This is a genomic window from [Bacillus] enclensis (assembly GCF_001456935.1).
GTDB lineage: Bacteria > Bacillota > Bacilli > Bacillales > Bacillaceae_B > Rossellomorea > Rossellomorea enclensis.
This window is the reverse complement of sequence record NZ_KQ758485.1, coordinates 1-57,671: the sequence shown is the minus strand read 5'-3', so window position 1 is coordinate 57,671 and position 57,671 is coordinate 1. Positions and strand designations below refer to the sequence as shown.

General features: G+C 45.5%; 47 protein-coding genes and 3 riboswitches. Of the genes, 35 read left to right on the top strand and 12 right to left on the bottom strand.

Annotated elements, in window-relative coordinates; genetic code table 11:
• Positions 1-371: 371 nt before the first annotated feature.
• The 11 genes from AS034_RS15415 (at position 372) to AS034_RS15365 (ending at position 18,512) form a co-directional block, all read left to right on the top strand.
• Positions 372-5,990 (top strand): pullulanase, encoded by a 5,619-nt coding sequence (locus AS034_RS15415; protein WP_058299204.1) that lies wholly within the window; start codon positions 372-374, stop codon positions 5,988-5,990.
• Positions 5,991-6,294: 304 nt separating this feature from the next.
• Positions 6,295-7,281 (top strand): ABC transporter ATP-binding protein, encoded by a 987-nt coding sequence (locus AS034_RS15410; RefSeq protein WP_058299513.1) that lies wholly within the window; start codon positions 6,295-6,297, stop codon positions 7,279-7,281.
• On the top strand, positions 7,282-8,280 hold the full coding sequence (locus AS034_RS15405) for an ABC transporter ATP-binding protein (protein WP_058299203.1): 999 nt from the start codon (positions 7,282-7,284) through the stop codon (positions 8,278-8,280).
• 15 nt (positions 8,281-8,295) lie between these two features.
• A complete protein-coding gene (locus AS034_RS15400; protein WP_058299202.1) occupies positions 8,296-9,129 on the top strand; it encodes an IclR family transcriptional regulator in 834 nt (277 codons plus the stop codon).
• A 10-nt stretch (positions 9,130-9,139) separates the two neighbouring features.
• Positions 9,140-10,687 (top strand): ABC transporter substrate-binding protein, encoded by a 1,548-nt coding sequence (locus tag AS034_RS15395; protein WP_058299512.1) that lies wholly within the window; start codon positions 9,140-9,142, stop codon positions 10,685-10,687.
• A 78-nt stretch (positions 10,688-10,765) separates the two neighbouring features.
• A complete protein-coding gene (gene nikB / locus AS034_RS15390; RefSeq protein WP_058299201.1) occupies positions 10,766-11,698 on the top strand; it encodes a nickel ABC transporter permease in 933 nt (310 codons plus the stop codon).
• Positions 11,698-12,612: an ABC transporter permease gene (locus tag AS034_RS15385; RefSeq protein WP_058299200.1), complete on the top strand. Its 915-nt coding sequence runs from the start codon at positions 11,698-11,700 to the stop codon at positions 12,610-12,612. Before nikB ends, AS034_RS15385 begins: the two co-directional genes overlap by 1 nt.
• Before the next feature lie 8 nt (positions 12,613-12,620).
• Positions 12,621-15,647, top strand: a complete 3,027-nt coding sequence (locus tag AS034_RS15380; RefSeq protein ID WP_058299199.1) for a M14 family metallopeptidase — start codon at positions 12,621-12,623, stop codon at positions 15,645-15,647.
• Positions 15,619-16,224, top strand: a complete 606-nt coding sequence (locus AS034_RS15375; protein ID WP_058299198.1) for a pyroglutamyl-peptidase I — start codon at positions 15,619-15,621, stop codon at positions 16,222-16,224. Before AS034_RS15380 ends, AS034_RS15375 begins: the two co-directional genes overlap by 29 nt.
• Positions 16,225-16,846: 622 nt before the next feature.
• A complete protein-coding gene (locus tag AS034_RS15370; protein ID WP_058299197.1) occupies positions 16,847-17,395 on the top strand; it encodes a serine O-acetyltransferase in 549 nt (182 codons plus the stop codon).
• Positions 17,396-17,528: 133 nt separating this feature from the next.
• The gene (locus AS034_RS15365; RefSeq protein WP_058299196.1) at positions 17,529-18,512 is read left to right on the top strand and encodes a uracil-DNA glycosylase; all 984 of its coding nucleotides are present in this window, start codon (positions 17,529-17,531) and stop codon (positions 18,510-18,512) included.
• Positions 18,513-18,580: 68 nt separating this feature from the next.
• Here AS034_RS15365 and AS034_RS23345 read toward each other — a convergent pair whose 3' ends face one another.
• Positions 18,581-18,712 (bottom strand): hypothetical protein, encoded by a 132-nt coding sequence (locus tag AS034_RS23345; protein WP_272867405.1) that lies wholly within the window; start codon positions 18,710-18,712, stop codon positions 18,581-18,583.
• A 270-nt stretch (positions 18,713-18,982) separates the two neighbouring features.
• Here AS034_RS23345 and AS034_RS22780 point away from each other — a divergent pair, with 270 nt between their 5' ends.
• The 3 genes from AS034_RS22780 (at position 18,983) to AS034_RS15350 (ending at position 21,280) form a co-directional block, all read left to right on the top strand.
• Complete coding sequence (locus AS034_RS22780) at positions 18,983-19,129, top strand: hypothetical protein (protein ID WP_156416148.1); 147 nt, start codon at positions 18,983-18,985, stop codon at positions 19,127-19,129.
• A gap of 123 nt (positions 19,130-19,252) precedes the next feature.
• Positions 19,253-20,068, top strand: a complete 816-nt coding sequence (locus tag AS034_RS15360) for an SGNH/GDSL hydrolase family protein (protein WP_141687739.1) — start codon at positions 19,253-19,255, stop codon at positions 20,066-20,068.
• Positions 20,069-20,549: 481 nt separating this feature from the next.
• Positions 20,550-20,634, top strand: a riboswitch (cyclic di-GMP riboswitch).
• 343 nt (positions 20,635-20,977) lie between these two features.
• On the top strand, positions 20,978-21,280 hold the full coding sequence (locus AS034_RS15350) for a hypothetical protein (RefSeq protein WP_162266038.1): 303 nt from the start codon (positions 20,978-20,980) through the stop codon (positions 21,278-21,280).
• A 470-nt stretch (positions 21,281-21,750) separates the two neighbouring features.
• Positions 21,751-21,836, top strand: a riboswitch (cyclic di-GMP riboswitch).
• Positions 21,837-21,899: 63 nt separating this feature from the next.
• On the opposite strand, the gene AS034_RS15345 is transcribed toward AS034_RS15350, so the two are convergent.
• Complete coding sequence (locus tag AS034_RS15345) at positions 21,900-22,382, bottom strand: sigma-70 family RNA polymerase sigma factor (RefSeq protein WP_058299192.1); 483 nt, start codon at positions 22,380-22,382, stop codon at positions 21,900-21,902.
• 319 nt (positions 22,383-22,701) lie between these two features.
• Between AS034_RS15345 and AS034_RS15335 the strand changes: the two genes are divergently transcribed.
• Positions 22,702-23,253, top strand: a complete 552-nt coding sequence (locus AS034_RS15335) for a competence protein ComK (RefSeq protein WP_058299190.1) — start codon at positions 22,702-22,704, stop codon at positions 23,251-23,253.
• A gap of 273 nt (positions 23,254-23,526) precedes the next feature.
• On the opposite strand, the gene AS034_RS15330 is transcribed toward AS034_RS15335, so the two are convergent.
• The gene (locus AS034_RS15330) at positions 23,527-25,191 is read right to left on the bottom strand and encodes a M4 family metallopeptidase (RefSeq protein ID WP_058299189.1); all 1,665 of its coding nucleotides are present in this window, start codon (positions 25,189-25,191) and stop codon (positions 23,527-23,529) included.
• A gap of 383 nt (positions 25,192-25,574) precedes the next feature.
• Between AS034_RS15330 and AS034_RS15325 the strand changes: the two genes are divergently transcribed.
• From AS034_RS15325 to AS034_RS15305, 5 genes are all read left to right on the top strand, one after another.
• Positions 25,575-26,705 carry a histidine kinase N-terminal domain-containing protein gene (locus tag AS034_RS15325; RefSeq protein WP_058299188.1) on the top strand — a complete coding sequence of 377 codons (1,131 nt, stop codon included), beginning with the start codon at positions 25,575-25,577 and terminating at the stop codon, positions 26,703-26,705.
• 121 nt (positions 26,706-26,826) lie between these two features.
• The gene (locus AS034_RS15320; RefSeq protein ID WP_058299187.1) at positions 26,827-27,261 is read left to right on the top strand and encodes a type IV pilus modification PilV family protein; all 435 of its coding nucleotides are present in this window, start codon (positions 26,827-26,829) and stop codon (positions 27,259-27,261) included.
• Complete coding sequence (locus tag AS034_RS15315) at positions 27,258-27,695, top strand: type II secretion system protein (RefSeq protein WP_058299186.1); 438 nt, start codon at positions 27,258-27,260, stop codon at positions 27,693-27,695. The genes AS034_RS15320 and AS034_RS15315 overlap by 4 nt, the downstream gene beginning before the upstream one ends.
• Positions 27,685-28,767, top strand: coding sequence for a hypothetical protein (locus tag AS034_RS15310; RefSeq protein ID WP_058299185.1), 1,083 nt, complete (start codon positions 27,685-27,687; stop codon positions 28,765-28,767). Before AS034_RS15315 ends, AS034_RS15310 begins: the two co-directional genes overlap by 11 nt.
• A gap of 162 nt (positions 28,768-28,929) precedes the next feature.
• Positions 28,930-29,340, top strand: a complete 411-nt coding sequence (locus tag AS034_RS15305; protein WP_162266037.1) for an STAS domain-containing protein — start codon at positions 28,930-28,932, stop codon at positions 29,338-29,340.
• A 45-nt stretch (positions 29,341-29,385) separates the two neighbouring features.
• On the opposite strand, the gene AS034_RS15300 is transcribed toward AS034_RS15305, so the two are convergent.
• From AS034_RS15300 to AS034_RS15285, 4 genes are all read right to left on the bottom strand, one after another.
• Positions 29,386-29,976: an SCO family protein gene (locus AS034_RS15300; protein ID WP_058299183.1), complete on the bottom strand. Its 591-nt coding sequence runs from the start codon at positions 29,974-29,976 to the stop codon at positions 29,386-29,388.
• A 70-nt stretch (positions 29,977-30,046) separates the two neighbouring features.
• Positions 30,047-31,048 carry an aliphatic sulfonate ABC transporter substrate-binding protein gene (locus AS034_RS15295; RefSeq protein WP_058299182.1) on the bottom strand — a complete coding sequence of 334 codons (1,002 nt, stop codon included), beginning with the start codon at positions 31,046-31,048 and terminating at the stop codon, positions 30,047-30,049.
• A gap of 221 nt (positions 31,049-31,269) precedes the next feature.
• Positions 31,270-32,025 (bottom strand): ABC transporter permease, encoded by a 756-nt coding sequence (locus tag AS034_RS15290; RefSeq protein ID WP_032086777.1) that lies wholly within the window; start codon positions 32,023-32,025, stop codon positions 31,270-31,272.
• Positions 32,009-32,797 carry an ABC transporter ATP-binding protein gene (locus AS034_RS15285; protein WP_058299181.1) on the bottom strand — a complete coding sequence of 263 codons (789 nt, stop codon included), beginning with the start codon at positions 32,795-32,797 and terminating at the stop codon, positions 32,009-32,011. Before AS034_RS15285 ends, AS034_RS15290 begins: the two co-directional genes overlap by 17 nt.
• A gap of 223 nt (positions 32,798-33,020) precedes the next feature.
• Here AS034_RS15285 and AS034_RS15280 point away from each other — a divergent pair, with 223 nt between their 5' ends.
• The 4 genes from AS034_RS15280 to AS034_RS15270 all read left to right on the top strand — a co-directional run bounded on the left by AS034_RS15280 (position 33,021) and on the right by AS034_RS15270 (position 35,384).
• Complete coding sequence (locus AS034_RS15280; protein WP_058299180.1) at positions 33,021-34,400, top strand: Glu/Leu/Phe/Val family dehydrogenase; 1,380 nt, start codon at positions 33,021-33,023, stop codon at positions 34,398-34,400.
• A gap of 127 nt (positions 34,401-34,527) precedes the next feature.
• Positions 34,528-34,683, top strand: coding sequence for a YfhE family protein (locus tag AS034_RS22775; protein WP_141687736.1), 156 nt, complete (start codon positions 34,528-34,530; stop codon positions 34,681-34,683).
• A gap of 225 nt (positions 34,684-34,908) precedes the next feature.
• Complete coding sequence (locus AS034_RS15275; RefSeq protein ID WP_032086773.1) at positions 34,909-35,127, top strand: DUF1659 domain-containing protein; 219 nt, start codon at positions 34,909-34,911, stop codon at positions 35,125-35,127.
• Positions 35,128-35,165: 38 nt separating this feature from the next.
• Positions 35,166-35,384, top strand: coding sequence for a DUF2922 domain-containing protein (locus AS034_RS15270; protein WP_058299179.1), 219 nt, complete (start codon positions 35,166-35,168; stop codon positions 35,382-35,384).
• 53 nt (positions 35,385-35,437) lie between these two features.
• On the opposite strand, the gene AS034_RS15265 is transcribed toward AS034_RS15270, so the two are convergent.
• Positions 35,438-36,133, bottom strand: coding sequence for a hypothetical protein (locus AS034_RS15265; protein WP_058299178.1), 696 nt, complete (start codon positions 36,131-36,133; stop codon positions 35,438-35,440).
• A 605-nt stretch (positions 36,134-36,738) separates the two neighbouring features.
• Positions 36,739-36,845: riboswitch (SAM riboswitch) on the top strand.
• A 91-nt stretch (positions 36,846-36,936) separates the two neighbouring features.
• On the opposite strand from AS034_RS15265, the gene AS034_RS15260 reads away from it, so the two are divergent.
• The 3 genes from AS034_RS15260 to AS034_RS15250 are packed head-to-tail and all read left to right on the top strand — an operon-like array spanning position 36,937 to position 39,448.
• A complete protein-coding gene (locus AS034_RS15260; protein WP_058299177.1) occupies positions 36,937-37,950 on the top strand; it encodes a methionine ABC transporter ATP-binding protein in 1,014 nt (337 codons plus the stop codon).
• Positions 37,940-38,605 carry a methionine ABC transporter permease gene (locus tag AS034_RS15255; RefSeq protein ID WP_058299176.1) on the top strand — a complete coding sequence of 222 codons (666 nt, stop codon included), beginning with the start codon at positions 37,940-37,942 and terminating at the stop codon, positions 38,603-38,605. Before AS034_RS15260 ends, AS034_RS15255 begins: the two co-directional genes overlap by 11 nt.
• 27 nt (positions 38,606-38,632) lie before the next feature.
• Positions 38,633-39,448 carry a MetQ/NlpA family ABC transporter substrate-binding protein gene (locus tag AS034_RS15250; protein ID WP_058299175.1) on the top strand — a complete coding sequence of 272 codons (816 nt, stop codon included), beginning with the start codon at positions 38,633-38,635 and terminating at the stop codon, positions 39,446-39,448.
• 62 nt (positions 39,449-39,510) lie between these two features.
• On the opposite strand, the gene AS034_RS23340 is transcribed toward AS034_RS15250, so the two are convergent.
• Entirely contained in the window at positions 39,511-40,686 is a 1,176-nt protein-coding gene (locus AS034_RS23340) for a YecA/YgfB family protein (protein WP_058299174.1), read from the bottom strand.
• Between the two features lie 562 nt (positions 40,687-41,248).
• Here AS034_RS23340 and AS034_RS15240 point away from each other — a divergent pair.
• From AS034_RS15240 to AS034_RS15225, 4 genes are all read left to right on the top strand, one after another.
• Positions 41,249-42,382 (top strand): ABC transporter ATP-binding protein, encoded by a 1,134-nt coding sequence (locus AS034_RS15240; protein WP_082641735.1) that lies wholly within the window; start codon positions 41,249-41,251, stop codon positions 42,380-42,382.
• Entirely contained in the window at positions 42,379-43,290 is a 912-nt protein-coding gene (locus tag AS034_RS15235; protein ID WP_058299172.1) for a carbohydrate ABC transporter permease, read from the top strand. Before AS034_RS15240 ends, AS034_RS15235 begins: the two co-directional genes overlap by 4 nt.
• A complete protein-coding gene (locus AS034_RS15230; RefSeq protein WP_058299171.1) occupies positions 43,287-44,099 on the top strand; it encodes a carbohydrate ABC transporter permease in 813 nt (270 codons plus the stop codon). The genes AS034_RS15235 and AS034_RS15230 overlap by 4 nt, the downstream gene beginning before the upstream one ends.
• 79 nt (positions 44,100-44,178) lie before the next feature.
• Positions 44,179-45,531: an ABC transporter substrate-binding protein gene (locus AS034_RS15225; RefSeq protein ID WP_058299170.1), complete on the top strand. Its 1,353-nt coding sequence runs from the start codon at positions 44,179-44,181 to the stop codon at positions 45,529-45,531.
• A 73-nt stretch (positions 45,532-45,604) separates the two neighbouring features.
• On the opposite strand, the gene AS034_RS15220 is transcribed toward AS034_RS15225, so the two are convergent.
• Both AS034_RS15220 and AS034_RS15215 read right to left on the bottom strand, forming a co-directional pair.
• A complete protein-coding gene (locus tag AS034_RS15220; RefSeq protein ID WP_058299169.1) occupies positions 45,605-47,206 on the bottom strand; it encodes a zinc ribbon domain-containing protein in 1,602 nt (533 codons plus the stop codon).
• Positions 47,207-47,274: 68 nt separating this feature from the next.
• On the bottom strand, positions 47,275-48,051 hold the full coding sequence (locus tag AS034_RS15215) for a zinc ribbon domain-containing protein (protein ID WP_058299168.1): 777 nt from the start codon (positions 48,049-48,051) through the stop codon (positions 47,275-47,277).
• A gap of 479 nt (positions 48,052-48,530) precedes the next feature.
• Here AS034_RS15215 and AS034_RS22405 point away from each other — a divergent pair, with 479 nt between their 5' ends.
• The gene (locus AS034_RS22405; protein WP_244888186.1) at positions 48,531-52,475 is read left to right on the top strand and encodes a 5'-nucleotidase C-terminal domain-containing protein; all 3,945 of its coding nucleotides are present in this window, start codon (positions 48,531-48,533) and stop codon (positions 52,473-52,475) included.
• 190 nt (positions 52,476-52,665) lie between these two features.
• A complete protein-coding gene (locus AS034_RS15205) occupies positions 52,666-53,892 on the top strand; it encodes an SGNH/GDSL hydrolase family protein (protein WP_058299167.1) in 1,227 nt (408 codons plus the stop codon).
• 40 nt (positions 53,893-53,932) lie between these two features.
• Here the strand turns inward: AS034_RS15205 and trhO are convergent, their stop codons facing one another.
• Positions 53,933-54,898, bottom strand: coding sequence for an oxygen-dependent tRNA uridine(34) hydroxylase TrhO (gene trhO / locus AS034_RS15200; protein ID WP_058299166.1), 966 nt, complete (start codon positions 54,896-54,898; stop codon positions 53,933-53,935).
• Between the two features lie 285 nt (positions 54,899-55,183).
• Here trhO and AS034_RS15195 point away from each other — a divergent pair, with 285 nt between their 5' ends.
• Positions 55,184-57,184, top strand: coding sequence for a penicillin-binding transpeptidase domain-containing protein (locus AS034_RS15195; RefSeq protein WP_058299165.1), 2,001 nt, complete (start codon positions 55,184-55,186; stop codon positions 57,182-57,184).
• A 292-nt stretch (positions 57,185-57,476) separates the two neighbouring features.
• Positions 57,477-57,671: transposase (locus AS034_RS15190; protein WP_141687735.1), on the top strand; the 195-nt coding region annotated here is incomplete at its 3' end.

Genomic DNA, 57,671 nt, shown 5'->3' with positions numbered 1-57,671 from the left:
CATCCTCCTTATAATGGTTTACTTGATTAAATAGGGAACGTTTACCATTGAAATGTATGATGAGAGGAGCCTGGGTCATTACTCTTGATTAACTCGTGCTTATGTTTGGCGACTGCATTTTCAAAAAAGGTGTCACATGAAGGGGGGAACCATTCGCTTACTTCTGATGAGTCTTTAGTCATATTGTCCCCCTTGTAAAAATCATGTAAAATTTAAAAATACAGACAATTGCAAGCGTTTGCATTTAAAGCGGAAAAGTGAGGGTCTACTGCATTGGGAGAAAGTTTAGAACAATGACCAGCTCTTTTACATATTTGTGCAAACGTTTCCACAACCAGAACAATGAATAACAAAGGGGAGGAAAAATAACCATGAAGAAAGGAACAAAGCGGCGATTCTCGTTACTCATGACAGTATTGATGATGTTGAGCCTGTGGCTGCCATACGTACCTGCACAGACAGCGGCGGCCTCAACCGGCGGGGAAGCGGTGGACACGGCAGCGGGCACTGACCGCACCGTGCGCTTCACGTACATCCGCGACGACAAGCAGTATGATGGCTGGAACATCTGGGCCTGGAACACCGGAGTTCGGGATGACCAACTAAATTTTGATTCATATGAAAACGGGGTTGCGACAGCGAATATCGCAGTTGGACCCGATACTGAGCAGTTTGGATTTGTACTGCGCAGTACAGAAGACTGGGATACTGCCCAAAAAGAATTCGGTGACCGCTTTATCAAGGTCAATAAAAACGACTCGCTTACGAAGGCTTACATAACAAGCGGTGTCGAAGAGATAAGGATCGTTCCCGATGGATCGGCACCTGTGATTGATCAGGGCGACGCGACTTTTTACTATCGTGACAAAGCGTTGTTCGCTGACGATGCCATGGACACGATTGAAAAAGTAGAATTGAAGTTTAATGGCGAAACGAAGGAAATGACGTATGAACCGGATAATGAGAGATTCACGGTTTCGTATGAGGATATCCCGAATGGAAAGACTCCATACTCTTTCCTTGTAACAAAAGATGGGGAAACAACTGAGGTCAGCGATCCGTACAATACGGTTGACGGCACGTCCTATCTTGATTTTCAAAAGGGCGATTTGACGGTAACCGGGACTGTAGAACCTGGAGCGATTGATTATAACGAAAATGCGGTTCTGAACGTGGATATTGAAGGATTGACAGAAGAGCTGTCAGTTTCTAAAATCACGGCAGATCTTTCAGAGCTCGGCGGATCGAAAAACCTTACAGTCGATCCCTCATTAAAAGAAGTGACGATAGCGGTCGATGACAACGTGACGGCCGGCACGAAGACAATTCCTTTGAAAGTGGTCGACAGCTATGGCAATCCATATGAAGGAACTGCCGAAGTTGAAGTGAAGACAAGGCAGGCTGTCGGCGAGAATGACTTCGACTGGGATGAGTCCATCATCTATTTCATGCTGACGGACCGATTCTTCAACGGCGACAAAACGAATGATGATCCATCTGGCTTGAACTATGACAAGTCGAAGCGCGGTTCCTATCAGGGCGGCGACTTTGAAGGGATCACGGACAAGCTTGACTACTTGGATGAGCTTGGCGTGAACACCGTCTGGATCAGTCCGATTGTTGACAACGTGAACTATGATGTCCGCGAAGGAGAAGGCGGCGAGCCATACTTTGCCTATCACGGTTATTGGGCCGACAATTTCAGCGAGCTGAACCCTCATTTCGGTTCGATGGAAGAGTTCCATACGCTGATTGACGAAGCCCATGAACGCGGAATCAAGATCATGGTGGATGTGGTGTTGAACCACACGGGTTACGGGCTTAAAGAAATCGACGGGGACCTTCCTGAAGAGCAACGTCCAGCCGGCTATCCAACCGACGAAGACCGCGCACGCTTCAGTGATATCGTTCGTCAGGGTTCAGATGTCGGCAGTGACGAAGTGGTCGGTGAACTGGCAGGACTGCCGGACATCATGACAGAAGACCCTGAAGTCCGCCAGCAGATCATCGACTGGCAGACAGATTGGATCGACAAAGCGACAACCGAGAAAGGTAACACGATCGATTATTTCCGTGTGGATACCGTAAAGCATGTCGACAAACCGACGTGGATGGCGTTCAAGAATGCGATCACGGAGAAAATGCCCGAGCACAAGATGATCGGGGAAGCATGGGGGGCGAGTACTGATAATGATCAGGGCCTCTTAGAGTCCGGGATGATGGATTCCCTGCTTGATTTCGGGTTCAAGGACATTGCTAAAGAATTTGTGAACGGAAACGTAAAAGCGGCGGATGACAAATTGGCTGCCCGCAACGGGAAAATCGATAACACCGCAACTCTCGGCCAGTTCCTCGGAAGCCATGATGAAGATGGATTCCTCTACTCACTTGACGGGGATGAAGGCAAGCTGAAACTGGCTGCTTCCCTGCAGGCGACATCGAAAGGACAGCCGGTCATCTATTACGGTGAGGAGCTCGGCCAAAGCGGCGCGAACAACTACCCGCAATATGATAACCGTTATGACCTTGCATGGGATAAGGTTGAAAACAACGATATCCTTGAACACTATAAAAAGATTCTCAACTTCCGCGGCGAATACTCGAAAGTTTTTGCCAAAGGGGAAAGAAGCTTTATCGGCGGAACGGACAGCGACAAGTTCCTGATGTTCTCGCGGACGTATGGGGATGATTCGGTGTATGTGGGACTGAATGTCGGGGACGAAGCGAAAGAGGTCACGGTTTCTGTCGACTCTCCCGATGCGGTCATCACCGACCATTATTCCGGGAAAGAATATCCTGTATCCGGGGCTGAAGAAGTGACCGTGACGCTTCCGGCAAAAGCAGATGGAGGTACCGCACTGCTTACAGTTGATGGCGGTACGATCACAGGCGTAGAAGCAGGTTCAGCTGATGAAGGCGAACCTGAAGTAGAGCCGGTCCCCGAGAACAACATCCGCATCCACTACAAGCGTGACGACGGCAACTATGAAAACTATGGTGCGTGGCTGTGGAATGACGTAAGAGACCCTTCAGCCAACTGGCCGACAGGCGCAACCATGTTCGAAAAGACCGACAGCTACGGTGCCTATATCGATGTACCGCTTGCTGAAGGCGCGAAGAACATCGGCTTCCTGGTCATGGATGTGACTAAGGGGGACAGTGGTAAAGACGGCGGCGACAAAGGATTTACCATTACTTCTGAAGACATGAATGAGATCTGGATCAAACAGGGGTCGGATAAAGTCTACACCTATGAGCCTGTTGATTTACCGGAAAACACGGTCCGCATTCACTACGTGCGTGACGATTCAAATTACGAAAATTTCGGGATATGGAACTGGGGAGACGTTGCAGCTCCTTCAGCAAACTGGCCGACTGACGCAGCTGATCTAACCGGCAGGGACCAGTATGGAGCATATGTGGATATCCCATTAAACGAAAATGCAAAACAAATCGGCTTCATCGTCATGGATGAATCCAAAGGGGATTCAGGCAAGGACGGCGGGGATAAATCGTTCAATCTGCTGGACAAATACAACCGTCTCTGGGTCAGACAGGGCGACGATACGGTTTATGTTTCCCCTCATTGGGAAGTGGCGTCGGGGATCACATCTGCAGAGGTAATTTCAGAAGATATGATCCGTCTCGGCTTCACGATGACAGAGGGATTGGCCGAGGAAGATTTGATTAAAAATCTCTCCATCAAAGACAGTGCTGGAGCTGAGGTGGCCGTGGAAAACGCTGAAATAACCGGCGATAAAACAGTCGAAGTGAAAGCTTCCTTCAGCCTTGATAAACTTCCGTTGTCCATCACCTACTCAGGCAGGACCGTTTCAGCCTCAACCGGCTGGAGGCTGCTTGATGAAATGTACGGATATGACGGCGATGACCTCGGTGCAACCTATAAAGAAGGAGATGCCACGCTGAAATTGTGGGCACCGAAAGCAAGCAAAGTAACGGCCAATTTTTATGATAAAAAAGAAGCTTCATCCAAGATTGGCAGTGTCGACCTGACGAAAGGCGAAAAAGGCGTCTGGTCAGCCGACGTCAAAGCCAAAGATCTGAAAGTAAAAGACTTGAAAGGGTATTACTATCAATATGAAGTCACAAATGACGGTGTAACGAAAAAAGTGCTGGACCCTTACGCGAAGTCAATGGCCGCTTTCACGGTGAACACAAAAGGTGAAGCAGGTCCTGATGGCGATACGGTCGGAAAAGCGGCGATCGTTGATTTGAATGGAACAAATCCGAAAGGCTTCTCGCAAGCCGACATCGACGGTTATGAAAAACGCGAGGACGCCGTGATTTATGAAGTCCACGTCCGCGACTTCACATCCGATCCGTCGATCGAAGGGGACCTTGACGCAAGATGGGGATCCTACAAAGCGTTCATCGATAAGCTCGATTACATCAAATCACTCGGTGTCACACACGTCCAGCTGCTTCCGGTCATGGCCTGGTACTACGGTGACGAAACGAAGATGGGTAAAAGGGAGCTAGAGTATTCAGCCGGCGGCAACGAATACAACTGGGGCTACGATCCGCACAGTTATTTTTCACCGGACGGGGCTTACTCAGAAAACCCGAAAGATCCTGAACTGCGGGTGAAAGAGCTCAAACAGCTGATTGATGCCATCCATGAAGCGGGAATGGGCGTCGTGCTGGATGTCGTGTACACGCATATGGCGCAGACAAGCACGCTGAACGACATTGTTCCAAATTACTACGCGTTCCAGGATGATAAAGGAAACTTCCTCGGAGGCTTCGGTAACAACCTGGCTACAAACCACAAGATGGCTGAGAAGCTGATGGTGGATTCGGTAAAATACTGGTTTGAAGAATATAAGATCGATGGCATGCGCTTCGATATGATGGGTGACGCGACGTACCCTGCTGTTCAGAATGCTTATGACGCGGCTGCATCCGTCAACCCTGACGCACTCTTTATCGGGGAAGGCTGGAGAACGTTTGCCGGCCATCTTTCTGACCCTGACCTCAAAGGAATGGGCGCCGATCAGGATTGGATGGACAAAACCGATGACGTCGGTGTCTTCTCCGATGAAATCAGGAACGAATTGAAATCCGGATTCGGTTCGGAAGGCGAACCGCGCTTCATCACAGGCGGCGCACGCGATATCAACACGATTTTCAATAACATCAAAGGCCAGCCGGGCAACACGGCCGATGACGATCCAGGCGACATGGTCCAATACATCGCGGCGCATGACAACCTGCCGCTGTATGATGTCATCGCGCAGTCGATCAAGAAAGATCCGGCCATCCCGGAGAACAACCTGGAAATTCACAAACGGGTCCGTCTCGGGAACTCCATGATCCTGACGTCACAGGGAACGGCTTTCCTTCATGCCGGTCAGGAATACGGCCGCACGAAGCAGTGGTTCGGTGAAGGCGTGCCTGAACAGAAGTATCATGAGTTAAAAGATGGGGACGGCAATCCGTTCGGATACTTTATCCATGATTCCTATGATTCTTCGGATGCGATCAATAAGTTTGATTGGGAGAAGGCGACGAACAAGAAGGAATTCGCCGTGAACTCAACGACGAGGAAGTATACTGAAGGCTTGATCAAACTTAGAAGATCGACAAATGCCTTCCGCCTCGGCGAAAAAGAACTCGTTGATCAGAACGTCACATTAATGAACATCCCGGAGATCAAGGACCAGGATTTGATGCTTGCTTACAAAAATGTTTCCACGGATAACACGGGTACCTACTATGTATTTGTCAACGCCGACGACAAAAAACGTACACTGTCCATCGGAGACTACGACCTCAGAGGTGCGAAAGTGCTGGTCGATGACGACGAAGCAGGCGTCAAGCCGGTTGAAGACAGATCAGGGTTGAAATTGAAGAAAGATACCTTGACGATTGATTCCCTTACGACAGTGGTCATTAAAGTGGAACAGAAGGGAAAGGCGAAAGGAAAATCAAAAGATAAAACTGGAAAGAAAAAAGGTCACAATAAATAATTTTCACAAGCCCGTCCTCGTCATATTCCAATGATGAGGGCGGGCTTTTATGTGGGCCAAGGGACTAGACCCCGTGGCTCTTTTCAGACGCCTCAGCCCATCAATCCGCCCAAACAGCAGGAAGCATCAAGTGACCCAAGGGACCTGTCCCCTATACCCGCCATCGACCAAGGGACCCGACCCCCACACCCATTTCTGGAAAAATACCTTGATTATTGTCAGAATTTTGTATAATATGAAAATAATCAAAAAATGAAATTGCGTTTCACATATTGAAACGAAGGAGCTTGATAGTGTGAAGGAAGTGTTGAAGGTTGAAGATTTGGAGGTAGGGATTCCGACCGAGGATGGGTTTGCGAATATCGTGAACGGAGTTTCTTTCTCTTTAGAGAAAGGGAAGACTCTCGGAATCGTGGGTGAGTCAGGTTGTGGAAAAAGCATGACTTCTCTTTCGCTGATGGGGCTTTTGCCGCCTGCTGTTTCTTACCGCAGCGGGAGCATCTCGCTTAAAGAAAAAGACCTGACAAAGCTGCCTAAGAATGACTGGCGGAAGCTCAGGGGGAAAGACATTGCGATGATCTTTCAGGAGCCGATGACTTCACTTAATCCGGTTTATACAATCGGAAGCCAGATCGTCGAATTGATTCTGAATCACGAGAAGATGTCAAAGAAAGAAGCGTATAAGAGAGCGCTCAAGATGCTTCAGCTTGTCGGTATCCCGCGGGCGGAAGAGGTGCTTCATGAATATCCGCACCAATTATCCGGGGGGATGAGGCAGAGGGTTATGATTGCGATGGCTCTTTCTTGTGATCCGGAAGTCCTTGTGGCAGATGAGCCGACGACGGCGTTGGATGTGACAATCCAGGCGCAGATCCTTGAATTGATGAAATCACTTCAAAAGGAATTGGATATGTCGATCATCCTTATCACCCACGATCTGGGAGTCGTGGCAGAGACATGCGACAGAGTAGTCGTCATGTACGCGGGTGAAGTCGTAGAGGAATCCGGGGTAGAGGAGTTGTTTGAAAATCCCAAGCATCCCTACACGAAAGGGCTGCTGGCCTCACTTCCTGATATTGATGAAGAGAAGGAGTACTTATCATCGATTCCAGGCACGGTCCCTTCACCGACAGAGATGCCGAAGGGGTGCAGGTTTGCTGCAAGGTGCGAGTTCGCACATGAACGATGTTCGGAAAGTCCGCCAACTATTCCCGTTAATGAACAATCATCGGCAAAATGCTGGCTGTACGCAGAGAAGGAAAGTGAGTCATTCGTGAAAGGAGGGGTTTAATTGGACCGTGAAGCACTTCTTGAAGTGAAGAATCTAAAAAAATATTTCCCTATTAAGGGCGGTATTTTTGGAAAAAAGACTATTAAACAAGTAAAAGCCGTGGACGATGTGTCTTTTGAAGTTTTCAAAGGGGAGACACTCGGAATCGTAGGTGAATCGGGATGCGGTAAGAGTACGACGGGAAGAGCACTTCTCAGGCTCCTCGAACCTACGGCCGGGGACATCTATTTTCAGGGGAAGAACATTGCCCACCTAAAGAAGAATGAGATGAGGATGCTCAGAAAAGATATGCAGATCGTTTTTCAAGATCCATTCGCTTCCCTGAATCCCAGGATGAAAGTAGGGGAAATCATCGAGGAACCGCTGATTAATTTCAGTATCGGCGATAAGCAGGTAAGAAAAAAGAGGGTGCTTGAAATCATGGAGCAAGTGGGGCTCACGCCATCCCAAATTGACCGTTACCCGCATGAGTTCAGCGGCGGACAGAGACAGAGGATCGGGATCGCAAGGGCACTGGCGACAAACCCAAAGCTTATCATCGCAGACGAACCGGTTTCAGCACTTGATGTTTCCATCCAATCGCAGGTTCTGAATCTACTAAAAGATTTGCAGAAAGAGTTAGATCTTACATACATCTTTATTTCTCACGATTTAAGTGTGGTCAAGCACTTCTGCGATCGAATCGGCGTGATGTATCTGGGTAAGATGGTCGAGATAGCGGATAAAAGTGAACTCTATCATCGTCCGATGCATCCATATGCCCAGGCATTACTGTCGGCGGTACCTTCGCCGAACCCGAAAAAGAAGAAGGAACGCATCGTACTGCAGGGGGATGTGCCAAGTCCTTCTGATCCGCCGAGTGGATGCACGTTCCATCCCAGATGCTTTGAGTGCATGGATATTTGCTCAGAGGTGACGCCGGTGCTCGAGGAAAAAGAACCGGGAAGGCTTGTGTCGTGTCACCTCTACAGTGACGAAAACAAGAAAATTATTGTGTAAAGTGTGGAGACGTGAATGAGTAAAACGTTAGGGAAAGCGCTCCAATTGTTGACTCTCTTTAATGAAGAGAAGCCGTATTGGCGACTTGATGAACTTTCTAAGTTTGCAGACATGCCAAAGCCGACCGTTTTCCGATTACTGAAGACGTTCGAGGAAAATGGCTTTGTCCAGCGTGTCAACTTCCATCATGGCGGTGTCTTTATTGAAGGGGAGCGTTATGAATTGGGGACAAGGCTGCTGGAGTTGGGACAGATTGTCGCAAGTAAGTATGAAATCAGGAATATCGCACTTCCCTATATGAGGGATCTGCAAAAGCAGTTAAATGAAAGTGTCCAGCTCGTGATCCGGGAAAATAATGAGGGTGTCTATATCGAGAAAGTGGAGAGCGACAAACCGGTGCGACTCTATACAAAAATCGGAAGAAAGGCTCCGTTATATGCAGGGGCATGCCCGAGGATCCTGTTATCTTTCTTGGATAATCAAGTAATAGAGAACATCTTAGCACAGCCGTTGGAGTCTTACGGACAAAAGACGATGCTGTCCAGGGAAGAGATCTGGAAGGTCATCCATCAAACACGAGAAAGAGGCTACACGTACAGCAACTCTGAACTGGAGGATGGCACGGCGGCATTCGGGACGCCGATTTTTGACAGGTTCGGTGAGATTGCCGGGTCCCTGAGTGTGGCGGGATTTGCCTCGCAGCTTAGGGAAGAGGACGCCATGACCTATGTCATCCCGATGTGGGAAGTGTCTGAGAAAATCTCCAAACAGCTTGGGTTTACGAAGCCATATGTATATTTAGAACAAATTAAAAGGGGTGGAGAAAGTGAGAAAAAAGAACAGCTTTAAATTTTTGGCCATGTTATTAATCGGAATGTTATTGATGGCTGCCTGCAGCGGCGGCTCTGAAGATGCAAGTTCAGAAAAATCAAAAGGGAACGGTGAAAACCCGGCAAAAGACAGAGGGAATGAACTGGTGATCGGTGTCTCCGGCGATCCGCAAAACTGGGACCCGATCGATACCTTTCTATTAGATTGGAGTACGATTGCAACATCCGTTTTTGAAGGGCTTGTAGACCGTAATCTGGATCTGGAGTTAGAACCTGGTCTTGCAACAGAGTGGGAATATCTTGATGATAAGACTTTACAATTCAAACTTCGTGAAGGCGTAACATTCCATAACGGAGAAGAGTTCAATGCAGAAGCGGTTAAATTCACATTCGATCGTTTATTGGGAGAAGAAGGGGCCAAGGGGCCTCAGCAGGCTAACTATACATCAATTGATCATGTGGAAATTGTCGACGATTATACGGTTAACTTTATTTTGAAAGAAAAAGATCCTGTGCTGCTTACGAAACTTGCAGGATACGGAGCGGTTATCGTACCTCCTAAATATATCGAGGAAAAAGGGGATGAACACTTCAACACGAACCCTGTCGGTACAGGTCCTTTCAAAATGACTGAGTACAAGCGTGACAGCAAGACGGTTCTTGAGAAGAATGAGAACTATTGGAAAGAAGAAGGAGCGAAGCTTGATAAAGTCACGTTCCGTATCATTCCGGAAGCTTCTACAAGACTGGCAGAATTACAGACTGGTGAAATTGATATCATGAAGCGTGTAGAAGTAAGCCAAGTGAAGAACATCGAAGACAGCTCTTTCCTGGAGCTTCAGGAAGTGGGAACACCGACTGCCTTTTCTCTTCGCTTTGATGTAGCAAAAAAGCCGCTTGATGATGTGAAAGTCAGACAGGCAATCAACTATGCGGTAGACAAGCAGGCGATCATTGATGAAATCCTGAGCGGGTACGGAAAACCGATCAGCACGTTCCAGAGTGAGCTTTCATTTGGGAACAACCCGGATCTTAAGCCATATCCATTTGATCAGGAAAAAGCGAAAGAATTATTAGCAGAAGCGGGTGTGGAAGAAGGTACTGAACTCGACATCTACATTCCTGGTAATGACGGTAACTTCAAAGAAATTGCACAAGCTGTTGCATTTTATTTCGAACAAGTCGGATTGAAGGCCAACATTCAAACAGTTGACAGCAATACGCTTACTTCAGATTTAATGCCGAACGGCAATGCCGGGCATATGTATCGTCAAGGATGGGGCGGATGGACGCTTGACTTCGATAACACGGCCTACTTGATGTACCATGAAGGCGAGTTCTGGAACCCTAGCTTCAAGGATAAAAAAGTGGAAGAGCTTCTTGCGGCTGAGCGTTCTACGACAGACCAAGAGAAGCGTGAAGAAATCTTTATGCAATTGACTGAACGTCTGCATGAATTGGCACCTGAATTGAATCTATATTCAGCAGTCGATCTATATGCAGTGAATAAACGCGTGAAGAATTTCCAGGCACCTCATGAAGACCGTATGCGACTTGAGAATGTAAGTGTGGAATAGAGAGTGAAAGAAAAGGATAGTGTGGGAGCCATACTATCCTTTTCCTTTCTAGAATACAAGATAAAGGGGAGACATCCAGTGGCGCAATATATTGTTAGAAGACTGCTACATACCGTTCTTGTCGTGTTTGCCATCTCTCTCATCATCTTCTTCTCGATCCGCTTGACGGGTGATCCCGTTACCGTGATGTTCGGGGCCGGGGAGCCGACGAAGGAAGCAGTGGAAGAAGTGAGAAGCAATTTAGGGTTGGATGAACCATTGATTGTTCAGTACGGGATTTTCCTGAAAGGGCTGGTTACCCTTGATTTCGGTGAATCCTTCCGTACCGGGCTTCCTGTTTGGGGGATGATCACGGAAAAAATGGGAGCGACCATTGCTTTGGCTCTGGGCGGAATCGCGGTGGCGATTTTGATTGCCTTTCCGATCGGCATCATCTCAGCTGTAAAAAGAGGCACCATCTTTGATTTTTCAGGCAGGGTGTTCTCGTTATTGGGTATTTCATTTCCGAACTTCTGGCTTGGGATCATGCTGATGATCATTTTTGCGGTCAATCTGCAGTGGCTGCCTTCATCGGGCTTCGATGGGTTTAAGCATCTGATTCTGCCATCGGTCACGCTCGGTTTGATCTTATCAGGAATTTTAGCGAGGCTGGTCCGCTCATCGATGCTTGAGATTCTGAATCAGCAGTATATTTCTACCGCAAGATCAAAGGGGATCAAGGAGTGGAGTGTCATCATCCGTCATGCGTTTCGGAATGCATTGATTCCGACCATCACATTCCTCGGCATCCAGTTTGGATCGCTCCTCGGCGGGACGGTCATCATTGAACAAGTCTTTTCCTGGCCGGGTGTAGGCCGCCTGATCATCGACGCGATCAACCAGCGTGATTATCCGGTTATTCAAGGCGGGGTCATTGTCCTGGCACTCCTGATGGTGTTCGTCAATCTGCTTGTCGACATCAGCTACAGTGTGCTGGATCCCCGTATCAAAGCAGGGGGGAGTGAGAAGTAATGGAACCAGTTGTTGTACAGACTGACCAGGATATTAAAATCAGTCACAAACGAAAAAGCCGATTCAAGAAGACCCTTACTTTCTTGAAAAAGAATCCGTCCGGAATGCTGGGCTTGATCCTTGTTCTGCTCACCATTGCTTGTGCTTTGTTTTCTAGCATCATCGCGCCGATGGATCCCGGTGAAGCGAGTTTGACTTCACGTCTTGCACCCCCTTCCTGGGCGGATGAAGCCGGTGAGTCAACTTATTTTCTGGGGGCTGACCAGCTTGGAAGGGACCTGCTGAGCAGGATCATTGCAGGAGCTAAGATTTCACTAATGGTCGGTTTCTTCGGTGTGATCATTTCAATGGTGCTCGGCACTGTACTCGGCCTCATATCCGGATATTTTGGAAAATGGCTGGATGACTTCATCATGCGCATTGCCGATATCCAGCTTGCATTTCCGTTCATATTATTTGCCATTATCATCATGAGTGTATTGGGAACGGGGATTTGGAAGATTGTACTGATCCTTGGATTGACGTACTGGGTTGGATTTGCCCGCTTGATCCGCGGCCAGGTCATCTCCGTTAAGGAACTGGAGTATGTCCAGGCTGCCAAAGCAGTCGGCGGGACTCACTTTACGATCATCCGAAAGCATATTTTCCCTAATGTCCTTTCTTCTATATTAGTGCTTGGAACACTTTACATCGCAGAATTCATTTTATTGGAAGCATCATTGACGTTTCTTGGGTTAGGGGTGGACCCTACAATTCCTTCGTGGGGCGGGATGCTCGCCGACAGCCGGAACTATATCAGCACTGCCTGGTGGACGGCGACATTCCCGGGACTTGCTATCATGCTGACCGTGCTCGGGTTTAACCTGCTTGGTGATTGGCTTCGCGATAAACTTGATCCGAATCTGAAAGTGTAGGTGAGAAGATGAGGGGACTTCAGGATATATGGAAAATCGGCGGTTTTCTAGCTGATCAAAATGGAGACGGTGTACCTGACCGTGTCAATGTTTCAATGGAGTTGAAAGAAGGTTGCGTTCCGCAGGGATTGATCGATTTCTGCGGAAGGCTCGGTTTCGAAACCACAGCCTTGTCTTTTGGATTTTTGGGTCATGAACGTGCCCAGTGGCATGTAGTGTTCCGCTCTTCGCTTGAGGAAACCTTTTGTGCGCTGCAGGGTCGGGAAGTGGTTTTCTTTTATAAGACGATTAGTGAACTGGATGAACTATTGTTGTTCTTGAGTGCTGCTTGGCCTGGAGAGCTGGCTGAGTACAAGCACCCTATTTGTAAGGTGAAGTTGGATGGAAAAGCTGTCATTGTAAATGATGAATTGAAAATTGACGCATTTTATAGAGATGAGAATACAGCAGCATCTAAAAAAATGGTCATCACCGGTTTGACTGATATATGGAATGAATCCGGTTTTCTCATGAAAGAAGAACCCTCTCCTTTAAAAGAAACGAATGTATCTTTTGATTTTCAGCAGGAGCCTTCACTTTCGTTATTGAAGCAGTGCTGCTATATGGCGGCTAGGATCGGGATGTCCTCGACGAAGCTTCATTTTCCGATGACGACGGGAAAGGGAGGAGGCTTTTCTTTCAGCTGTCGGGCCAGTCAGAAAGGGAGTCCTGCTGTTCTTGTGAAAGGTACTGGGGTGGAGCTGGAAGGCAGTGAAGATTCGCTGTTGGACATGATGGGTTATTTGGCAAATGCTGTTCATGTTTCTGAAGGCGGGGATTTTGGAGTTTGGGAACAGCTTCCCACCGCCAATGAAGAAGAAGAATTGTTGTTTAAGCTGGAGTGGAAGGAAGAACCTGAGATTGAACGTGCAAAAAAAGAATTGGCCAGCTTCTTAAAAGGCTATGCTTCACCCGCTCAATTATCAGCTGAATTATTTATTTCAGAGCCGTTATCGGAACGAAATCGATTAAAACAGGAACTGGCATCTCAATATGGCCTCCGTAACGTGGAAGTCCATTCAGCCTTTAAACCGGCGTACTTATGGATCGAGGAGAAGGTTTTGCCCCGGCTTTCCCTATATGAAGGAAATGCTCATTCGATTGAAATTGAGTGCGTAAAGGAAAGCCGGGAAGACTGCCTGGAGCTTCCTATCAGATGGATCCAGGAGTTGTATCCGGTGGATTTATTGATAGAAAAAGAGATAGGGATATCAGCAGATAATATACGTTTTTCTTTGATAGATGAGGCGGAGTCTACTATATGTGTAAAATTATTGGACGATCAGGGACAGCTTCTCATAATGGAGTCGTTGAATATTCCTGTCTCAAAGATGAAATACGTGGAAGAGGGGAAGTTTACCTATCCGACAACGGGGCAGGTTGTTGTGAAGGATGGGGAACACATCCTGTTTGAAAAAAGGCTTCCTACGGATCGGGAGCTTTTTTATCAATATTATCAACATGAAGTTCTGCCTTTATTGTGGAAGGAAACATGGAACCGGACTGAGGGCCAGGGGTTTACCAAGCCGTTGTTTGACAGGGTTGAAATTGAAGCGGCAATGAGCGAGGAAGAGCGCAGGCTGAACATTGATGAAGAACGGATTTCCTCCATGGAAGCCCTTCATGAAGATCTTTACTTTAATACTCTTGATTACTTCACGGTAAGAGGAGAAAAAGAATTCGGCAATGGGTTTCCTGCCCCAGGGGGAGTCTACCCTTTTATGAAGTCAGAAAAGGGTTCAAGGCCAAAAGCAAAAATCACTGCTTACAAATGGAGAGAGCGGGATAGCGGAGAAGCGGTGACGACGAAATTAGTGTTCGATCAATCAGGTGCTCCTGTAAAAGCGATTCTCGAACGTGTTGAAGATGGGAAAACGTTTGAAAGGGATATTGGCACATCTGATTTTAAACGTGATTTCAGGGCTGTGCTTGATCGACATAAGCTAGATGCAGGGCTCGTCCGGCAATGGATACCTGCAACTTCCTATAATGGTGAAAAAATACCAGTGTTTGAAATGGTCGACAGGATTGAAGAGCAGTTTTTCTCTCCTATAAAGTGTTCGCTTTTTAAACCGACTGTTCTGATCGAAGCAGGTCATCATGCGAATGAAGTCTCGAGCACACCTGCAATCATCGAGTTGGTGCAGGAACTTAGTACAGAGGAATCCTCTCTGTTGAAAAAAGTGAACCTTGTAGTGATTCCGTGTGCGAACCCGGATGGTGCCCGGCTTCATGACAGGATGACAGCAGATAATCCAGAATGGAAGCAACATGCTGCCAGGTATAATGCGGTTGGACTGGAATATGCTCATGTCCGCTACAAGAAAACGGTATTCGGGGAAGCGGATGTCGTCCCCCTTATCATGAAACGCTGGGCGCCGGATATCATCATTGATGATCACGGAATCCCTTCCCACGAGTGGGTCCAGCCATTTGCAGGCTACAACAGCCCTCCAAGGTTTCCGGTATCTTATTGGATTCCGAATGCCTTGATTTATGGAATAGGAAGAGAGCTTGACGGGGGGCAGTATCCCGGGCATGTCCATAATTTATCTGTGATTGCAGATCGAATCGATCAGAAGTTAAAAGGGACGGATATTTATGAAAAGAATCACTATTGGGTAAACCGTGTGAAAAAGTATGGCCATCAATGGCTGCCAGACATTTTCCCGATTGAACAAACAAACGATCTGCTGTTTTATAAATGGAAGACAGAAACCAATGAAGATTCATTTAATGGAATTGAGCGATATCCTGAATGGGTATGTGCAGATATCATATCAGAAGCAGCGGATGAAACCGTGTATGGAGAAGCATTGGATATATGCAAGAAGGCGCATAAATTGTTTGATCTCGCCATTATCGAAGCGGCTGCAGAAACCGATACCTCTTTTTTTGCAGAGTCGTCTGAATCGGTCATTGAGCTGCGAAGACAAAGACCTTTACGGTTAGAAGGAGTGAAGAGAAATGAAGAAGTTACTATTAACAGGCTTTAGGCCATTCCTGGATTATCCGGTGAATCCGACGATGAGAATCGTGGAAGAATTGGATGGACAAGAGCTGGGTGAGTACAAAGTGGTCGGCAGGATTTTGAGTGTTGATTTCAGAAAGTCAGGACAAGAGCTGCTGGAGCACTATGAAAATGTGAAGCCCGATGCGGTCATCTCACTTGGCCTTGCAGGCGGACGATATAAAATAACACCTGAGCGCATCGCCATCAATTGCAGCGACGGGGAACCGGATAACGAAGGAAACCGGCCTACCGATGAACGGATAGCGGATAAAGATGGTGCCGATGGATACTTCTCTACACTGCCAATCCGTCAAATGGTAGAGAAACTTATAGAAAACGGGTATCCATCAGAAATCTCCAACACTGCAGGGACGTATCTGTGTAACAACGTTATGTACTCTATGCTCCATCGCATCAAGCAAGATGGTACTGAGATACCATCAGGATTCATCCACATCCCGGCATCTCATGAACTTGCCATTCAGCACGGGAAAATCCCAAGCTGGTCTCATAGGGACTTATTAGAAGGAATTAAAACTTGTATTGAGCAATTGAGTTAATGGTGTGAGTGGGCAAGGGACCTGACCCCGACCCCATTTACGTCAATTCTAACGCACTATTCATCAAGGAGGACTAAAGAACGCTCGCCAGCCATCTGGCTGACCCTGAACTAGAAGGTATGTGAGCAGATCAGGGTTGAAGTTATAAAAAGACACTTTAACGATTGATTCGTTGACTGAATTAGTCATTAAAGTGGATCAGAAAGGAAGGGACTAGGGGGACAGGTCCCTTGTCCCACTCATCATTGAAGGTTGGGGCAGTTATCGTTCTAATAGAATAACCAGTACTATAAAAATAGGTGTTTCCAGCTTTTATTGCGGGAAGCACCTATTTTTTTTATGTCTGCTAAAGCATCATCCGAGTGATGAAGCGACCCCTGTAATCATCTAAATAAGTTTAAACAAACGATTGATTAACATTAATGAAGAATGTCATCAAGGGCGCCAAGGAGATAAACAGATGTTTAAAGGATATTGGAAGGGTTATCCAACGCGGGACAGTGAACCTGTCCCCTTGTCCCAAACTTTACAAAACTCTTACTTTAATGAATTGGGTTTTTAATGTTTGGTTTTTATAATGTTGGGAGAGTGGTTTGAATTACTCATTTGTAGAGGTGATTGTATGTTTAGGTTGATTAAGTCGGATTACGATGCTTACGGTTTAAGTCCTAAAGGGTTGATTGTGAGTCTATTTAACTTTTCTACTTTTTGGCTGGTGATTTCTTACCGGGTATCTCATGCGCTGTATAAAAAGAATATTCCTGTTTTGCCCCGGCTGCTCCGGTCAATGGGGATCTTGTTTTATGGGGCTGAAATCTCGTATGGAGCTGAGATTGGCCCTGGGTTTCGGATTGCCCATTCCGTTGGGGTCGTGATTGGTCCTAAAGTAAAGGCAGGGGTGAACTTGGAAGTTTTTCAGAATGTCACTATCGGGGGGCGTGATAGAGAAAGCAACGGTATCTTGAAGCCGTCGATCGGTGATAATGTTACTATTTTCACCGGTGCTGCCGTCCTTGGTCCTGTGCGGATAGGGGACAATGTTTCAGTTGGCGCCAATTCGGTGGTAACAAAGGACATACCCGCAAACTTGATTGTGGCAGGTCTTCCCGCTAAGAAAGTAGGGGAAGTGACCGTTCCCCATTCGTTGAGGAGTATGAATAGAATCAGCTGATTTTAATGAGTCCATCAAATGGTGGGCTCATTTTTACAAAAACAGGAATATATTACTATTACTAATTATGTAAAATAATGTATTTAATATGGTAAAATCAACTTTAAAACTATTAGTTTAGGAAGTTGAAAAAATGAGTGAAAAAATAAATCAGTTTCTGAAGATATGCCGAAATTTTAACCCTTCCCGTATCACGATCAAAACAGAAGACCATCACCAGGTGAAAGATATGATCATGTTGATGGGATGTGATCTGAATATAGAGGTCACCCGCTATGAACATGATCAGGATTTTACGGTCATGGTTTCAGACGGAGAACAGATGGAGATTAAACTAACTTCCCTGGGAATCAGTAGGTTTATAGAGAATGCTTACTCCAAGGATCCTGATCAAAAAGAAATTGAAGCTTCCTTTATTATGCCTAAAGGAGTTTTTACCCTTTCTCTGTATGGAAGATACCTTAAGGATAATCGGGGAAAGAGGACGAAATTTAACGATCTGGTTACCAGAGCGGCTGCTTGCATAACTTGTCCCAAAATGACGGAGAAGAAAGCGGTAATCAGCAGGTTGAACGGAAATATAGAGGCGGACCTTATGTTTATTGGAGAGGCTCCCGGTTCTTCCGGAGCTGAATTAACGCGCGTCCCGATGTCCGGGGACTCTTCAGGTGAAAACTTTGAAGAACTGTTGAACCATATTGGTTTGACGAGGGATGAGGTATATATTACTCATGCTGTACTCTGCTGCCCAACGGATAAATACGAAAAAGTCCGGGTACCTTCTACCAAGGAGATTGCTAATTGCAGTCATTACCTTTTGGAACAAATTGAACTCGTCCAACCTAAAATGATTGTCACTTTAGGAAGTAACGCCCTGAAGGCTCTCAATACGATTAAGAAGCATTCCATCGTACTGAAAGATCATGTCGCCCAACCTCAACAATGGAACAGTTACAAAGTGTTCCCGCTCTACCATACAAGCACAGTAGTCATGAACCGACGAAAACGAACCAAACAACAACAAATGCAGGACTTCATAAAATTAAAAAGCACCTATATTGGGACAGTGGGACAGGTTCAATGTCCCACTACTGAACCAAGTTTTAAAAAACCGTGAACCCAAGCATTCTTTGCTGGGTTCACGGTTTTTAATTCGGTGATATCACCACTGAAAATAGTTTCTGGTTACTTTTCTTCTTCACCCGTCAATATCGATTTTTTTAAAACTTCAATTTCTAAATTATATTGTTCCATTTCTTTATCGAATTTTTCATCCTTTGCTTTAATATCTTCTGAGAGTTTACTTTTTTCTTTCATGCTATGCCCCCTTTTTTGGATAACCACGATTAAGCCTCACACTAAAAAGCATATTCATCCACCAGTCTAAGCATGAAAACAGATGAAAATCACATGCTTTCTCCGCTATAGTTCATTCAACATCGAAAATGGGACAGGGGACCAGTCCCCCTGTTCCGAATCTTGTCCAAAAATTTTTACGTGGTTTAACATATTATTTACGTTTACTTAATATACTTTTGTTAATCTACAGTTGTAGGGAAATTAAAATTGATAATGTGGAGGGGTTCTATGTTACGCAATTTTAGAAGAGAATGGCATAAGTTTTGGTATTTCAGTTTTAATTATGTGCTGGAGATGACAAAGGATTCTCCTCAATTCAACAAGTATCGTGAAAAATCCCAATATCATGGTGAGAAACTTATGCAGCTCTTGTAGCTGTATTTTTTTTGCACAAAAATTTTTTGTCGTAACTTTTAGAACCGCCGTCTACAAAGATATACAAATTCTGTAATCTATCTACTATATCATTTACCTCATAGATTATATGGGGGGATGATGGTGAAGAACTTTTTACTAATTTGTCTGTTTATCATTACATTTGCTGTTTTAGCAGGCGGAAAGATGTACTGGGATGGACAAATCAATTCTGTTTTAGTAGAGACGCTAAGTATGAAAGCGCCGGAGCAGTCCGTAAAATCGGAAGTAAACGAAGATCCGGAAAAGGCAGCTGCAAATAAAGAAAAAATGCTTAAATTAGATCGCTTGAATTATCTGCCGCCCGAACTGCAGCAGAAATTCAGGGAGAAAATCAACCAGGATAAACCGCTGCATTTCATGATTCTCGGTTCCTCCTCAACTTCCGAACAAAAGGGTGCATGGCCCGATTTGTTAGAGAAAAGGCTGATGGATGTTTACGGTAATACTCTATTAAACGTCACAGTCAAGGAAATGGCCAATATGACATCAACTGAAATAGTGGAAGAAAACCTCCAGGAAGAATGGGTGAAAAAGAAGCCTGATATCCTGCTAATCGAACCGTTTCTGCTTTATGACATCGAGGAAATCGCGATAAAGAAACGTTTGAAGAATCTTACAGTCATGCTTGAAGATTTTAAAAAGGGAAACCCCGACCTGACCATCATCATCCATCCCTCAAACCCTATTTACGGGGCACATTATTACCTTGAGGATGAAAAGGAGCTTGAAAAGTACGCCAAAGAAAATAAATACATTTATCTAGATCATTGGAAATCCTGGCCTGATTCCAATGAAAAAGAAATAAAAGATTATCTGACAAACGAAAGCCTTCCAAACAAAAAAGGAAATGAAGCCTGGGCACAATTTCTCCTTCATTACTTTGTCAGGGAAATCTAAAATGGGACAATGGGACAGGTTCATTGTCCCATTTTCAGGACATTCAACCTGTATTTAATTTCCACCCTCATTAAACATGCAAACTGTTCGAATTTATTAAAAATTGAAGTTCGCATTGTAAAAGGGGGGAAGTGTTTTATGAAGAAGAGACCATACCTTTTAACCCTGAAAATTAAATGGCATTCCTTAAGGATTACCTACCTTAATGCACTTCTTGAATGCTGCCTGGATTTGAAATTAAAGCAGAAATTGCAGGGAAGCATTCATTATCATGAAATGAAATTGCTTAAACACATACATCAACCGCCTAAATCGTATACTCAAATGTAAACCCTTCCATAACTTGAGTATAATTCGGAAGTCTATACTATTCTTTTAAGAATATCCTCTTTTATTTACTTGAAATAATGATACTATCAGAAAGTAGTAGTATTGAACTATCAAGTTGGATGTGTTTAACAAATAAAATCATTCATAATTCGTACGATAACGGCAAAATCATTGAAAAATGATGACGCAAAACTAATAGGGGCTACTGTCAATGACTAAGCCAGCCAGTTTCCGAAACGGTCTCCTGCGATTTATGAAACAGAGGGAGGAACATTATGAAGATGAAAAAAATGATGTTTCAATTAAGGTTCAGGTGGCATTCTATAAGAGTGCGCTACCATCAGGCATTGCTGGAAAGTTGTTTAGACTCTCAGCTTAAACAGAAAATCCAACAAAAAATCATTTACCATGAAATGAAACTAAAAAATATTTAACTCTGAAGGCTCTTAATGGGCCTTTTTTATTTTGGGACAGGGGGACAGGTTCATTGTCCCGCTCATGGACAATGAACCTGTCCCCCTGTCCCGCAGTATGCCACTCGCCTGTCATGGGAAGGATGATGACGAGGGAGTGATTGATGTGAGATGGGCTATTGCCATTTGTTATTTTGTGGTAATTTTTGTATTCACGTGTACAGAGAAACTAACCCGATTATATTCTGAGGGAATTCCACGGTTCAGGTGGAATCCAGATCCGGATTATGCCGCTTTCTTTGACTTCACTTCTTATCCATTTACCAGCCCTTCCTACATTTATCAAAAAGCGGGCCATGCCCTGGCTTTTTGTTTACTGGCCGCAATTGTGTTAATGGTAGTGAATAACTTTGGGACGACCATACTTATCTCTGCAGGATATGCTTTATTTACTGAGGTGGCACAGTGATTCTTTTACAGGACAGGGTGTTTGGTGGATGTGGGGTATGATATGGCGGGGGTAGTGTTTTATGCTGGGTTGTACTTTTTGGGGAAAAAGGGACTAATAGTGGCTCAAAAACCGGAAGGGGAACCGTCAAATCATTAATCTCACTAGACTCGGCATAATGTAGAAGCGAGTTTAATGAAGCGGGACAATGTACCTGTTCCCCTGTCCCAATTTGTCTTTTTTTGTCTATTAATTTTTATTTAATTGTATAGATAATTCAGACTTTTTTGTTGTATAATAGTACAAGAAAAGGAATTAAATGTATTTAATAAAGGGGGCTCTGGAATGCCGGTTTATTATATGAAAGAAATATGGACTCCTTTGAAGCTGTTTGGGATCAAGTTCTTCCGTTGTGAGGAGAATCGTATATACATAAAGGTTCTTCAATCTCACCGTAAACGTATTTTTAGGTAAGGATGAATCCTGAATTGATGTGAAAAGGGCAAAGCCATTGAAAGATGGTGACGCAAAGCTACAGGGGCTTCTGTTCAAATGACAATGCCAGCCAGCTGCCGAGTCTTCTCTTTTTAAAATAGGTATTTCCACCCGCAAACCAATAAGGTTTTTTTATTTTGTTTTTTTAGATATTCCTCTTTTCTTTTAACCGCTCCCTGGCCCCATGCCGCCACTTCTTCACAGCGCCAACCGAAACCCCTTCCTTCTCAGCAATCTCCCTGACCGTTAACATCTCCATGAACGTATACATGACCCACTTGGTCTGTCCCTCCGTCAGCCTCTCGCAATAGGCTTGTAGAATCTCCCGCGAAAGCGGAGTCTCTGACCATTCATCCTCCACCAACTCCCAAAACTCTTCTTTGGGATAGGCCTGCCGGTCAAAAAGCTTTGTTTTCTGACTTAATTCCGTCAGCATCCGCCCTTTGATGTATGAGTAAGCAAATGCGGCAAATTCCCCTTTTTCAGGATTGAAGTTCTGGGCTGCCTCCCAAAGCGCGATCAGTCCTGTTTGATAGAATTCCTCGCGATCCTTGAAAATGTGAAGGGAGTGGATGATCTTATGAATCATTGGCTCAAACTGCTTTTGAATTTCATGGAAAGATTCCATGTGTGTGGTCCTTCTGAATGGCGCGCCTTTCGGTTATTCCCGGGTAGCTATACCATACAGGGAGGGGGAGGATCCGCCAAAACGGGGAATTGTCTGTTTTATTGGGGTTTTAGTGTTTTTGCCAGTAGGAAAGCATGCGTTAGGGGCTGGAAAGGGATTGTTTAGTCAGAAACGAAATTTATTTTACGAAAAAATGTAAAAATTTGTAGAAATAACTGGAAATGTTATCCTATTAAGTTATAATAGGTATAAAGTCACTTATTTTTATGGCTTTTCTGAAAAATAAGTTTCTACCAACATTTAAAGGATGGTGTAGTGAGTGAGAGAAAGAGAAAACCCGATCACAATGAATACGATGGCGATTTACCCGGCTTATCACGAAAGATATCAATCCGTCATTCTGAATCAGACGGGCGATCATGTCTTCAGTAAAAGGTCGGTCAAGGATCTTCTGGACGATGTGTGTATGCGAAATGGAGCTTCTTACGACGGCAGGGTAAAAGCCGTGAAGCATGTTCTGCCTTATTTCAGAAAAACGCCTGTCATCATCAGTGAAGATCCTTACATACTTGCTTTTCCCACCATGTCCCCCCAACATTATGAATGCACCTGGCTTTTTTGTTCCCACATCGAGAATTTCACCCACTCAAATGGAAAGACATTTGTTCATTTTAAAAACGGCTCGATGCTGGAAGTCTCCTGTTCAGTCAGAGTTCTTCGAACACAGATGGAAAGGGCGTCTGCAACATTGACGTATTTTTCTTCATATGATGCCGATTTGCCGCCTTCAATAGAAAAAATGCCTGGACCGGCGATTTACTCCAGCATGCTGCCTTTCAATCCAGAGGATCCACCTCCCATCCAAATATAATAGATTGAGAGAAGAAGGCTTTTTAGAAAAGGCTTCTTTTTTATAGGCGCTTTTCGCATACTTTGTTGCTTTACCTACAAGAAAATACTGGAACTTGGTTTTTTTGGGTTGTACGGCCGTCTCTTGTTGAATTTTGTTTGCGAAAGGAGCACGTCCACAAGCTGCATTAATGTTACCAGCCTAATTAAGGGAAGCGACAACCTTTTAGAAAACAGCCTTTTTATATGCAAAAAATAAGCATGAAGGGGAGCCCTTCATGCTTATTTCGTAGGGTTATTCGGTAATCCCGACAGAATCTAATCCGCCTGCGGCTGCCACAGCTTCGGCGCTTCCTTCACCGTAAAGGTCCACGGCTGATTGAATGATGGCCTGACGAGCATCACTGAAATCAGACAGGCTTGTCAGATAAGTGGTCAGCGCGCGGTAGTAGATTTTACCGAGCTTCTCGCGGCCGATATCCTGAGCCGTCAGGTAGGCGGCATGATTGATGATGGAGGAGTTGATGTGAACGCCGCCGTTATCAAGGCTGCGCGGCAGGTCATAGTACTCATCCATATGGGAAGGGTACATCCCGTCTCCATTTCCATATGGAACATACGCTGCGTTAACTGGATACTTGCTGGGATTACTCAGGCTACGGAGCGATTCCCTTCCGCTTTCCTTGGCTGCAGGGGCCATGATGTCCTCGCCCAGCTCCCAGTTTTTATCATCGATCAAGGCACTGAAAATATCGGAGAACGCTTCGTTCAATGCTCCTGATTGGAAGCGATACTGCAGGTTGGCAGAGTTAGAGGTCACCCCGTGAGTCATTTCGTGGGCGGCAACATCAAGTCCCGCAGCAAGCGGAATCATGAACTCCCCGTCTCCGTCCCCATATACCATGTAAGTACCGTTCCAGAAAGCATTATTGTAATTTTCCCCGTAATGGACGACCGACTGAATAGGCATGCCTTCCCCGTCAAGTGAGTTGCGGTCATGCTCGTTCAAATAATAGTCATAGACCTTTTCGGAGTTATAGTGGGCATCCACAGCCGGCCTGTCAAAGTCGGATGTGAATGCTGCATCTTTGTCCTTGAACATTTCAATCCGGTTTTTCGAGTAGTCATATGTGAAGATGCCATCGAGCCCCTCATGACTGTAGTCGGCCAGCTGGAACATCGTACCCTGATTTGGCTCTTTTGTCTGAGAGATATGAAGGAGACGATGTCCGCCCAACACCCCGATCCCGGTTCCTGTCTGGGTTTTGATATCCTCTGCATGCATGATGGCATTGTACTGGTCGACGACTTCCCCTGTTTTCGCGTCTATGAAAACAAACCAGTTACCTGGTGCTTCACCGAGGAAATTGACATTCACTTTATACGCCAGGAGATCTTTTCCTTCGAACGGATAGATCACGAGGTCCGAGGTCGGCGCGTAGGTCAGCTTGTCTGGTGCTTTCACGGCTGACTTCGCTTTATCGACTGCTTTACTGCTTGACAGTGAAGGTGTCGTGTTCAATTCCGCACTTTCAGCACTAGGATGGTATGAGGCATTCACAGAGGTAATTTCATTCTTTTTATTATAGTGGACGATGACTTCAGCTCCCTCCACCGGGAGGCCGTCTTTCGTTTGGTTGAATCGGACATGTGTCATGCCGAGGTCATCCTTTTCGACTCTCTTTGCTTTTAAGCTCGCTTTCGGATTTTTGATGTTGAGTGTGGACTTTTTCTCTTGGAGGTAATTGAGAGCATCATTGGATGTGGCAGCCATGCGTTTCACTGCATGCTTTTCTTTCACGAATAGAGGGACATTTGCTATTTCATTCCACTGCTTGACTGAGTTGGTCTGTACCCCGGCAAGTTCCTGAGGCTGGACAGCCAGTGCCTGTCCCTGCGGCAGAGTGGCAGCGATCAGAGCGGTAGACAGTGCGATTGGTGCAATTAGTCTTTTCTTCAATTTATTTCCTCCCTTTGTCATTATGATATTAAGTATAGGGAGCAATCTAGTAAAATACATGAATCTATCGAACGAACTTAAGCAGGGCAATTTACTGGAGATAATAGACTGGCTTAGGAGGAGGTCATGGGGAATTTAGGGTAGCGAAAATCATCATTCGATAAATTTAGCCACACGAAATAAATCCAACGATCCAGCAAAAGTCGAAATCAAGCGAAACTTGCGGCCTTTCATGCTTTAGTACTTTAGTAGACTGCGGGAAGGGCCTTGGAAGAGTTTTAAAGGATTGAAATTACTAGAAAATGTCTCAGACCCCGCTCATTTCTGTTATGATAATAGGAAAGAGTGAGCGTTGAAAATTGGGACGAAGGGGCTGCCGGCGGATGATTAGTACTTCTGATAGACTCATAGCTTTTTTGGAAGAACACTCAACGGAGTTTTTGCATAACTGGAGATCAAATATCGTTATTTCAGAACAGGATTTATATAAAGAAGAAGTCCTGCAGAACGGTCTTCGGATGTTTCACCTGGTGAAGCGTGCCATTAAAAATCCCTTGACCGAAGAGGAAATCCAGGCACTCGCTTATAAGACCGCTCAGGAGCGGGTGGAAGCCAATGTGAATATCAGCGAGTTTGTGTATAACGTGAACGTCGGTAAGAGTGAAGTCATCAAATGGGTCAGCCGTTCGGGAATTGAGTGGACGGAGCTTCAGCCGTATCTGGAAGATATCAATGCTTTATTCGACCGCTTCTCTTATCTTGCCGTCAAACAATACACGGACATCCGGGACAAGCAGCTGCAGGAAAAAGAGCTTTATATTGATCAAACCCATAAGGAACGGCTCACGATCCTTGGACAGATGAGCTCGAGCTTTGTCCATGAATTTCGGAATCCGCTGACTTCCATCATTGGGTTTACAAAACTGCTCCAGCATGATTACCCGGACCTTCCGTATCTTGATATCATGCAGCATGAACTCGATCAGCTGAATTATCGGATTGCCCAGTTTCTCCATGTGTCCAGGAAGGAAATCATCGAGAGCAAAAGGGAAGAGATCAATCTTTCGGCCATGTTCAAAGAGCTGCTGGAATTCCTGTATCCGAGTCTGTTGGCCGGAGACGTCTCAACCACACTTGAAGTGGATGAATCACTGATCATCTCAGGAAATAAGGATGAATTGAGGCAGGTTTTTCTGAACCTGATCATGAACTCGATCGATGCCCTGCAGATTGAAAAGGGCGAACGTTTAATTCGTATCCGCTCTGTACTGCAGGCATCAACCCTGCATCTATCCATCACGAACAACGGCCCCAGAATACAGCAGGAAACCATCAATGCCATATTTGAGCCGTTTTATACAACGAAAGAGCTCGGAACGGGAATCGGTTTGTTTATATGCAAGAAACTGATTGAGAAGCACGGCGGAGAAATCACGTGCTTTTCGACTGACGAAAAGACCGCCTTTACGATTAAGCTTCCGCTCCATTCCAGCATGCCGACGATACCGTCATAAGAGAAGGTCTGCCCTGAGTAGAGGTGCAGGCCTTTTTTTATTTCTTTTCCTTACCCGCCGTGGCTGATGATATAATGGTAAGAGAATATAGTAAAATAAACCTATAACAAGGAGAATTCCGGTGCTTAAAGATGAAAAAGGAATTACGTTAGTGGAAATTCTTGCATCGATTACCCTATTGTCTATTATTCTCGTATCCATTATCACCTTCTTTCCTCAGATCGGCATGAATAATAAGCATAATGAAGAAAAGATTCAGGCAATCAATCTTGCGAAAAAAGTATTGGCTCACTGGACCGATGATGCAGGGAACGAAGTGAGTACTTTTATAAAAGGGTCTGGTTCCACGCCTGGTCCCTATGACTATGAAATAGAACCTGATGATCTGGATCATTTTTATTTAAAAAAAGAGTTAGAAGGCTTCAATGTTGTAGTCAAGCTTGCAAAAGATACCGGGGAAGACCGCCCATATCCTGTTACCATCCAAATCGGGAAGTCCGGTAAAGTCTTAACTGAAACATACGGTTATATCACAGTCAGGGGGGCCGAAGAATGATCCATGATCAAAAAGGGCTCACGCTGATAGAAGTCCTCGCCAGTCTGGCTATTATATCCGTAATCGGGCTGCTTTTATGGAATGTCCTTTTTCAAGGGATATCTTATTCAAAAAAAGCAGCTTCCCAAACGTCCCTGCAGCAGGAAGCAAATCAAATCTCAATGAAACTGACAAGAATCCACCAAACCAATCCTTCATATGAGATCGTGAATAACGGCTGTCAACTTGAGGTGTATAATACTCAAACGGATGATAAACAACTGATCACAGCGTTTTCTGATGAAAAGACTTGCTACACTGCAGACATAGACGAAAGTTCTGACCACTCAAAGCAATTGGAACTGACGTTATACCTGAAAGATGCCCCCCAGGATAAATTCACTTTACTTACTGTTTTATATAAACTGAAAGGCAGTTCTGACCATGAAAATTAGAGAAGAAAAAGGGTATGCACTAGTTCTTTCTTTATTGATCATCACTATATTTATGGTAGTGGCTCTTAGTTTATTGGCTGCTTCTTACAATAATTCCAAACAGAGCATCAAGGTCGAAAAAAATTACCAGGCAGTGGCTGTTGCCGAGATGGGTATTCCGTACTATCAAACATCGATACTCCATGCCTTGGAAAAAACGAGGGATGCTGTGCTTGCTGAGATCGCTCAGGACAAAAATGCCGGGTTAAATGAAGAAGAGATTTTCAACCTCATGATTACTAAATTCCCGGACTTTTTAAAAGAAGAGAAAGTGGAGGTCGGGGAAGACGCTTCGTTTGAACTCAAGCGGACCATTTCTCCTGCGGGAGATACAGGCCTGTTCATTGAAATCACAAGTACAGGGGTGAAAAAAAAGGAGAGATTCACCTTATTTGCTGAAACGACCATTCCATTAACGATTATGCCTGCAGTAAATAATGGCGATTCGCATACCGGTGATTTCTTGAAAAAAATAACGCTGCCTACAGTACCAGACAGCTGTAAGAATCCCGTCAGTCTGAACAATCGGTGTAAAGAAGTCTTGTTGACCACCTCAAAGACCTATTTAGGAAATAATATGAAAATCCAAAAAGATCTTATATACTCTCAGAATGACTTAACGCTCACGGGAAACAACAACAACCTTGATAATTCAAGTATTCATGTAGACGGTCAGTTTACAATGGGTAAAAACATGAATAACGCAAAGAACATAATCCTTGAAGTTGGTAAAAATGCTATTTTTAATGGACACTTTGATTTAGAGGGAGAATCAGAAGTATATATCGGAGGAGACATGAAAGTAGGAAAACATTTGAATGTATCCAGTGGCTCAAAAGTGTGTGTCGCCGGAAAGCTGGAAGTGTCAGGACATAAGAATATATCCGGCAAGTTGTTCATCAAAGAACAGAATAAACAGGAGTTTTATGCAAATTGCGCCGGTGGAAGACCTGTAGAGCAACCTGCATCTGTTTATTGGTCATCTGACATTGAAGATACATTTACATATTATTATGAGGAAAAGGATAAGTGAAATGTAGAAAAAATAAAGGATTCCCTCAACGATATTACTTTTATTAAAAAAGTTTATTGAATTTAGGAAATAAATCTCAAATTTAATGTTTAAGTAGGAAGTGACATGGGTAAAAAATACTATCTGAGCAATTTAAACTCTAAAAAGATAGAGGTGCTTCCTATGAATCTTTCAACCAAGCAGGAAATGTGTTTCTTTTACCATCCGTCTTCCGGGAAAGATCTATTTATCAATATGGGCCACACTCGTCTTTATGCTAAAAGCTTGAACATCGAGGCATCTTCGCGGTTCGGGACTATGAAAGTGGTTCTGGCCGGGCATCTCGGTTCATCTACGATCGAAAAATTGGATGAGTTCTTGCTTGAATATAGATATCATTTTAAAAACTGCAAGGAGGTTTCAATCGACATCAGCAAGCTGGATTTTATCAATCAGTTTGGCGTTTCCGCTCTTGTGGATTTAGTTTGTTTGCTGAAACACGAAGGTCTTGAAGTTTCCATTCGCCATTCTGAAAATAAGGCAGATCAGGTACTGAGGAAAGCCGGTTTCTATGAATGGCTGCAGGAAAATTAGAAAAAGCTTGATTCCCGTTGAATCGGGAATCAAGCTTATTTGTTGTTAGTTTAGTTTTTCGATGTCTTTGATCATCTCTTCAAATGGAGGGTCAGAAACGCCTTCATACTTATTAAGCAGTGTACCTGATTCACCGACCAGGAAAAAAGAAGTCGCATGAACGAACTGGTTTGACCCTTCCACCTTGGCAGCAGGAGTTTTAAAAGAAACATTTGCAAACGATTCAATCTCATCACGGGTGTAGCCTGTGAGGAATGTCCAGTTACTGTAGTCTGCGCTGTGGCGTTTGCTGTATTCTGTCAGTGTTTCGGGTGTATCCTCTTCTGGGTCGATTGAAATCGAGACGAACTGGACATCATCTTGCAGACCGGCTTCCTTGATTTTGTTTTGAAGCTTCGCCATATTCGCCGTCATCGGGAGGCAGACGGTATCACAATTGGTGAAGATAAAGTCTGCGATAACGATTTTATCCTCATTAAGTTCCGAAAGCTTCACCGTGTCGCCGTTCTGATTTACAGCCTCAAGCTCCCCGATTTCGACGCTCATCGGAAATGATTCTTCCACATTTCCCTTACCGCAGCCAGCGAGTGAAGCCGCAAATAATCCAGCCAGCACAACCAACCATAACCTCTTCATCATAATCTCCCCCTTACAACAAAGGTCCGCCCCTTCACCGCGTTAAAGCGACGAGGGACGGGCCTTCAAATTAGTCGATGAATTGTGTGTCGATCAGGTCTGTGAATTTTGGTTTTTCTTTTAGGAATTTCAGTTCGTATGATGAGTCGGCGAATGCCTGCACCGCGTCAGAGTCCACTTTGTATGTGAATCCGATTCGTTCCCAAGCCTGGTCGACGACTTCTTTGCTCAGTTCCTGTTTTGTCGTTTCCTTTATATCTTTGATGGTGATTTCTTTTGCTTCTTCAGGGTTTTCAGCGATGAATTCTGTTGCTTGTTTGTGGGCGTCCACGATGCTTTGGATGCGGTCCGGGTTCTCTTTCACTGATTTTCCGGAAGCTACAAGGACAGATGCAGGAAGGGTTTTACCGAAAGATACTTCATCATGGTCGATGAGGACTTTCGCGCCGGTTTCCTGCTGAATGACCGCTGCCCATGGTTCTGGAGCGACGGCGATATCGACTTTACCTGACTTCAACATCGCAGCGTATTGAGCAGGGTTTCCTGTTACGTGTTTCATCGTTCCGCCGATACGCTGGGACTCGATGCCGTGTTCCTTAAGGAAAGTTTCGACTTGGACGTCATGCGTACAGCCTACTGCCGGGGTGATAAATGATTTTCCTGTAAAATCATTAACTGATTTGACGCCGCTCTGTTCACTGGCAAGTACGACGGTTCCGCCTGTGGAGGCACCGGCGATGATCTTCACGTCCGCGCCTGTCATGTAGTTGTTCATGGCAGGTCCCGGTCCGACAAGTCCGGCGTCGATGTCGCCAGTTTTAAGGGCGGTCATGAAGGATGAACCGTCAGGGAATGTCTTATATTCAACCTTCGTACCGTCCCCAAGCTGTTCTTCGAAGTAGCCGTTATCTTTTGCCACCATGGCAGGGACGTGGTTGATGTTCGGAAAGTAGCCGATAACGATCTTTTCTTTGTCCGAAGAAGATCCGGACGTTTTGCCTGATGTTCCGCATCCGGCTAAAACACCGGTGAAAAGGAAGAAAATCGCTGTAAAAAGAAATATTCTTTTCATTTTGTAGCCTCCTAATGGGTTTTATGGGTGAGTAACTGACTTTTGGTCAGGGTTTTCATTACGTTAAAGTGTAATGAGAGAGCGTTTATTATCAAAAACAACACTTTTATTATCAAAAAACGGAATATATTATCAAAAACCAACCATTTTTTATCAAAAATCCAATTATATTATCAAAACCGAAAATCCAGGCAAAGCGGCCGAAAGAGCCAAGCAGCCGCCTAAGACTCCAGCCCCCAGCGCTTCATAACCGACTTCTCGATCCGCTGGAAGATCAGCTGATCCACAATCGCCCCGACGACACCGATGATGATCATCACCGCAATCACGAGACTCATGTCGCCGAAATCCGATGCGTAGCGGAGCGTGTACCCGAGTCCGGGTCCTGTACTCAGCAGTTCGCCTGCCATCAATGCTCTCCACGCGAATGCCCAGGCAAGGCGGGAACCTGTCACTACATATGGAATCGAAGCGGGGAAGATGACCCGGATGAACAGATCCAATCCGCGTGATCCCATCGTCTGTGCCGCCCTGATAAACAGCGGTGATACATTCTTGATCCCCATCCGGATATTCAGCGCCATGACGAAGGTTCCGCCTAAAATGACGACGAAGATGACCGATTTTTCATTCAAGCCGAACCACATGATGGCGAGCGGCAGCCAGACGATACTTGGTACACTCTGCAATGCCAGCAGTACAGATCCAAGCGTATCATCGGCCGTTTTTGATTTTGCCAAAAGCACGCCGATCGAGGTTCCGATCAGAAGGGAAATCCCCAATCCAATTAACAGGCGTTTGAAACTTGCAATCAAATCAATGATAAGTGTCTGATCGGAAATCCCGGCGATCAGCGATTCAAAGACTGAAGTAGGGGAAGGGAGCACAACCTCCGTCCAAAGTCCGAACCGGGAACCGCCTTCCCAGAAGGCGATGATGACTGCAAAGAAGATGATTCGTTTAAGAGCTGTGTTCATGGGCCAATTCCTCACTTATGACTTTGTCGATTTCCTTCTTCAGGTAGCTCATGATGTGCTCCTCGAGTTGTACCATTTGCTCTTTATGAGCGTCCCTTGGGCGGGGGATCTCCACTTTGATGTCTGCCAGGATCGTTCCGGGGCGGGTGCCCATCACGATGATCCGGTCTGATAGTTTGATGGATTCCGAGATGCTGTGGGTGACGAAGAGGACGGTTTTCTTCGTTTCCATCCAGATGGTTTCAAGCTGACCGTGAAGGCGGGAACGGGTCTGTTCGTCGAGTGCACCGAATGGTTCATCCATCAAGAGGACTTCCGGATCCATTGCCAGAGCCCGGGCAATCGCCACCCGCTGCTGCATACCGCCGGAAAGTTCGTGGGGATAATGGTCCTGGTAGTTTCCAAGCTGCACCATATGTAGATACTTGGCAGCCTGCTGCCTGGCATCCGTCTTTGACATTTCCTTCTTCAATGGAAACGTGACGTTGTCCCTGACGTTGAGCCAAGGAAAGAGTGCAGCCTGCTGGAACACCATGCCGCGGTCTTTTCCGGGTTTCTTGATCGGATTTCCTCCGACCGTTATCTCTCCGGTCGTGGACTTGGTGAGTCCGGCCACGATTGAAAGCAGCGTAGACTTCCCGCACCCTGACGGACCAAGTATCGATACGAATTCCCCCTTGTCAATCTCGAGGTTGATGTCTTTCAACACATCGACCGGTGTCCCGGTTTTATCATTATATTGTTTGTTCAGATGTTCGATTTGAATGAACAAATAATCACCTTTCCCTATAATTCATATTAATCTAATCGGAATTTAATGAATTTAATTATAGTATATTAGTAGGGATTGTCAAGGTTGCAATTTTTTCACTGAAAAAAGATAAAATACAAAGTGAGTGCTTCTGTAATAATAATGAATTTACCGTTTTAAGCATAATTTAATGGGGAACTTTATAATTAATACCAAATACTACTATTTTCACAGGAGGGGAAACATGATTAGTCAAACGCGTGACATCGTTCAAAAATCATTGGATGCTTTATTGGAAGACGAACATTTTCTGCCGGAATTGCAGGGGGAAGCTAGGAAACAGTCTTTTACATCTCTGACAGCCATTCTGTCGACTCCGAATCATATACATAAGTCGTTCCTGCGGGTCCCGCTTGAAAATGGGCGGGTCGACAGGATTCCAGCTTTCCGGGTTCAGCATAATAACGCCCTCGGACCCTATAAGGGCGGGATTCGTTTTCACGAGATGGTCAATGAAGATGAAGTTGTGAACCTTGCTTCGCTTATGACTCTTAAGAATTCTCTTCACGATGTCCCATTCGGCGGCGGGAAAGGCGGAATTATCATCAATCCGCGCGAATACACCGATAAAGAACTTAATCTCATTGCAAAAAAATATGTTCAGTATTTCAGTGACGTCATCGGTCCGGATAAGGATATCCCGGCACCGGATATGGGCTCAGGCGAGCGGGAGATGGACTGGATGATGGCAGAGTACAAGAGCATTCACCCGGGCTATCCCTACAGGGGAAGCTTTACCGGGAAAAGCGTGATCAACGGAGGATCACTGGGCCGCCGCGAAGCCACAGGAAAGGGCGTTTATTTTACGCTCCGCTATATGATGCATGACTTTATTAAAAATCAGAAGAATCTGCTGACGAAAACGGATAATGTGTTTGCCAAAACCGCTTTGAACTATGAAAACAAGCCGCTGACCATCTCGGTCCAGGGGTTTGGGAACGTCGGATCGGTCGCGGCTCTCGAGGCCTACCAATCCACTCATCTTCAGAACAAAGTGGTGGCTGTGAGTGACCGAAACGTCACGCTTTATAATGCAGACGGGCTGGACATACCGGCACTGGTCGAATTCACGATGAGGAATAAAGGAGATCTCCCGGTAACTGATGATCAGCTGAAGGAGATTGATGTGAAAGCAGATATTTCCGACAGGGAGGACGTTCTGTACCTTGATGTGGATGTCTTGATCCTTGCTGCATTGGAGGACCAGATCCATAAGGATAATGTCGAAAAAGTGAAGGCAGGCATCATCGTAGAAGGAGCGAATGCCCCGGTCACAACGGAAGCGGATGAGTTCCTCAGTGATAAAGGAATCATCATCGTACCGGATATTCTCGCCAATGCCGGCGGTGTCATCGTTTCCTATTTCGAATGGCTGCAGGGCAGGGAAACCCAGTTCTACTCGGAAGACGAGGTATTCAAACTGTTATTTGAAAAAATGCAGACAACGCTCGATACGGTTCTGCCGCAGTTCTTCGGGGATCCGTTCCCGCTGCGCCAGAACTGCTATATCCACTCAGTTACGAAATTGTCGACGATTTTATACAGACAAGGGAAGCTTTACTGAATTAACGTGAAGAGGGAGGGGCCTTTAGCAAGTTAATGGCCCGTCCCTCTTCCTATGTTTAGGTGAGTTTCTGCCGGGTAAAGGATTTGTAGAGAGACATTAATATCTTTGAAAGGAGAGATTCAGCATGGCAGAACGACATGCGAAGAAGCTTCCCTACAAAGGGATTAATACAGAGAAGAACAATGGACTGACGGATACGCAGGAAGTACTTTGGGCGAAAGAGTTCAAGCGGGCGACGAAGGCCGGGTATCCGGAAGAAGTGAAGAGTGATCGTGAATAGCGGAATGGCTTGATAAAAACCTCTTAGAACCGTATTTTTATATGCGGTTCTAAGAGGTTTTTTTATTTGTCAGGAAGTTGGAGTCCCAAGGTTGATTAGTGGAAAACGGCCCAGCATCACCTTAAGTTAGATCCTCCTTTTAGTATTTCTTTAAAGAATATTTTTTCTTAGGTGTCCATTTCCTCCCCCAATCCCTATATAAAAGGTGAAAGGAGGTGAGGCACAATGGCAACAGCGGATTTGAAAGGAACGAAGCTGAGATTTGCATATAACGACGGGATGGATGAGAAAGGCAACCCGAAGTACAAGTACAAATCATACAGCTACATCAAAGGCTCGGCCACTGCAGATGAGATGCACAGCGCGGCTCAATCACTTGCAGGACTCTCCGAGAAAAACTTATTCAACGTAGAAAAGATCCAAAACTTCGATATCAACGCATAATGGGGGTGGAATTTTTATAGAAAGGAGGGGATTTTAACATGGCAAAAGTACTTGAACTTGAATTCAAGACAGAAACCGGCAAAATAGCGAAAATCAGCGTCAACGATCCAATCGACCCGATCGATACCGTCCAGGTGAAAGCAGCAATGGACAACCTTATCGCAACCGGCGTATTCGGAAGCTCAGGTGGCGCACTGGTAAGCGTAGATGGCGCACGCGTGGTAGAACGTAATGTAACAGACTATGAAGTCTTATAATAAAAAAACTCACCTGATTTGTTCTTCAGGTGAGTTTCTTCATGGATAGGAGCCTAACGCAGCGGCACCTCAAATGTTTCCTCATCCATCTTCACTTGGAGTACTAAAGGTTTATCCGTTTGGGATACTGGTTTTGGCACCTGGGCGTAAAAATGGACCTTGCTTTCCGTTAAAGCGTCGACGTTGGACAGTGTTTTAAATGTATTGCCTTCATCCATTTCGGCAGCACCGTACATGTCAAATTCGTGCTTGCCGTCATAAGTCAAATAAAAGTTTATCGGGGACAACGGTCCATCAAAGCTGACTGAATCAGTTGTGTCATTCGAAATGGTTCCCGTCATATGTAAGAAGATTTCAGAATCACTGATGATTTTCCTGTTAGACATCGAGTCTTCAGGGTCTGCATTGGAAGATTCAAATTCGGTCGTGAATTCAGCTTTATCCAGCGTGATAATGACAGAATTGTCATCGTATTTAAATACCTTCTTCTCATCCAGGATGTTTTCAGAAGGCTGGGCATCTTGATCTTCCTCTTTTTCAGTGGATGCTTCAAACACTTCGCCTTCACTTTCATCTTCGCCTGCATCTTCAGCGCTTTCATCCCCGTCGGTATTTTCCATTGAAACCTTTTCGTTATCTTTGTTTTCAGCATTGGCATCCCCGGAAGATTTCTCCGAAGTTCCGCAGCCTGCAAGCAAAAGCATAAGTACTGCAATCAACATTGCATTCAGTCGTATCATTTTCATCAATCCTTCAGCCCCCATAGTTAATAGTTTACTAGTAAACAAGCAAAAAGCCTCAACTAATTTAACATATATTCCCTTATTCTGCTAGATTAAAACATCTATTTTACTACAAAATGAAACTTTATAATCATGCGTGATTAGGTCTTTGTATTCAGTTGCGCACAAGGTTATCTACATTTTAATTAAACGTTTGTTTAAACCTTCAAAAGCCTGTACCATCAAGGGTTTGAGATGTTAATCAAACGTTTGTTTAAAAATATAATCGTTAATCAAGGGGGGAGGGGGAATGAGTGACTATACAGTGGTATTTGGTTCATTCTAGCGTTGATTGGAGTGGAAGACGAAGACTCCTGCGGGAAAAGCGAGACAGGTAAGACCCCGCAGGAGCGCAGCGACGAGGAGGCTTACCGGCCGCCCGCGGGAAGCGAAGTCTTCCACGGAAATCAAAAGCGGTAATAAAAGTTAATTTTTCAAAACTAAGATTTTCCTGCTAATACAACAAAGAAATCGCTTACACCAAAACTAACCCAAAATCCCTTATTGACTTTCCAAAACAAACCATATAATATCACCTATAAGATTAAAAACTCAAACAATTTAATACTTTCAAATTATCAAGAGCGACCGAGGGATCAGGCCCTGTGACGTCCGGCAACCTCCATTTATGGAACGGTGCTAATTCCTGCAGGATGGATTTCATTCTGAAAGATAAGTCGATGACATAAGCGCGATGCTTCTTTCAGTAATTGAAAGAAGCATTTTTTTATTTGCTCAGACATCAATGAAAAGGAAAAGGGGTGTGAATGATGATCAGAATCAACAATCTAGTGAAAGAATACAAAACCAAAAAGCAGACGGTCCTCGGTGTGGATAATGTCTCCGTCACCATTGAAAAAGGGGAAATCTTCGGCATCGTCGGCTACAGCGGGGCGGGGAAAAGCTCTCTGATCCGGTGTCTGAACTTGCTGGAAAAACCAACATCCGGGGAAATCATCATCGACGGCCAGGACCTGACAAAGCTGAATTCAAGGGAACTCCGCCTCGCACGTCAGAAAATCAGCATGATCTTTCAGCATTTCCACCTCATCAAAGCGAAAACGGTGTATGAAAATCTCGCTTTCGCCTTGAAAGCAGCCAGAGTGCCAAAGTCAAAAATTGAACCAAGGGTGACCGAATTGCTAGAGATGGTCGGACTCAGCGACAAAGCTCAAGCCTATCCCGCACAGCTGAGCGGCGGCCAGAAACAGCGCGTCGGAATCGCCAGGGCACTTGCAAACAACCCATCCGTCCTCTTGTGTGACGAAGCGACGTCGGCACTTGACCCGAGCACGACTAAGTCAATACTCAAACTGTTAAAAGACATTAATAAACAGCTAGGACTCACGATTGTTCTTATCACTCACGAAATGGAAGTCGTAAAGGAAATCTGCGACCGGATGGCCGTCATGCTGGACGGGAGAATCGTGGAGGAAGGCCCCGTGTACGACTTGTTCGCCAACCCGAGACAGCCGCTGACGAAGCAGTTTATCGAAAATATTCTCCAGTTCGAACTGCCGCCTCACCTTCTGAAGAGCCGGACCGGCAAGCTGATCAAAATTCAGTTCAAGGGTTCGATCGCAGAGGAAAGTGTGGTTTCAGATGTGTTTCAAAAATACAAGGTACGAGGCAATATCCTTCACGGAAAAATCGAATATATACAGGAAACGCCGCTCGGGATTTTCATCATCGAGCTGATCGGTGAAGAATCCGAAATACAGGCCGCCATCCGCTACATAACGGCCAAAACACAAAGTCTGGAGGTGCTCGACCGTGCTGCCTGATTCATTGACTGCGATTTTACCAGAATTGAATAAAGCATTCCTCGAAACCATCTATATGGTCGGTATTTCACTGGCCATCGCGATCCTGATCGGCCTTCCGCTCGGTATCCTGCTTTTTGTGACAGACAAAGGATTGTTCCTGCAGAACGGTTTCGTGAAAAAGATCGTCGGCTTCGTCGTCAACATGGTCCGTTCGATACCATTCATCATTTTATTGGTTGCACTATTACCGCTTACTAAACTATTGACGGGAACGACGATCGGGCCGACAGCGGCCTCCGTATCACTCTCTGTGGCCGGGATTCCGTTCTTCGCAAGAATGGTAGAGACGGCCCTTCGCGAGATTGATAAGGGAGTCATCGAAGCATCGGTGTCGGTGGGGGCAAGTCCATGGATGATTATCAAGGATGTACTGCTGCCGGAAGCGAAGCCGGCCGTCATCCAGGCCGTCACGATCACAACCATCAGCCTGGTCGCCTATTCCGCCATGGCCGGGATTGTAGGCGGAGGCGGTATTGGTGACCTTGCTATCCGTTTCGGCTATTACCGCTACGATAATACGGTCATGATTACCACGGTCGTCGTGCTGATCTGCCTGGTGCAGCTCATCCAATATACGGGCGACATTTTTGCAAGAGTAGTAGATAAACGATAATCAAAACATTCAGGGGGAAGATTTCAGATGAAAAAATGGTTTTTACTATTAGCAGCAGCATTGACTGTCAGCCTGCTGGCGGCATGCGGAGGAGAAGAAGCAAGCTCAGAGGATAAAAAAGAAATCACGATCGGGGCGACATCCGGTCCTTACAGCGATATGGTGACAAAAGCCATCAAACCGGGTCTTGAGGAAAAAGGATACACCGTTGAAGTGAAAGAATTCAGCGACTACATCCAGCCGAACAACGCACTCGCGCAGGGAGATCTTGACGCCAACCTGTTCCAGCACAAAATCTATATGGAAACATTCGCAGAGCAGCACGGTATGGAGCTTTCAGAAGTCATCGTGGTGCCGACCGCACCGATGGGAATCTATTCAGAGAAATTTGATTCGCTCGAAGACATCAAGGAAGGCAGCGCCATCGCCATCCCGAACGATCCGACAAACGCAGCCCGCGCATTCCAAATCCTCGTGGATGCTGAGCTGATCACATTGAAAGAAGGTACAGACCCACTTACAGTATCTGAAAAAGACATCGATAAAAACGTTAAGAACCTGCAATTCAAACCGATCGAAGCGGCTCAGCTTCCAAGAGCAGTTGAAAGCGTAGACCTATCAGCCGTGCCGGGGAACTACGCACTGGCTGCCAAAATGGACCTGCTTGATGCGTTGCAGTTAGAAAACATGCCTGACCAATACCGCAACCGCGTCGTTATGAACACGAAAGACGTTGATTCACAGCTGGCAAAGGATATCAAAGCAGTCGTGGAAGCTGACGAATTTGAAAATGTGATCGATGAAGAGTTTAAAGGCTTTGAGAAGCCGGAGTGGATGGAATAATTTCACGCTTTAAAGCAGTTAGGGACGGACCTTTAGTTAGCTAAAGGCCCGTCCCTCTTCATTTAGTTTAAACAGCACTTCTTATATTTCTTCCCGCTCCCACATGGACATGGATCATTGCGCCCTGCTTTTACATCTTTTGCGGCAGGCTGTTTGAGAGGAGGGAGCGGACCCAGACTTCGCTGGCGGTCGTTCTCAGCCTCAATATGATTTTTCCACATCTCCAGCTTAGGATGCTCTATCTTATTGATAATGCAATGGGTGTAAAGGGAGTCCTCAAGCGTCAGCATCGTTTCATCGTACCCTTCCTCGACCAGTTTCTCTACCAGAGGAATGCACTCAACCGATAAATGCTGTGACAATGCTTCAGCAAGGATCGTCTTTTGAGAGAGGTCAGTCGACTTTGCGAAAAGTCTGAGCAATGCCCTCTCCGCTTCTTGTGTTTTAATCGATTCTAGAACCTTAATAGAAAAGAAATACGTACTGTCAATCAATGCGACCTTTTCTATTTCCCTGACGACTTCAGCGGTTCCTATGCTAATCAGAACCTCTGCAACTTCATTCAGAGCCACATCGCCTTCCTCTTCATTCCGGAAGAAATCAACCATCCGAGGGATAAAGGTATCCATCTTCATCTCACCAGCCATGTAGAGGAGAAGGATGCCTCGATATGTCAGGAACCCGTCTTCACTCATGGTATCCGTGATTCCTTTATCAATATCCTCCACGTCCAGACCGCCTTTGATGACGAGTTCTTTTATTATGCGCTTTCCATAGTCATAATAAGTCTGATTATGCCAATCCTTCTCAAGTGCTTCTACGACTTCATCGAATTCCAGCATGAGCTCGTCCTTGCTCCGGCCGGGCATTTTGACGATCTCCGCCAATTCTTCCTCTCCGAAAAACCTGGTGATCCGTTCTTTATATTTTACCAGCAGCTCAGACTCTGCCTTTCTGATAAAACGCATGTAGAATACCAGCCGAGTATCGTTATCGGGAAGAGCTTCCACCCGATTCAAAATTTCATCAAAGCCCTTTTCCGACATAGGGAGAAAGGATACACGGGGAAGGAGGGAATCTGAAGGTTCAATATCCCCCTCGCGGTCAATGGCTTTCAACACTGTAAAGAGAGTTTCCTCGGTTGGTAAAGTCGTATTCTCCAAAATCCGTGCAGCACTTTTTCTTACAATGGGATCTTCGTTTAAGAGATGAGGCTCTACTTTTTCCAGAAAGTTCATATTAGCATTCATTCCTTTTTCATTATATATCGATAGTTTACTAGTTCCATACTCGTTAAGAAAGGTGTAATCGTTTAGTCATCCCTTTGTAACAGCTTGCACAGTACATTCTAGTTGAAATCACCCGTTTCGGTAGAAAGTTTATTCATACAACTCCTTCTTCCCTCATATACTTTTCTCACGCTGGAATTTTACTTCCATATACACCTGACAAGTTCATACATTTGTGTAGAGACCCGGAGAATCACATCATGAGCTTAGGCGCACCTAGGTTATGTTTGTGATTTTTTTTATGTACGGACTGTTTGAAGTGTACCAGGTACACAGGCGACATTATGTACCAGGTACAGGACTGACTGATTGTACCTGGTACAAAATTAATAAATTGTACCAGGTAGAGTAGACTCAATGTATACCTGGTACCAAACCAATAAAATGTACCAGGCACCCAAGCCCCGGCTTGTACCAAGTACACCCAAAAAGCAACACACAAAAGAAAGCAACCCACAAAATGAAAGCGCTAATATACCAACACCGTTTGTTTAAGAAAGGGGAAGAAGATGTGAAAAAAGTTGAACTCATTGACGTATCAAAATCCTACGACAAGAAGAATGAAGTCATCTCGAATATCAATGTCACAATCGAGCCAGGCGAATTCTTTGTGCTGGTCGGGCCGTCCGGCTGCGGGAAGAGTACGATGCTGAGGATGATTGCCGGGCTTGAGGATATTACGGCAGGTGTCCTGAAGATCGGGGACGGGGAGGTGAATAATTTGCCGCCGAGCAAGCGGAATATTTCAATGGTTTTCCAAAATTATGCCCTTTACCCACACTTGTCCGTTGAGGAGAATATCGTTTTCGGCTTGCACGTGAAGAAGGTCCCGAAGGCGGAGAGGAAGGCGCGTTGTGAAGAGACGGCGAAGATGCTTGGTCTTTCTGACTATCTGAAAAGGAAACCCCGCGAGCTTTCCGGCGGGCAGAGGCAGCGGGTGGCACTCGCCCGAGCCATCGTCAACCAGGCCCCGATTTGCCTGATGGATGAGCCGCTCTCCAATCTCGATGCCAAACTAAGGGCGCATATGAGATCAGAAATCAGGCAGATTCAAAGAAAACTCGGGATTACCATGATTTACGTCACCCATGACCAGGTCGAAGCGATGACGATGGGGGACCGCATCATGATTCTGCATGACGGGAAGATCCAGCAGATCGGGAAGCCGATCGACATCTACAATAACCCCGCCAATCCTTTCGTGGCAACCTTCATCGGTTCTCCTCCGATGAATATCGCTGAAGCCGAGTATAACGCGGAAACGTCGAATCTCCATTTTGGGAGCGACGGCAAAATCGCCATTCCAAAAGATGATGAAAAATATATGGAATCAGGCCGCATCATTGTGGGCCTCCGCCCTGAACATCTGAAAGCCGCCACAAAAGAAACCGAAGAAGCAGACAAAATTCATGTTGAAGTCATCAACGTCGAGGTGCTAGGGAACGAAACGATCTTTTCCTTCATGCTTGGTGAAAAAGAATGGATGGCCAAATGGACCGGCCAGTGGCGGATCAATGTGGGGGACGTGATCCCTGTTGTCATCAACTACGAATCTCTCTGCTTCTTTGACAGTGAAACACAGCAGATCGTGAAAACCCCGACGGATATCGAAAACTATATGTTTGATCAGGAGGTGCTCAAATGAAGGCCGGCCTGAATGCAGCACCGCCAAGCCTGTGGAAAAGGTCGCTTAATGTCAGGACAGCTATGCTTTATCTCTTTCCTTCCATTCTATTGTTTGCCGTGTTCATTTTTTATCCGATGTTCCGGACGCTTTATCTCAGTTTTTTCCTGACCGATCAGCAGGGGAATGCCGCCTTGTTTGTCGGACTTGAAAACTATGCTTATCTTCTCGAGTCACCCGAGTTCCTGAACAGCATCAAGGCGACCGTCCTGTTTGTGCTTTATACCGTCCCGATTGGAATCATATTGGCTCTTTTTCTTGCCCTCATTGCCAATGAAAAATTGAAGGGTATCGGTTTTTTTCGGACGATGTTTTCATCTTCCATGGGGATTTCGGTCGCAGCTTCATCCGTTGTCTGGCTGTTTCTGTTCCATCCAAGCGTCGGGATGTTCAACAGGCTGCTGCATCTCCTGCATCTTCCGCAGGTGCAGTGGCTGCTGGATCCCGAATGGGCACTGATATCCGTGTCCATTTCGACGATCTGGCTGAACACAGGCTTCGCCTTTTTGATCCTGCTCGGCGGTCTTCAGAACATCGATGAGTATCTCTATGAAAGTGCCCGGATCGACGGGGCGGGGTATTGGTATCAGCTGAGGAGGATCACGATCCCGATGCTGTCGCCGACGCTCTTTTTCATCATCACGATTTCGCTGATCAACGCGTTCCAGACATTCGGCCAGATCGACATCCTGACCAAGGGAGGCCCTTCGCAGTCTACCAATCTCATTGTCTATTCGATCTACCGCGAGGCCTTCATCAACTATCAATTCGGGACGGCGAGCGCGCAGGCAGTCTTCCTGTTCATCTGCATTTTGATCGTGACGATTCTGCAATTCAAGCTCGGGGAAAAGAAGGTGCATTATCAATGAGTAAGCCGAAGAAACTATTGCTTTATGTCCTGCTTGCGGTGTCTGCGTTCCTTGTGTTTTTCCCGGTGCTGTATGCGTTCATGATCAGCTTCATGACGGGTTCGGAAATCCTCCAGGGGAAATTCCTGCCGCAGTCTTTTACTCTTGAAAACTATTTCAAGGTGTTCGAGCGGCTGCCGCTCATGAATTACCTGATCAATAGTTTTGTCGTGTCATTCGGTGTCATGCTCGGGCAGCTCGTCGTCTGCAGCATGGCTGCCTATGCCTTTGTTTTCATCCCGTTCAAGGGGAGGGATTTCATTTTCTTCTTATTCATATCGACAATGATGATCCCGTGGGAAGCGACGATGATCCCGAACTTCTTTACGATTCAAAAATTAGACTGGATTAATACGTATCAGGGACTGTCGCTGCCGTTCTTCGCATTGGCATTCGGGACGTTCCTGCTGAGGCAGCATTTTAAAACGATTCCCAAGGAACTTCATGAAGCAGCTCAGGTAGCAGGATTGAGCAGATTTGCTTTCTTCTGGAGAGTGATCCTGCCAGTTTCCAAAACCAGCCTTGTGACCCTCGGGGCCTACGGATTCCTGACGACCTGGAATATGTATCTATGGCCGCTCCTCGTAACAACCAATGACTCGGTCCGAACGGTTCAAATCGGTTTAAAGCAGCTGCAGACGCAGGAGATGGCGACCGAATGGGGAGTCGTGATGGCAGGCGTGATCATCGTCATCATCCCGACCCTGCTGCTCCTATTCCTCGGGCAGAAGCAGCTGCAAAAAGGACTCACGCAGGGAGCGCTGAAGTAAAGGTGTTTCACATGCATGCTGCTCTGAAGCGAGCGCGGGCATGTTTAAGCATAAATAACAAAAAGGGGTGTTACCGAAAATGAAAAAGAAGCTGAAGATGCTGTTTATTTTTAGTGTACTGGCTGCGATGCTTGTCACGACGGCCTGTTCGAACAGCGAGAGTCAAAAGCCGAAAGACAACGGTTCAGATGATGGAAAAAGTTCTGGACCAGTGGAAATCAACTTCTGGCATGCCATGTCAGGTGCCGGCCAGGAAGTGCTTGATGGAATCGTCGCAGATTTTAACAATTCACAGGATAAGTATAAGGTCAATGCTGAATTCCAGGGAACGTACGAAGAGTCCCTGACAAAGCTGCGGAGTGTCGGCGGAACAGAAAATGCCCCGGCGATCACCCAGGTCTTTGAAGTGGGGACGAAGTACATGATTGAAAGCGGGTTCATCGAACCGATGCAGACGTTCATCGATAAGGATAACTACGACGTCTCGCAGCTTGAGAAGAATATCCTGAACTACTATACCGTGGATGGAAAGCTGTATTCGATGCCGTTCAACTCCTCGACGCCGGTGATGATCTACAATAAAGACGCATTCAAGGAAGCGGGTCTCGACCCTGAAGATCCGCCGCAAACTTTTGAAGAAGTAAAGGCGGCTGCTGAAAAGCTGACAAAGAAAGATGAGCGCTACGGATTCTCCATGCTCACATACGGCTGGTTCTTTGAACAGCTTGTGGCAACTCAAGGCGGGTTATATGTAAATGAAGAAAATGGGCGCGAAGGGGATGCGACAAAAGCAGTCTTTAACGGGGAAGAAGGCATGCGCGTCTTCAAGTTCCTCGATGATATGAACAAAGCAGGCACATTCGGCAACTACGGAACAAACTGGGATGACATCCGGGCCGCTTTTCAAACCGGTAAAGTCGCCATGTACCTCGATTCTTCCGCAGGTGTAGCGAACGCAATCAACAGCTCCCCGTTCGATGTGGGCGTCGCGTTCATTCCATATCCTGAAGAAGTGGAGCGTCAGGGAGTCGCCATTGGCGGAGCGTCCCTATGGATGTCAAAAGGAATTTCAGAAGAAAAGCAGGAAGCCGCATGGGAGTTCATGAAGTACCTGCAAACACCGGAAAGCCAGGCGAAATGGCATATCGGCACAGGCTATTTCGCCATCAACCCTGCCGCATATGATGAAGACATCGTGAAGCAGGAGTGGGAAAAGTACCCGCAGTTCAAAGTGACCGTCGACCAGCTGCAGCAGACAAAACCGTCTGTCGCGACACAGGGGGCATTGATCTCCGTCTTCCCTGAATCACGCCAGCAAGTCGTGACGGCCCTGGAGAACCTCTATCAGGGAACCGATCCGCAGGAAGCGCTGGATCAGGCAGTGGAAGGGACGAACCGGGCGATAGAGATTGCGAATAAGACGAAGCAGTAAGTAAGGAATTTATAAAGAAGGACAGTCCTTTAACTTGTTAATGGACTGTCCTTCAATACGTTAATTCATCCCTCTAATGCTCCTCCGAATCATACACAACCCATCCCCCCGCATCCTCATCATATTCACAGTAGTAGGTGTAATGGTATGTTTTCGGTATAGTCTCGGCCGCATCGGGGTCAGCTGGATCGTTCCAGCTGCTTGCGTATAGTTCTTCGACATCGATGCTTGCTTTATAAGCTCCATTTTCTTCTTTGACGTTTAAGGACTGTTCGTCAAAAATCATATCTTTTAAATAGCCGCCGTAAGTGATGCTTCTTTTTTCCAGATTCTTGACTGTTTTCATATTGTCTTCAAGCTGGTTTCCCTTTACGTTTCTTAAAACAGAGGAGTCTATACGGGTAATCGATTCAATGTAGGATGTATTGTAGTTGATGATGTCGCTTGTCAAATCATCCATGAGGACCTGGCTGCCGGTAATCGGAAACTCCAATTCGATCGTTTCAGAGGTCGAGGCCGTCACTTCCTCACTGTAAACATCTTCCCACGGGTAACTATATTTTCCGCTGACAACAACAGAATCCCTTTCGGACACGGGTCCGATCTGCACGGAAGAATCTTTGATCGTGCCGTACGGTTCCCCGTCTAAGTAAACTTCCGCTCCTTCAAATTCGGACGTTACGGTAATATACTGCTCATCAAATAACAGCGGGATGGGCACATCGGAATCCTTCCATATAAAAAGAGACATCGATGTTTCGAGTTCTCCCCATTCTCCATCTTTAATTGCTTTGAACGTAAACTCTCCCGGCATCACGTTTTCGATTACCCGCGATTCCTTACTCGAAGCTGGAACTTCCTTATCATTCAGGAACACTTTTGCATCCGGGTCCGTATCCAGTGTGAACGACACAGGAATCAATGCGGCTGTATATTGATCGATGAACAGCCACTTTTTTTCTGGGGATTTTTTTAACTGAATTAAAAAAGGGTCATTTGGAGCAGCTGATACAATGGTTTTCTCCTGCATTTTGATGTTCTCAAGCAGTTCATCATAAATCTCTGGATCAGAATGAAGCTGTTCCAAAAAATCCTGCAGTGCATCTCTGGTCAGCGGGATATCAGAGGTCTCTGACAACAGTTCCTGCAAGGCCGGGGCATCCTTCTTTTCCAGCGCCTCAATTAAGATTTCGGTTGTGTGGGACGGAAGGGAGGCATCTTTTACATAGAAGTATCCGTATGTAGCACCGCCTGCAAGGAGGATTGCAAAAATAATCAGGGAAATCATGAGCGGCCGGGGTTTCTTTTTATTCCTGATTGGTGCAAATGATGGGGCCGCCGGCTGGCTGACTGGCTGGGTCCTGCAATCAACGCAATATGATTCAAATTGAGAAACCTCTGTACCGCAGTTTTTACAGTACCTGTTAGATGATGGAGAACAATGTTGACATTCTTCATCGCCCTTCAGTGCCTCACCGCACTCTTTGCAAAACTTGCTTTCGACTTTATCAGAACCGTTTAAGACACATGTTGTACAATCGTCCCCTTTGAGCAGGCTCCCGCATTCCTTGCAAACATTCTTGTCGACTGCACTCGGAGAAACCGCCTCCCCGCATTGAATGCAAAACGACTTTCCTTCGGAGAGTGCCTGCCCGCATTGTTTACAGAAATTCATCATCCTCACCTCTATACATTAATCTCAAAAAAGCCCCTTTTGTTAAAAAAACAAGGGGCTGCTGCTCATTAGAATGGCGAGAAGAAAGAGTCAACCTTGTCTTCAACCATGTTGATAAGAGTGGAAATGATCATCGCCGCCATGGCAATGAACGTCAGGAATATGGCGATATACGTCAGTAATGTTCCGTATAAGGTGTCCAGTCCGCCGGGCTCATCTTTTTTAAAGCTTGAAATGACCAAAGGCGGAATGATAAAAACCGCTCCCATGAAACCAAGCCCGAGGAGAAGAGGGTAAAGGAACATATCCAGCAAAGAAAAGACAAAGGCAAGCATGAAGATACCTACGAAAGGGATCAGCATGGAACCGAACCGCGCAAGCACGTCGGTGTAAGTGACCCCGACTCTCCCCAGTTTTATGGAAATATAGGAATAAGACGCAATCAGTATCATGAATAATGCGTAAAAGAAGGCGGGCTTTACTAAAACGGAGTAGAACGCGCCATCCCCTTTGTAATCCAAGCTGAGATAAATAATCAATGGAATAATGACAGAAAACAGCCCAATCGAAATCAGCCCGTTCACAAGCTGGTCGGCTCTTGCCTTCGCCGTTTCTGAGACTGGCTTTTTAAGGACTTTCATAAAATACTGGAAGTACATACTCGAGGCCTGTTTAACATTTTCAACATGGACATTCGGCTGCGGCGGCGGAACGGCCTGGGCAGCTGCCGGCGTTGAATAGCCTGGACCCGTATCATGGGAAGCGTCGGCTCTCACCAGTCTCGTCCCGCAATTTTCACAAAAATTCCCTCCATCATTCACATGCTCGCAATTCGTACACTTCATCCGCAAAACCCCTTTCTTGGTGTATATCTAATAAATACCATTTGAGTGTGAAAATATGACTACTTTTTAATGATCCCATTAGCGAGAGGAGAGTTAAAAGGGGAGCTATGATTAGAAACTAGGTATTTGATTGTCATGACTTCGCCTGATTAGAGTTAAAATAGGTATATATTCATGCTTAATGTTACATTTGTAAGCCAAAAGTTCTGATTTTGTAAAATAATTGAAAATATCTTAAAATTCGACGAAAAGATGCTATATTAAAAAGGAAGCTTAGTCAAAATTCTACATACTAAGCGGTTAATGGAAATAATTCGTGGAGGTGTTTTCATAGGATAAAGTAAATATCCGTGAATCATCCTTTTGGGGAAAAGGACCGGTTTTTGCGGAGAGAAGTGACATCTTATGTAAGCGTTTGCATTTTAGGTTGGACCAAATTTACTGGGAAACAAAAAGAGGAGGAACGTGCTTTGAAAATCATGAAAAAACAGTTGTTCATTTTGACAACGATTTTTGCCCTGCTTGCAGGGTATATTCTCCCAATCGCCTCACCTGCTTCTGCCAGCGATTATTTAACGGTGCAGGAAGCGATTGAGAATAACAGCGGAACCGGAACGGTCAGCGGTTATATTGTAGGCCACACGACAGGAAACGGAAGCTACAATTTTGAAGGGAATTTCGCAGGTGATACTAACTTTGCCATTGCGGATAGCTTAGATGAAAGGGATCCTGCAAAGGTTCTGCCTGTCCAATTGCCGAGCGCATTGCGTACGAAATTTGGACTAAAGACTAACCCTGAAAACCTGGGTAAAAAGGTCATCGTGACCGGTTCACTTGAAACTTACTTCACGGTACCAGGCCTGAAGTCACCGACTGCGATGTCGTTTGAAGGCGAACAGCCCGATGAACCAGTCCCTTATGAAGGAATAGAGGGCTTAAGCATCCATGACATCCAGGGTGAAAGCCACTCATCCCCGTATGCTTCTGAGAAAGTGAAAGAAGTCGAAGGGATCGTCACACACGTAGAGGATGCAAGCAATTTCTATATGCAGGACCCTAACCCGGATGAAAATCCGAAGACATCCGAAGCACTGCTTGTGTACAAGCCTTCTCACGGTGTGCAAGTTGGCGACCATGTTAAAGTAGACGGTCAGGTAAAAGAATGGGTACTTGACGGTTATGGCGAAAAGTTAGAGACAGATCTTGCGATGACGGAACTGAATGCTCAATACGGAAATGTCATTGTCGATTCAAGCGGCAATGAACTTCCCGAGGCTCTTGTAATCGGTGAAGATGTTACACCTCCGACTGAAGTGATTGACAATGATCAGTTCGGTGAATTCGATCCTCAGCAGGATGGCATCGATTTTTACGAAAGCCTGGAAGGTATGCGTGTTGCTCTTGAGAACCCAATGATCACGGGCCCTCAAAAATACGGTGAACTTCCGGTCATCACTGAGCAGGTTGAAGGGAAAGCCTACACAAAAGAAGGCGCTCCGCTTTTAACTAAAGAAAATCAGAATCCTGAAAGAATGTTCCTTCTGTTGGATGACCGCGATTTTGTTGCGAAAACGGGAGATCAATTCAACGGGACTGTGAATGGGGTTGTCAGCTACGGCTACAGCAACTTCAAAATCCTTGTGAACGAAGATGAACTCCCTGGATTGAATGAAAGAGAATTCACGCCGGAAGTGACAACGATTGAAAAAGATAACGATGAACTATCCATCGCTTCATACAATATCGAAAACTTTGCAGCCGCTGATACGGAAAAACGTGACAAGCTTGCAAAATCAATGGTTAAAAACCTTAACTCACCAGACATCATCGGTCTTGTCGAAGTGCTTGACGAAAGCGGCACGACGGACGATGGTACTGTAAAAGCAGATGCCAACTACAAAGCATTGAGCGATGCCGTTGCAGGCTTTGGAGGTCCTACTTACAAGTGGACTGAAATCGCACCACAGGATAAGCAGGACGGAGGGGTTCCTGGAGGGAATATCCGTGTCGGATACCTTTACAATCCTGACCGCGTAACCCTTGCAGACGCTCCTAAAGGAGATGCTACAACTGCAGTCTCTTATGAAGACGGTTCATTAACGGTTAATCCGGGCCGGATCGATCCTACGAACCCGGCATTCGAAGACAGCCGCAAATCATTGGCTGCAGAGTTCGATTTCAACGGTGAAGAAGTGATCGTCATTGCGAACCACTTTAACTCCAAAGGCGGGGACGAGCCGTTATTCGGTAAAAATCAGCCTCCTGTTCTTGGAAGCGAATCACAGCGTATGCAGATTGCGGAAGTCATCAACTCTTTCGTTTCTGACATCCACGCGAAAAATGAAGACGCAAATGTTGTCGTACTTGGTGATTTAAATGACTTTGAATTCTCCAATCCGCTTCAAAAGCTTAAAGGTGATGTTTTAACGAATCTGGTTGAAACTCTGCCTGAAAACGAACGATACACGTACACGTACCAAGGTAATGCACAAGTCCTTGATCATATGCTTGTATCAAACCGTTTAGCAGCAGACGCTGAATTCGACATCGTAAACTTCAACTCTCCTTACATGGAAGAGCACGGCCGCGCGAGCGATCACGATGCACTCGTTGCACAGCTTGATTTTGCTGAAGAAGAAACAAACGAAGACTTTGACCTTTCCATTATGCATACAAATGATTCACATGCACATGTTGAAGGGTATCCTAAATTATTCACTGCGGTGAACGAAATCCGTGCCGAAAAAGAGAATTCGCTTTTACTTGATGCAGGCGATGTATTCTCTGGTACATTGTACTTCCGTCAATATAAAGGTCTTGCGGATCTTTGGTTCATGAATGAACTTGGCTTTGATGCCATGACGTTGGGTAACCATGAATTCGATAAAGATTCAGAAACACTTGCAAATTTTATCAAAGAGATGAACTTCCCAATGGTATCGTCAAACGTTACCGTAACTGGGGACGCTGACCTAGAACCATTGGTGAAGAATGAAATCGGAAAACCTGGAGAAGGTGGAAACATCTATCCTGCGATGATCAAAGAAGTAGATGGAGAAAAAGTGGGGATCTTTGGATTGACGACTCCAGATACAGCGTTCATCTCTAATCCAGGGGAAAATGTCGTATTTGAAGATGCAGTCGAAAGTTCCACGGCAACCATCAACATGCTGAAAGAAGAAGGCGTCAACAAAATCATTGCCCTTTCACACTTAGGCTACTCGAATGATTTAGAGCTTGCGGAAGCTGTGGATGGTCTTGATATCATTGTCGGCGGACATTCTCACACAGTTCTTGAAGAGCCTGTTGTGATTGAAAAAGAAGAGCCGACGGTCATCGTTCAGGCGGGTGAGTACCTGAATCTGCTTGGCTTATTGGATGTTACTTTCAACTCTGGTGGTGTCGTAACAGGTCAATCAGGTGAAGTGCTTGATCTTGAAAATTACGAAGAAGATGCAGAAGCTCTTGCGAAAGTTCAAGAGTATAAGGCGCCTCTAGAAGAATTGAAAAGTGAAGTTGTAGGTTCCACGGAGGTTGCACTTGATGGGGAACGTCAAGATGTACGCCGTAAAGAAACAAATCTTGGGAACCTGATTGCAGACGGAATGGTTGCCAAAGCAAATGAATTCGTCGAAACCTATATCGGCGTTACAAACGGCGGCGGAATCCGCGCTTCGATCGATGCTGGTGAAATCACTCTAGGTGAAGTGCTGACAACAATGCCATTCGGCAATCAGCTTGTCACTCTTGACCTGACAGGCCAGGAGATCCTTGACGCACTTGAGCACAGCGTTTCACGTGTTGAAGGTGAAGACGCACCTGGAGAATTCCTGCAGGTATCCGGAATCTACTTCAAATATGACGTAAACAAACCGGCCGGCGAAAGAGTATGGTCTGTTGAAGTCAAAACAGCTGACGGCTTCCAGGAAATCGATCCTGCACAAACATACCGCGTAGCGACCAACGCATTCACTGCGAACGGCGGAGACGGGTATGATATGTTCAAACAGGCGAAAGAAGAAGGACGTCAAACGGACCTGTTCCTTGTCGACTTCGAAGTGTTTACGGATTATCTTGATCAGAATAGCCCTGTATCACCTGAAGTAGAAGGAAGAATCGTTCAAGAGGTACAGCCGGATGAAGAACCTGTCTTAACAGGATGGGTCTACGCAGACGGTAACTGGTACTTCTACAATGAAAATGGTGAAATGCAGACAGGCAAAATCGAGTGGAACGGCAAGAAGTATCACTTGAACGAAGATGGAACCCTTAAGTTCGGTGGAGCTAATTCAAATGCGAAATGGCTGCGCCCGGATGAAAAAGATCGAAACGGATGGGTGAAATCAAAAGGCAAATGGTTCTTCATGAGCCAGGACGGCCCTGATGTCCCTGGAAATCAAGGCAAGGGAAATAAAAAAGGCTAATCTGAAAATAACCAGATTCCATTTTGGGAATCTGGTTATTTTTTTATTTATAGGGGCATATTATGAAAAACTCACCAGGATCATGGGTAAATCAAGCTAAAAGGCCAAAAGGTATAAAAGTCTCTAGGAACCAAAAAATATGTGTGTCAAAATAACACTGAATGTTTGATGTAAAGGCAGTGTTAAGGATATGAATCGCTTATCTATCGTATTGTTTATTATCGTGCTGATGATGGTCGCAATCGTTTGGGGAATATCAAGGGGATTTGGTCAAGTCCAAAACAATCTTTCAACAGAAGGAAAATGGACAGGGGCGTGGACGGCAAGTATGCAGGCTCCTCACGACGATGGGATTTCCCAAAAGGGATTAGAAAACGAGACCATCCGGATGATAATACAACCGCATCTCGATGGAGGGAAAATAAGACTGCGCCTATCGAACAGGTTTTCAACAGAACCGTTGAAAATTGATCGAGTGCGTATTGCAGAGTCCGAGAACGGCGATCAAATCAGGAAGGAATCGGATCAAGCTGTGACTTTCGGCGGTAAGAAGGAGGCTGAAATTCCTCCCCGAGAAAAAAAGGTCAGTGATCCCATTTCCTTCAAAGTGAACAGTGATAAACCTCTGGCCGTCAGCTTGTATGTAAGGGGGGCATCAGGTCCTGCAGACTGGCACCCGCATGCCATGCAAACGAACTATATTGTAAAAGGAAACGAGACGGCGAGTACAGGCTTGCCGGTTCACACGAAGAAGGAAGAGTCATGGTTCTGGCTCGAAGCTGTCGATGTGAAGGCAGATAAGTCGGTAAAAGGGGCCACAGTCGTCTTGGGGAGTTCAATTGCAAACGGAAACCATTCCACTCCCGATACAAACCGCCGCTGGCCTGATTATCTTGCTAAACGCATGAAAGCGTCGAATCACCCGATATCTGTATTGAATGCGGGTATTTCCGCCAATCAATTGATAGAGAGTACTCCTGATAAAGGAGAAGGCACTTCGGAAAGAATCGAAAGGGACGTCTTTGACCAAACCGGCATCAAGTCGGTCATCCTCCATCAGGGATTGAATGACATCAGGCATCACCCGGAATACAGCGCAGGTGATATCATTGACAAAATGAAAGCAATTATCGAAAAGACACATGCCCGGGGATTGAAGATTTACGGCGGGACATTGACGCCGTACAAGGGATCCGGGATGTTCACCCCTGAAGGTGAAAAAACACGTCAGGAGGTCAACGACTGGATCAGGAAAAGCGGCGAATTCGATGGAGTCATTGATTTTGACAAGGCGGTAAGGGATCCTAAGAATACTGAGCGATATCTGCCTGAATATGATGCAGGAGATCATCTGCACCCGAATGATGCCGGTTATGAAAAAATGGCCGATGCAGTCGATCTATCAATGTTTAAATAAAAAGAGAACTGGCCTCCGGGCCAGTTCTCTTTTTACTCTATTATACAGTCTGCTTTTCAGCCTCAATCACTGCCAAACGCTCTGCCACTTCTTCCTCAGTCAAACCGTGTTCGATGATATAACGGTTTTCTTCGCTTCTGCGGCACTCGTCGGAGCAGCTTCTCATATATTTATGCTCGTTTTCTTCTGAGCAAAGGATTTTCTTGTTGCATGGCGGGTGGGCACAGTTCACATAGCGCTCACAAGGTTCGCCGTCGAAGTAGTCTTTGCCGACAACGACATGCTCTTTGCGGTTGACCGGCACCGCGATACGCTCATCAAATACGTAAAGCTGCCCGTCCCACAGGTCACCTTGCACTTCAGGATCTTGTCCGTATGTGACAATTCCTCCGTGCAGCTGCGCTACATCCTCAAAGCCTTCTTTCAATAGCCAACCGGAGAATTTTTCACAGCGGATACCGCCTGTGCAGTATGTGATGATTTTTTTATCGCCCAATAATTCTTTATTTTCACGGACCCATTCAGGAAGGTCGCGGAAATTGCGGATATCTGGTCTGATCGCACCGCGGAAGTGACCAAGATCATACTCATAGTCATTGCGGGCGTCAAGAACGATTGTATCTTCGCGTTGGATCTGCTCGTAGAAATCCTTCGGTTCAAGGTATTTACCAGTGATTTCATGTGGATCCACGTCATCTTCTAGACGAAGTGTCACAAGCTCCGGACGATGCTTAACCTTCAATTTCTTGAACGCATGCTCATCCGCTTCGTCGATTTTGAATACTGTGTCATGGAATAATGGATGATTTTTCATCGCTTCCATATATGCACCCGTCTGCTCGATCGTACCTGAGCATGTTCCGTTGATTCCTTCAGAAGAAATCAGGATGCGTCCCATCAGTCCCAGCTCCTGGCATAATTCCTTATGCTTGGCAGTCACTTCTTCGGGATTCTCGATTGTTACATAGTTGTAGTACAGAAGTACTCTGTAAGGTTTTTGACTCATATTTCATTCCACCTGTCGATTAATATTTGCAAGATATAATCTTAGGATCTTTTTCCTTATTACTCTTACGACATTCTATTATAACAAAAATTTCTTAGTGTGCACCAGTTTTACTGAAAAAAGGAATAGGAACGGGAGGTATTTCAGGTGGAAAATGGAAGGACTAAGGAACTGAATCGTGTGTATAGGACATACTTCATGGAACGCGGAATACATTAAAATTGAAATTGATTCATGAATTTGAAATAATTAGAAGTAAGAAAACCGAGGGGGTTCACGTTACATATGTTGAAAAAATTGTTCTTGCTTAGTCTGGTTGCTGCGGCGGGAATGTTGATTGCAGGCTGTCAGGAGAAAGCCCAGCCTGACGATCGATTGAAAGAGTACGTCGATCTTTGGAATGACAAGAAATTCGAGAAAATGTATGATACCTATCTTTCATCTTCTGCAAAAGAAACCTATAAAAAGGAAGATGTCGTAAAACGGACCAATGACATATATGGAGACTTGGCCGTGAAGGATCTGAAGGTCAAGTTTAAAAAGCCGAAAGAAGAAAAAGAGTGGGACAAGGAAAAAGAGGCAGAATTCCCTGTCACGATCTCTATGAATACACTCGCGGGCGAGGTTTCCTATGAGGAAACCGTCACCCTCAAAAAACAGGAAAAAGACGATGAAGAGAACTGGTTTGTGGATTGGGACCCGTCATTCATCCTCCCTGACATGGAAGAAGGGGATAAAGTCGGTATTGAAAGTATCCCGGCTAAGCGCGGTGAAATTTATGACCGGAATGAAAATCCGCTGGCTATCAACGGTGAGGCTTTCCAAATCGGTATCGTCCCAGGTGAATTTAACGAAAGCGATCTGAAAAAACTGTCATCCCTCCTGGAGATGTCGCCTGAAGCGATTCAGAAAGAATTAGATCAAAGCTGGGTCAAGCCTGAATACTTTGTCCCGATCAAGAAGCTTCCGATATCCGAGCGGCCGCTTGCACTGGATATCATCGAGCTTTCGGGACTCTATTCAAAACGCGTGGAAGCCCGACAGTATCCTTATGGTGAAGCGACGGCACATATTACGGGATATCTCGGCAAAATCAATGCAGAGAAACTGGAAAATTTAAAGGATAAAGGGTACACGGCTCAATCCCTGCTCGGTATAAGCGGGGCGGAGGAAGTATACGAAGATAAGCTCCGCGGTCAAAGCGGCCAGCGAATCTACCTCACCAAAGTGAACGGAGAAGAAACCCCGGTGGCTGAACAGGAAGTGAAGGACGGGGAAAATATCTCGTTGACACTGGATGCCGAAATGCAGAAAAAACTGTATGACCAGATGAAGGACGAAGTCGGAACGGCAGCGGCTGTCGATCCAAAAACGGGAGAGGCATTGGCCCTTGTGAGCGTTCCCTCTTATGATCCGAATGAATTCGCACTGGGGATGGCCGGTGACAAATATGACAAGATTTATAATGATCCGGACAAACCGCTCCGTAATCGTTTCTATCAGACGTATTCACCGGGATCTGCCATGAAGGCGATCACCGCATCCGTCGGTTTGAAGTCCGGCAAGCTCGATCCCAATAAAACGTTTGATATTAAAGGGAAGAGATGGCAAAAAGACAAATCATGGGGCGGTTATCAGGTAGTTCGCGTATTTGCTAATGACAGCGTCGTCGACCTGGAAAGCGGATTGAAGTATTCTGATAATATCTACTTCGCACGTGTCGGACTTGAAATGGGTGCAGAAGCATTTATCAAAGGCTTGAAGGACTTCGGATTCGGGGAAGAAATCCCGATGTCTTATCCAATTCAAGAATCACAGATTTCGAATGATGGAAAAATTTCTAAAGAAATTCAACTTGCTGACTCGGCCTTCGGGCAGGGGGAAGTGCTGATGAGTGTGGTCCACCTTGCCAGTGCCTATGGCGGCATTATCAACGATGGTACCATGATGAAGCCTGTGCTTTTGAAGGACGAGGAGCAAGGAGTCTGGAAGAAGGACTTGCTGACTCCTGAACAATCAAAGCTGATGCGCACGGATCTTAGGAAGGTTGTTTCTGAGGGAATTGCAGGTAAAGCTCAGGTGTCCGGTAAGGAAATCGCGGGTAAAACCGGTACAGCCGAGATCAAATCAGAACAGGGTACGAAAGGGAAAGAAAACGGATGGTTCGTATCCTATGACCAGAAGAATCCTGAATTTATACTTGCGATGATGCTCGAAGGCGTGGAAGACCGCGGCGGAAGTACGCATACGGTCCAGGTGGCGCAGAAGTTTTATTCCAATTATTGATTGTGTGGAGTTAATTTGATAGGGTTGCAATTCAATTTGGCCTGCCGGGTGGTTCTCGGCAGGTTTTTTGGTGTTGGGAAGAGGAGGTTTTATTCCATATTTTTACTAGTGACGGAATAATCGGCGAATTCGAAAGATTATTGAGGTAAATTCGAAGATTAATGTTAGAAATTCAAAGATTAACGTGTCGAATTCGAAGATTCCAGGCGAAAATAAAGTTAGTCTAAAAAGTGGACACACAAAGATGATAATAGGGCATAACTATAACTATTATTAATAAGGACGTGTATCCATGGGAAAGTACTATACAAACGAATATAAAGAATACGTAGCTAAAATGGTTGCTGAAGAAGGTAGAAAAGGGACTGAAGTGGCTTATGAGTTAGAGATTCCTTATGCTACCATGATGCGCTGGGTCAAACTTTACAATGAGAAAAAGGCTGCTGAACAATCCGGTGAGCACATCACTCCTTCCGAATTGGAAAAG

Coding starts and splice junctions, on each gene's coding strand:
- AS034_RS15230 (WP_058299171.1), top strand. CDS start 43,287: ATGAGTAAGCCGAAGAAACTATTGCTTTATGTCCTGCTTGCGGTGTCT.
- AS034_RS15260 (WP_058299177.1), top strand. CDS start 36,937: ATGATCAGAATCAACAATCTAGTGAAAGAATACAAAACCAAAAAGCAG.
- AS034_RS23345 (WP_272867405.1), bottom strand. CDS start 18,712: ATGAAAGAAAAAAGTAAACTCTCAGAAGATATTAAAGCAAAGGATGAA.
- AS034_RS15215 (WP_058299168.1), bottom strand. CDS start 48,051: ATGAAGTGTACGAATTGCGAGCATGTGAATGATGGAGGGAATTTTTGT.
- AS034_RS15220 (WP_058299169.1), bottom strand. CDS start 47,206: ATGAATTTCTGTAAACAATGCGGGCAGGCACTCTCCGAAGGAAAGTCG.
- AS034_RS15310 (WP_058299185.1), top strand. CDS start 27,685: ATGAAAATTAGAGAAGAAAAAGGGTATGCACTAGTTCTTTCTTTATTG.
- AS034_RS15415 (WP_058299204.1), top strand. CDS start 372: ATGAAGAAAGGAACAAAGCGGCGATTCTCGTTACTCATGACAGTATTG.
- AS034_RS15305 (WP_162266037.1), top strand. CDS start 28,930: ATGAATCTTTCAACCAAGCAGGAAATGTGTTTCTTTTACCATCCGTCT.
- AS034_RS15380 (WP_058299199.1), top strand. CDS start 12,621: ATGAGGGGACTTCAGGATATATGGAAAATCGGCGGTTTTCTAGCTGAT.
- AS034_RS15345 (WP_058299192.1), bottom strand. CDS start 22,382: ATGGAATCTTTCCATGAAATTCAAAAGCAGTTTGAGCCAATGATTCAT.
- AS034_RS15300 (WP_058299183.1), bottom strand. CDS start 29,976: ATGAAGAGGTTATGGTTGGTTGTGCTGGCTGGATTATTTGCGGCTTCA.
- AS034_RS15270 (WP_058299179.1), top strand. CDS start 35,166: ATGGCAAAAGTACTTGAACTTGAATTCAAGACAGAAACCGGCAAAATA.
- AS034_RS15275 (WP_032086773.1), top strand. CDS start 34,909: ATGGCAACAGCGGATTTGAAAGGAACGAAGCTGAGATTTGCATATAAC.
- AS034_RS15400 (WP_058299202.1), top strand. CDS start 8,296: ATGAGTAAAACGTTAGGGAAAGCGCTCCAATTGTTGACTCTCTTTAAT.
- AS034_RS23340 (WP_058299174.1), bottom strand. CDS start 40,686: ATGAACTTTCTGGAAAAAGTAGAGCCTCATCTCTTAAACGAAGATCCC.
- AS034_RS15385 (WP_058299200.1), top strand. CDS start 11,698: ATGGAACCAGTTGTTGTACAGACTGACCAGGATATTAAAATCAGTCAC.
- AS034_RS15375 (WP_058299198.1), top strand. CDS start 15,619: ATGAAGAAGTTACTATTAACAGGCTTTAGGCCATTCCTGGATTATCCG.
- AS034_RS15195 (WP_058299165.1), top strand. CDS start 55,184: ATGTTGAAAAAATTGTTCTTGCTTAGTCTGGTTGCTGCGGCGGGAATG.
- AS034_RS15325 (WP_058299188.1), top strand. CDS start 25,575: ATGATTAGTACTTCTGATAGACTCATAGCTTTTTTGGAAGAACACTCA.
- AS034_RS15295 (WP_058299182.1), bottom strand. CDS start 31,048: ATGAAAAGAATATTTCTTTTTACAGCGATTTTCTTCCTTTTCACCGGT.
- trhO (WP_058299166.1), bottom strand. CDS start 54,898: ATGAGTCAAAAACCTTACAGAGTACTTCTGTACTACAACTATGTAACA.
- AS034_RS15250 (WP_058299175.1), top strand. CDS start 38,633: ATGAAAAAATGGTTTTTACTATTAGCAGCAGCATTGACTGTCAGCCTG.
- AS034_RS15315 (WP_058299186.1), top strand. CDS start 27,258: ATGATCCATGATCAAAAAGGGCTCACGCTGATAGAAGTCCTCGCCAGT.
- AS034_RS15370 (WP_058299197.1), top strand. CDS start 16,847: ATGTTTAGGTTGATTAAGTCGGATTACGATGCTTACGGTTTAAGTCCT.
- AS034_RS22780 (WP_156416148.1), top strand. CDS start 18,983: ATGTTACGCAATTTTAGAAGAGAATGGCATAAGTTTTGGTATTTCAGT.
- AS034_RS22405 (WP_244888186.1), top strand. CDS start 48,531: ATGAAAAAACAGTTGTTCATTTTGACAACGATTTTTGCCCTGCTTGCA.
- AS034_RS15280 (WP_058299180.1), top strand. CDS start 33,021: ATGATTAGTCAAACGCGTGACATCGTTCAAAAATCATTGGATGCTTTA.
- AS034_RS15205 (WP_058299167.1), top strand. CDS start 52,666: ATGAATCGCTTATCTATCGTATTGTTTATTATCGTGCTGATGATGGTC.
- AS034_RS15395 (WP_058299512.1), top strand. CDS start 9,140: ATGTTATTAATCGGAATGTTATTGATGGCTGCCTGCAGCGGCGGCTCT.
- AS034_RS22775 (WP_141687736.1), top strand. CDS start 34,528: ATGGCAGAACGACATGCGAAGAAGCTTCCCTACAAAGGGATTAATACA.
- AS034_RS15225 (WP_058299170.1), top strand. CDS start 44,179: ATGAAAAAGAAGCTGAAGATGCTGTTTATTTTTAGTGTACTGGCTGCG.
- AS034_RS15365 (WP_058299196.1), top strand. CDS start 17,529: ATGAGTGAAAAAATAAATCAGTTTCTGAAGATATGCCGAAATTTTAAC.
- AS034_RS15290 (WP_032086777.1), bottom strand. CDS start 32,025: ATGAACACAGCTCTTAAACGAATCATCTTCTTTGCAGTCATCATCGCC.
- AS034_RS15235 (WP_058299172.1), top strand. CDS start 42,379: ATGAAGGCCGGCCTGAATGCAGCACCGCCAAGCCTGTGGAAAAGGTCG.